At 71.1% G+C, this 57,671-nt stretch carries 53 protein-coding genes (2 of these 53 cut by a window edge); 30 read left to right on the top strand and 23 right to left on the bottom strand.

What is annotated here, in order from left to right; translation table 11 throughout:
* A protein-coding gene (locus EFK50_RS19750; RefSeq protein WP_123229304.1) for an MSCRAMM family protein crosses the window boundary here: on the bottom strand, positions 1–63 show its beginning. The gene continues 1,884 nt to the left of window position 1, outside the view; the window shows 63 of its 1,947 coding nt (coding positions 1–63); its start codon is at positions 61–63; its stop codon lies beyond the left edge, outside the window.
* A 99-nt stretch (positions 64–162) separates the two neighbouring features.
* Between EFK50_RS19750 and EFK50_RS19745 the strand changes: the two genes are divergently transcribed.
* From EFK50_RS19745 to EFK50_RS19650, 20 genes are all read left to right on the top strand, one after another.
* Complete coding sequence (locus EFK50_RS19745) at positions 163–624, top strand: helix-turn-helix transcriptional regulator (RefSeq protein WP_123229303.1); 462 nt, start codon at positions 163–165, stop codon at positions 622–624.
* 5 nt (positions 625–629) lie between these two features.
* Positions 630–1,040, top strand: coding sequence for a VOC family protein (locus EFK50_RS19740; RefSeq protein WP_123229599.1), 411 nt, complete (start codon positions 630–632; stop codon positions 1,038–1,040).
* 1 nt (position 1,041) lies between these two features.
* Complete coding sequence (locus tag EFK50_RS19735; protein WP_123229302.1) at positions 1,042–1,653, top strand: VOC family protein; 612 nt, start codon at positions 1,042–1,044, stop codon at positions 1,651–1,653.
* A gap of 40 nt (positions 1,654–1,693) precedes the next feature.
* Positions 1,694–4,048: an ATP-binding cassette domain-containing protein gene (locus EFK50_RS19730; protein WP_123229301.1), complete on the top strand. Its 2,355-nt coding sequence runs from the start codon at positions 1,694–1,696 to the stop codon at positions 4,046–4,048.
* Between the two features lie 110 nt (positions 4,049–4,158).
* Positions 4,159–5,688, top strand: a complete 1,530-nt coding sequence (locus EFK50_RS19725; RefSeq protein ID WP_123229300.1) for a phosphatidylinositol-specific phospholipase C domain-containing protein — start codon at positions 4,159–4,161, stop codon at positions 5,686–5,688.
* Positions 5,689–5,723: 35 nt separating this feature from the next.
* Positions 5,724–6,185, top strand: a complete 462-nt coding sequence (locus EFK50_RS19720; RefSeq protein WP_123229299.1) for a VOC family protein — start codon at positions 5,724–5,726, stop codon at positions 6,183–6,185.
* A 58-nt stretch (positions 6,186–6,243) separates the two neighbouring features.
* Complete coding sequence (locus tag EFK50_RS19715; protein WP_123229298.1) at positions 6,244–7,194, top strand: amidohydrolase family protein; 951 nt, start codon at positions 6,244–6,246, stop codon at positions 7,192–7,194.
* Positions 7,194–7,709: a cysteine dioxygenase gene (locus EFK50_RS19710; protein WP_123229297.1), complete on the top strand. Its 516-nt coding sequence runs from the start codon at positions 7,194–7,196 to the stop codon at positions 7,707–7,709. The genes EFK50_RS19715 and EFK50_RS19710 overlap by 1 nt, the downstream gene beginning before the upstream one ends.
* Positions 7,710–7,780: 71 nt before the next feature.
* Positions 7,781–7,990: a hypothetical protein gene (locus EFK50_RS19705; protein WP_123229296.1), complete on the top strand. Its 210-nt coding sequence runs from the start codon at positions 7,781–7,783 to the stop codon at positions 7,988–7,990.
* Positions 7,990–9,099: a hypothetical protein gene (locus EFK50_RS19700; protein WP_123229295.1), complete on the top strand. Its 1,110-nt coding sequence runs from the start codon at positions 7,990–7,992 to the stop codon at positions 9,097–9,099. The genes EFK50_RS19705 and EFK50_RS19700 overlap by 1 nt, the downstream gene beginning before the upstream one ends.
* Positions 9,100–9,134: 35 nt before the next feature.
* Positions 9,135–10,148 carry an alpha/beta hydrolase gene (locus EFK50_RS19695; protein ID WP_123229294.1) on the top strand — a complete coding sequence of 338 codons (1,014 nt, stop codon included), beginning with the start codon at positions 9,135–9,137 and terminating at the stop codon, positions 10,146–10,148.
* A complete protein-coding gene (locus tag EFK50_RS19690; RefSeq protein ID WP_123229293.1) occupies positions 10,145–11,044 on the top strand; it encodes an SDR family NAD(P)-dependent oxidoreductase in 900 nt (299 codons plus the stop codon). Before EFK50_RS19695 ends, EFK50_RS19690 begins: the two co-directional genes overlap by 4 nt.
* 1 nt (position 11,045) lies before the next feature.
* On the top strand, positions 11,046–12,008 hold the full coding sequence (locus tag EFK50_RS19685) for a ferritin-like domain-containing protein (RefSeq protein ID WP_183407928.1): 963 nt from the start codon (positions 11,046–11,048) through the stop codon (positions 12,006–12,008).
* The gene (locus tag EFK50_RS19680; protein ID WP_123229292.1) at positions 12,005–13,546 is read left to right on the top strand and encodes a flavin-containing monooxygenase; all 1,542 of its coding nucleotides are present in this window, start codon (positions 12,005–12,007) and stop codon (positions 13,544–13,546) included. The genes EFK50_RS19685 and EFK50_RS19680 overlap by 4 nt, the downstream gene beginning before the upstream one ends.
* 1 nt (position 13,547) lies before the next feature.
* Positions 13,548–14,447: a MerR family transcriptional regulator gene (locus tag EFK50_RS19675; protein WP_123229291.1), complete on the top strand. Its 900-nt coding sequence runs from the start codon at positions 13,548–13,550 to the stop codon at positions 14,445–14,447.
* A 33-nt stretch (positions 14,448–14,480) separates the two neighbouring features.
* Positions 14,481–15,350, top strand: a complete 870-nt coding sequence (locus EFK50_RS19670; protein WP_123229290.1) for an AAA family ATPase — start codon at positions 14,481–14,483, stop codon at positions 15,348–15,350.
* Between the two features lie 9 nt (positions 15,351–15,359).
* Positions 15,360–16,760 carry a vWA domain-containing protein gene (locus EFK50_RS19665; RefSeq protein WP_123229289.1) on the top strand — a complete coding sequence of 467 codons (1,401 nt, stop codon included), beginning with the start codon at positions 15,360–15,362 and terminating at the stop codon, positions 16,758–16,760.
* A 22-nt stretch (positions 16,761–16,782) separates the two neighbouring features.
* On the top strand, positions 16,783–17,697 hold the full coding sequence (locus EFK50_RS19660; protein ID WP_123229288.1) for a metallophosphoesterase family protein: 915 nt from the start codon (positions 16,783–16,785) through the stop codon (positions 17,695–17,697).
* Between the two features lie 56 nt (positions 17,698–17,753).
* Positions 17,754–19,904, top strand: coding sequence for a HelD family protein (locus EFK50_RS19655; RefSeq protein WP_123229287.1), 2,151 nt, complete (start codon positions 17,754–17,756; stop codon positions 19,902–19,904).
* A 33-nt stretch (positions 19,905–19,937) separates the two neighbouring features.
* Complete coding sequence (locus EFK50_RS19650; RefSeq protein WP_123229286.1) at positions 19,938–22,289, top strand: CocE/NonD family hydrolase; 2,352 nt, start codon at positions 19,938–19,940, stop codon at positions 22,287–22,289.
* A 33-nt stretch (positions 22,290–22,322) separates the two neighbouring features.
* Here EFK50_RS19650 and EFK50_RS19645 read toward each other — a convergent pair whose 3' ends face one another.
* Positions 22,323–22,832, bottom strand: a complete 510-nt coding sequence (locus tag EFK50_RS19645; RefSeq protein WP_123229285.1) for a hypothetical protein — start codon at positions 22,830–22,832, stop codon at positions 22,323–22,325.
* Positions 22,833–22,922: 90 nt separating this feature from the next.
* Between EFK50_RS19645 and EFK50_RS19640 the strand changes: the two genes are divergently transcribed.
* Entirely contained in the window at positions 22,923–23,102 is a 180-nt protein-coding gene (locus EFK50_RS19640; RefSeq protein ID WP_123229284.1) for a hypothetical protein, read from the top strand.
* Between the two features lie 253 nt (positions 23,103–23,355).
* Here EFK50_RS19640 and EFK50_RS19635 read toward each other — a convergent pair whose 3' ends face one another.
* Both EFK50_RS19635 and EFK50_RS19630 read right to left on the bottom strand, forming a co-directional pair.
* Positions 23,356–23,973, bottom strand: coding sequence for a pyridoxamine 5'-phosphate oxidase family protein (locus tag EFK50_RS19635; protein ID WP_123229283.1), 618 nt, complete (start codon positions 23,971–23,973; stop codon positions 23,356–23,358).
* A 31-nt stretch (positions 23,974–24,004) separates the two neighbouring features.
* A complete protein-coding gene (locus tag EFK50_RS19630) occupies positions 24,005–25,612 on the bottom strand; it encodes a TolB family protein (protein ID WP_183407927.1) in 1,608 nt (535 codons plus the stop codon).
* 132 nt (positions 25,613–25,744) lie between these two features.
* Between EFK50_RS19630 and EFK50_RS19625 the strand changes: the two genes are divergently transcribed.
* From EFK50_RS19625 to EFK50_RS19610, 4 genes are all read left to right on the top strand, one after another.
* Positions 25,745–27,691, top strand: a complete 1,947-nt coding sequence (locus tag EFK50_RS19625; protein ID WP_123229281.1) for an AAA family ATPase — start codon at positions 25,745–25,747, stop codon at positions 27,689–27,691.
* Between the two features lie 64 nt (positions 27,692–27,755).
* On the top strand, positions 27,756–29,666 hold the full coding sequence (locus EFK50_RS19620) for an anthranilate synthase family protein (RefSeq protein WP_123229280.1): 1,911 nt from the start codon (positions 27,756–27,758) through the stop codon (positions 29,664–29,666).
* A gap of 11 nt (positions 29,667–29,677) precedes the next feature.
* Positions 29,678–30,235: an anthranilate synthase component II gene (locus tag EFK50_RS19615; protein ID WP_123229279.1), complete on the top strand. Its 558-nt coding sequence runs from the start codon at positions 29,678–29,680 to the stop codon at positions 30,233–30,235.
* The gene (locus EFK50_RS19610; protein WP_123229278.1) at positions 30,232–31,437 is read left to right on the top strand and encodes an anthranilate synthase component I family protein; all 1,206 of its coding nucleotides are present in this window, start codon (positions 30,232–30,234) and stop codon (positions 31,435–31,437) included. Before EFK50_RS19615 ends, EFK50_RS19610 begins: the two co-directional genes overlap by 4 nt.
* 34 nt (positions 31,438–31,471) lie before the next feature.
* On the opposite strand, the gene EFK50_RS19605 is transcribed toward EFK50_RS19610, so the two are convergent.
* From EFK50_RS19605 to EFK50_RS19575, 7 genes are all read right to left on the bottom strand, one after another.
* Positions 31,472–32,836, bottom strand: coding sequence for a S1C family serine protease (locus tag EFK50_RS19605; protein ID WP_123229277.1), 1,365 nt, complete (start codon positions 32,834–32,836; stop codon positions 31,472–31,474).
* A gap of 45 nt (positions 32,837–32,881) precedes the next feature.
* A complete protein-coding gene (locus tag EFK50_RS19600) occupies positions 32,882–34,300 on the bottom strand; it encodes a sensor histidine kinase (RefSeq protein WP_246004249.1) in 1,419 nt (472 codons plus the stop codon).
* The gene (locus tag EFK50_RS19595) at positions 34,297–35,001 is read right to left on the bottom strand and encodes a response regulator transcription factor (protein ID WP_246004248.1); all 705 of its coding nucleotides are present in this window, start codon (positions 34,999–35,001) and stop codon (positions 34,297–34,299) included. Before EFK50_RS19595 ends, EFK50_RS19600 begins: the two co-directional genes overlap by 4 nt.
* Positions 35,002–35,093: 92 nt before the next feature.
* The gene (locus EFK50_RS19590; RefSeq protein ID WP_123229276.1) at positions 35,094–35,954 is read right to left on the bottom strand and encodes a fructosamine kinase family protein; all 861 of its coding nucleotides are present in this window, start codon (positions 35,952–35,954) and stop codon (positions 35,094–35,096) included.
* 155 nt (positions 35,955–36,109) lie between these two features.
* The gene (locus EFK50_RS19585; RefSeq protein ID WP_123229275.1) at positions 36,110–36,598 is read right to left on the bottom strand and encodes a low molecular weight protein-tyrosine-phosphatase; all 489 of its coding nucleotides are present in this window, start codon (positions 36,596–36,598) and stop codon (positions 36,110–36,112) included.
* Positions 36,595–36,972 carry a phage holin family protein gene (locus EFK50_RS19580; RefSeq protein WP_123229274.1) on the bottom strand — a complete coding sequence of 126 codons (378 nt, stop codon included), beginning with the start codon at positions 36,970–36,972 and terminating at the stop codon, positions 36,595–36,597. Before EFK50_RS19580 ends, EFK50_RS19585 begins: the two co-directional genes overlap by 4 nt.
* Before the next feature lie 4 nt (positions 36,973–36,976).
* A complete protein-coding gene (locus EFK50_RS19575) occupies positions 36,977–37,615 on the bottom strand; it encodes a GntR family transcriptional regulator (protein ID WP_246004247.1) in 639 nt (212 codons plus the stop codon).
* 129 nt (positions 37,616–37,744) lie between these two features.
* Here EFK50_RS19575 and EFK50_RS19570 point away from each other — a divergent pair, with 129 nt between their 5' ends.
* Positions 37,745–38,626 (top strand): dimethylarginine dimethylaminohydrolase family protein, encoded by an 882-nt coding sequence (locus tag EFK50_RS19570; protein WP_123229272.1) that lies wholly within the window; start codon positions 37,745–37,747, stop codon positions 38,624–38,626.
* An 11-nt stretch (positions 38,627–38,637) separates the two neighbouring features.
* Here EFK50_RS19570 and EFK50_RS19565 read toward each other — a convergent pair whose 3' ends face one another.
* Positions 38,638–39,585 carry an EamA family transporter gene (locus tag EFK50_RS19565; RefSeq protein WP_123229271.1) on the bottom strand — a complete coding sequence of 316 codons (948 nt, stop codon included), beginning with the start codon at positions 39,583–39,585 and terminating at the stop codon, positions 38,638–38,640.
* A 22-nt stretch (positions 39,586–39,607) separates the two neighbouring features.
* Between EFK50_RS19565 and EFK50_RS19560 the strand changes: the two genes are divergently transcribed.
* Complete coding sequence (locus EFK50_RS19560; RefSeq protein ID WP_123229270.1) at positions 39,608–40,684, top strand: histidinol-phosphate transaminase; 1,077 nt, start codon at positions 39,608–39,610, stop codon at positions 40,682–40,684.
* 239 nt (positions 40,685–40,923) lie between these two features.
* Here the strand turns inward: EFK50_RS19560 and EFK50_RS19555 are convergent, their stop codons facing one another.
* Positions 40,924–41,871, bottom strand: a complete 948-nt coding sequence (locus tag EFK50_RS19555) for an EamA family transporter (protein WP_123229269.1) — start codon at positions 41,869–41,871, stop codon at positions 40,924–40,926.
* A gap of 249 nt (positions 41,872–42,120) precedes the next feature.
* Here EFK50_RS19555 and pdhA point away from each other — a divergent pair, with 249 nt between their 5' ends.
* Genes pdhA through EFK50_RS19540 form a run of 3 tightly spaced genes read left to right on the top strand, consistent with a single transcriptional unit; the run spans position 42,121 to position 45,664 of the window.
* A complete protein-coding gene (gene pdhA / locus EFK50_RS19550) occupies positions 42,121–43,248 on the top strand; it encodes a pyruvate dehydrogenase (acetyl-transferring) E1 component subunit alpha (protein WP_123229268.1) in 1,128 nt (375 codons plus the stop codon).
* Entirely contained in the window at positions 43,248–44,225 is a 978-nt protein-coding gene (locus EFK50_RS19545) for an alpha-ketoacid dehydrogenase subunit beta (protein WP_123229267.1), read from the top strand. The genes pdhA and EFK50_RS19545 overlap by 1 nt, the downstream gene beginning before the upstream one ends.
* An 11-nt stretch (positions 44,226–44,236) precedes the next feature.
* Positions 44,237–45,664: a dihydrolipoamide acetyltransferase family protein gene (locus EFK50_RS19540; protein WP_123229266.1), complete on the top strand. Its 1,428-nt coding sequence runs from the start codon at positions 44,237–44,239 to the stop codon at positions 45,662–45,664.
* Positions 45,665–45,762: 98 nt separating this feature from the next.
* Here the strand turns inward: EFK50_RS19540 and EFK50_RS22365 are convergent, their stop codons facing one another.
* The 10 genes from EFK50_RS22365 to EFK50_RS19495 all read right to left on the bottom strand — a co-directional run.
* A complete protein-coding gene (locus tag EFK50_RS22365) occupies positions 45,763–45,936 on the bottom strand; it encodes a hypothetical protein (RefSeq protein WP_183407926.1) in 174 nt (57 codons plus the stop codon).
* 50 nt (positions 45,937–45,986) lie between these two features.
* Positions 45,987–47,489, bottom strand: coding sequence for a hypothetical protein (locus tag EFK50_RS19535; protein ID WP_123229265.1), 1,503 nt, complete (start codon positions 47,487–47,489; stop codon positions 45,987–45,989).
* 53 nt (positions 47,490–47,542) lie between these two features.
* Complete coding sequence (locus EFK50_RS19530) at positions 47,543–48,376, bottom strand: SDR family oxidoreductase (RefSeq protein WP_123229264.1); 834 nt, start codon at positions 48,374–48,376, stop codon at positions 47,543–47,545.
* A 99-nt stretch (positions 48,377–48,475) separates the two neighbouring features.
* Complete coding sequence (locus tag EFK50_RS19525) at positions 48,476–49,960, bottom strand: carboxyl transferase domain-containing protein (protein WP_123229263.1); 1,485 nt, start codon at positions 49,958–49,960, stop codon at positions 48,476–48,478.
* Between the two features lie 16 nt (positions 49,961–49,976).
* On the bottom strand, positions 49,977–50,426 hold the full coding sequence (locus tag EFK50_RS19520; RefSeq protein WP_123229262.1) for a hypothetical protein: 450 nt from the start codon (positions 50,424–50,426) through the stop codon (positions 49,977–49,979).
* Positions 50,423–52,897 carry a vWA domain-containing protein gene (locus tag EFK50_RS19515; RefSeq protein WP_183407925.1) on the bottom strand — a complete coding sequence of 825 codons (2,475 nt, stop codon included), beginning with the start codon at positions 52,895–52,897 and terminating at the stop codon, positions 50,423–50,425. The genes EFK50_RS19520 and EFK50_RS19515 overlap by 4 nt, the downstream gene beginning before the upstream one ends.
* Positions 52,898–53,038: 141 nt before the next feature.
* Positions 53,039–53,527, bottom strand: a complete 489-nt coding sequence (locus EFK50_RS19510; RefSeq protein WP_246004246.1) for a GNAT family N-acetyltransferase — start codon at positions 53,525–53,527, stop codon at positions 53,039–53,041.
* 70 nt (positions 53,528–53,597) lie between these two features.
* Entirely contained in the window at positions 53,598–55,910 is a 2,313-nt protein-coding gene (locus tag EFK50_RS19505; RefSeq protein ID WP_123229260.1) for an Ig-like domain-containing protein, read from the bottom strand.
* Positions 55,911–56,006: 96 nt separating this feature from the next.
* A complete protein-coding gene (locus EFK50_RS19500) occupies positions 56,007–57,308 on the bottom strand; it encodes a hypothetical protein (protein ID WP_148046239.1) in 1,302 nt (433 codons plus the stop codon).
* 81 nt (positions 57,309–57,389) lie between these two features.
* On the bottom strand, positions 57,390–57,671 hold the end of the coding sequence (locus EFK50_RS19495) for an oxidoreductase (protein ID WP_221177489.1). 639 nt of this gene lie beyond the right edge of the window; only the last 282 of its 921 coding nucleotides appear in the window; its start codon lies beyond the right edge, outside the window; its stop codon occupies positions 57,390–57,392.

The following is a 57,671-nucleotide window of genomic DNA, read 5'->3' as shown; positions in this document are numbered from 1 at the left end:
CGCCGGCAGGCCGAGGCCCACCAGGACGACCAGTGTCAACGCGAACAGCCCGAGTCGTCGCATCAGTGCTCCCTCTGCTCCCTCGCCGCCCTCCCGGGCCGCGAGCACTCACAGTACCGAGCAGTCTGGGATGTTGTCCCCACCGCGTGGCACGATCCTCGGGTGACCAGCACCCCCGAGGAGGAGCAGCGCCTGCGCGACCTCGCCCTGCTGCGGCAGGTCCGCGACCGGATGGACCGGGAGTACGCGCAGCCGCTGGACGTCGAGGCGCTGGCCCGGGGCGTGCACCTGTCGGCGGGGCACCTGAGCCGCCAGTTCAAGCTCGCGTACGGCGAGCCGCCGTACGCCTACCTGATGACGCGGCGGATCGAGCGCGCGATGGCGTTGCTGCGCCGCGGCGACCTGAGCGTCACCGAGGTCTGCTTCGAGGTGGGCTGCTCCTCGCTGGGCACGTTCAGCACCCGCTTCACCGAGCTGGTGGGAGTGCCGCCGAGCACCTACCGGGACCAGGCGCGGGCCGGCGCCGAGCTGCCGTCCTGCGTGACGAAGCAGGTCACCCGACCGATCCGGACCACATCGATCAGGAATCAAGAAGCACCGGTGTCGCCCGCGCCCCTAGCGTGAGCGTCATGGACATCAGCATTCACTACGCCTTCCTTCCGCACCTCGACAAGGACGCCTCGCTGGCGTTCTACCGCGACCTCCTCGGCTTCGACGTCCGCAACGACGTCGGGTACGACGGGATGGTCTGGCTCACGCTCGGCCACCCGAGCCAGCCGGCCGTCTCCCTGGTCCTCACCCCGCCCGCGGCCGATCCCGGCGTCACCGACGAGGAGCGCCGGACCATCAGCGAGATGATGGCGAAGGGGACCTACGCGATCCTGTCGCTCGCCACCCCGGACCTGGACGCGACCTTCGCGGCCCTGGTCGCCGGCGACGCGGAGATCGTCCAGGAGCCGATCGAGCAGCCGTACGGCATCCGCGACTGCGCCGTACGGGACCCTGCGGGGAACCTGCTGCGGATCAACGAGGTGCGTTGAGATGGCGACCATCACCTCCCTCGCGCTCGAGGCCTCCGACCCGGCCGCCGCGACCGCGTTCCAGACCGCGCTCGGTGTCGAGCGGATCGCCACCACGCGCCCCGAGTCGGGTCCGTCGGCCGGCTTCCGCGGGTACACGATCTCGCTGGTGGTCTCCCAGCCCGGCAACGTGGACGCCCTGATGGCTGCCGCGCTCGGCGCCGGCGGCACCGTCCTGAAGCCCGCGAAGAAGGGCCTCTGGGGGTACGGCGGCGTCGTCCAGGCACCGGACGGGTCGATCTGGAAGCTCGCGACCTCCTCGAAGAAGGACACCGTCCCGGCCACCAAGGAGTACGACGACGTCGTGCTGCTGCTCGGCGTGGAGGACGTCAAGGCGACCAAGCAGTTCTACGCCGACCGCGGCTTCGAGGTCGGCAAGGCGTACGGCGGCAAGTACGTCGAGTTCGTCAGCGCACCCGGTAGCGTCAAGCTGGCGCTCTACAAGCACGGTGCCCTGGCCAAGGATGCCGGCGTGCCGGCGGACGGCTCCGGGTCGCACCGGATCGTCCTCTCCGCAGATGCCGGAACCTTCAGCGACCCTGACGGGTTCTCCTGGGAGAGCACGCAGCCGTAAGCAGCCGTCAGCAGCACCGACCAGAGGGAGACAGGACCGGATGGCCCACACCGCCGACAGCCACGACATGATCCGCGTGCACGGTGCACGGGAGAACAACCTCAAGGACGTCAGCGTCGAGATCCCGAAGCGCCGGCTGACGGTCTTCACGGGGGTCTCCGGCTCGGGCAAGAGCTCGCTGGTCTTCGCGACCATCGCGGCCGAGTCGCAGCGGATGATCAACGAGACCTACAGCACCTTCGTGCAGGGGTTCATGCCGACGCTGGCCCGCCCCGAGGTCGACAACATCGAGGGCGTCACCACCGCGATCCTCGTGGACCAGGAGCGGATGGGCGCCAACGTGCGCTCGACCGTGGGCACCGCGACGGACGCCAACGCGATGCTGCGGGTGTTGTTCAGCCGGATCGGGGACCCGTTCATCGGCCCGCCGACGGCGTTCGCGTTCAACGTGCCGACTCGCCGGGCCGGCGGCGTCATGCAGACCGAGAAGGCCGGCGGCAAGGTCGAGAAGAAGGTCGTCAAGAACGCGATCTACCTCGGCGGCATGTGCTCCGAGTGCGAGGGCCGCGGTTCGATCTCCGACCTCGACCTGACTCAGATCTTCGACGAGTCCAAGTCGCTGGTCGAGGGCGCGGTGCTGGTGCCCGGCTACACCGCCGACGGCTGGATGATCGCCGCGTTCAAGGCGGTGCTGCCCCCGGAGAAGCCGATCGCGAAGTACACGAAGGCCGAGCGCCAGGACTTCCTGTACGCCGAGCCGCGCAAGATCAAGGTCGACAAGATCAACATCACCTACGAAGGCCTGATCCCGAAGATCCGGAAGTCGATGTTCAGCAAGGACGTCGACTCGTTGCAGCCGCACATCAAGGCGTTCGTCGAGCGGGCCGCGGTCTTCGCGCCGTGCCCGGCGTGCGACGGCACCCGTCTCAACGAGGCGGCGCGCTCGTCGAAGATCAACGGCAAGAGCATCGACGAGGTCTGCACGATGCAGATCACCGACGCGGCCGCGTGGGTGCGCGGCATCAAGGACCCCGGGGTCGGCCCGCTGCTGGCCAACCTGCTGCACCTCTTCGACTCGTTCGTCGAGATCGGCCTCGGCTACCTCTCGCTCGACCGGCCGGCCGGCACGCTGTCGGGCGGCGAGGCGCAGCGCACCAAGATGATCCGCCACCTCGGCTCGGCGCTGACCGACGTCACCTACGTGTTCGACGAGCCCACGATCGGCCTGCACCCGCACGACATCCAGCGGATGAACAACCTGCTGCTGGAGCTGCGCGACAAGGGCAACACCGTGCTCGTCGTCGAGCACAAGCCCGAGACGATCGTGATCGGCGACCACGTCGTCGACCTCGGCCCGGGTGCCGGCACCGGTGGCGGCACGGTCTGCTTCGAGGGCGACGTCGCCGGCCTGGAGGCCTCCGACACGCTCACCGGCCGGCACCTGTCCTACCGCGCGTCCCTCAAGGACGAGGTCCGGACGGCGACCGGTGCGATCGAGGTGCGCGGCGCCTCCACCCACAACCTCCAGGACGTGGACGTCGACATCCCGCTCGGCGTGCTGTGCGTGGTGACCGGTGTGGCCGGCTCCGGCAAGAGCTCGCTGATCCACGGCTCGGTCGCCGGCGATGACGTGGTGGTGATCGACCAGGCCGCGATCAAGGGCTCGCGGCGGAGCAACCCGGCGACGTACACGGGGCTGCTGGAGCCGATCCGCAAGGCCTTTGCGAAGGCCAACAACGTGAAGCCGGCCCTGTTCAGCGCCAACTCCGAGGGTGCCTGCGAGAGCTGCAACGGCAACGGCATGATCTACACCGAGCTGGGCTTCATGGACACGGTCGCGACGCTGTGCGACGAGTGCGAGGGCAAGCGCTTCAACCCTTCGGTCCTCGAGCTCACCTTCGGCGGGCTGAACATCGCGGAGGTGCTCGACCTGCCGGTCGCCGAGGCGCACGCCTTCTTCGCGACCGGCGACGCCGCGACTCCCGCGGCGGCGTCGATCCTGCAGCGGCTGGAGGACGTCGGCCTCGGCTACCTCAAGCTCGGGCAGCCGCTCAACACCCTCTCCGGCGGTGAGCGGCAGCGGATCAAGCTGGCGATGCGGATGGGGGAGAAGGGCGGCGTCTACGTGCTCGACGAGCCCACGACCGGGCTGCACCTCGCCGACGTCGAGAACCTCCTCGGGCTGCTCGACCGGCTCGTCGACGCCGGCAAGTCGGTGATCGTGATCGAGCACCACCAGGCGGTGATGGCGCACGCCGACTGGATCATCGACCTGGGCCCGGGTGCCGGCCACGACGGCGGCAAGGTGGTCTTCGAGGGCACGCCCGCGGACCTGGTCGGCGCGAAGAAGAAGACCCTGACCGGCGAGCACCTGGCGGAGTACGTCGGCAGCTGACGGCAGCGGGAAATGCCCGGTCGGAGGATTGACCCGGCCCGTCGCCGTCAGCAGACTCGGCAACGTCGCGCACGGGGGCTAGGGCGAGCGCGCTCGGAGCGGGAGTCCCCATGGCAGCGGATTGGCACTACGGCGAGGCCAGCTACGTCAAGCTCTACTCGACGTACGACGAAGGACCGGCGCAGTGGCTGGGCTGGTTGGGCGTCCAGGCGGGCAACGGCGCCGACGACTACGCCCGGCACGTGGGCGGCGCCGAGGACGGTGCCCCGCCGGCGAACGCTGCCCAGGTCCGGTGGGTGCTCGACATCTCGAAGGGCGACGCCACCGACGAGAAGACCTATCAGGAGGAGCTGGCGAAGCGCCCGCGCTACCTGTCCTCGGACGGGAGGATGCTCAACGGCGACGGCCAGAAGGGGTTCTACCTCTACTGGACCGCGGGGAGCCCGGACACCGGCTACCCGATCACCCAGACGCTGTGGGACGACCCCAGCCTGTTCTCGATCAGCCGGATCAGCTCGATCGACCCGGCCGGGGCGGCGGTGTCGTCGTACGACAACTGGTACTACCTCGCCTACTACAAGGACGGGAGCGAGGCCCGGATCCTGTTCAAGTTCGAGTCCGTGGCCAGCTTCGCGGTCGGCAAGCACCCGAGCTGGATCAAGGACCGCAACGCCACCATCGGCGATCGCAACCTGACCCAGATCGCGATCCCGGGGAGCCACGACTCCGGGTCCTACGAGATCTCCCGCGCGGCCGGGGACCTCACCAGCCGCACCCAGCGGGTCGACGTCCTCGCCCAGCTGCTCGCCGGGGCCCGGGTCCTCGACCTGCGCACCGCGCAGGCCAAGGACGGCACCTGGTACATGTACCACGGCAGCGACTGGACCGACGTCCGCTTCGACCACGTCGTCGAGCAGCTCGGGACGTTCCTGGACGAGCATCCCGAGGAGTTCGTGCTGGTCACGCTCCTGGTCGACAACACCCCGGGGGTGGCCGGGATGGCGGACCCGTACAAGGCCGCCTGGCAGCTGTTGTTCAACCGGGTGCACGCCCACCACAAGAACTACCTCGACGCCGGCGGCCAGAAGATCGACATCGTCAACGTCACTCCGAATTCGCTCAAGAAGGAAGGCGCGAACCTGCTGGTCTACGGGTGGGGCGCCACCACGAGCTGGTACTTCGACATCAACAAGCTCTCCGGCGAGTTCGTCCGGTACTCCGAGAAGGACAGCCCCGAGCTCGGGCCCGACGAGGCGCGGATCTTCGTCGCTCCCTGGGAGTCGATCCCGGAGGGCACGAACCACTACGGCCGGGTCGCGGACTTCCAGGGCGTCTACCTCGACTGGGACGTGATCATCCCGAGCGCCGACGACATCTACGAGAAGTACGGCGAGTACCACCGGACCGGTGGTCTCTGGAACCTGCAGACCAACCTGCCCTGGAAGTTCATGTCCTGGGCGGTCTCGCCGTACGTCAAGCACCTCGCGGTCACGCCCGGCCTGGTGGAGTACATCCGCAAGGGCGACATCGCGCGCCCGCAGGTGAACATCGTCAACATCGACTTCGTGGGCGACGTCCTGGTCAACGACGCCGGCACCTTCGACCTGGTGTCCGAGGTGATCGGGCTCAACGACAAGTAGCCGGTCCTGTCGGTGGCCGGTGCCAGGCTGAGTCCATGAGCAAGCACCTGCAGGTCACCTTCGACGCCCACGACCCTCGCGCGCTGTCGTCGTTCTGGCGCGACGTGCTCGGCTACGTCCACCCGCCTCCGCCCGGGGTGGAGCTCCCGCCCGGTGCCGACCCGCTGGCCGCCTGGGACGAGTTCCTGGCCCGGATCGGCGTCCCCGAGGAGCAGCGCAATTCCCGGTCCGCGATCGAGGACCCGGACGGCGACGGCCCGCGGGTCTTCTTCCAGCAGGTGCCGGAGGACAAGGTCGCCAAGAACCGGGTCCACCTCGACGTCCGGGCCGCACCGGGGCTGGTCGGCGACGAGCGGATGGCGGCCCTGGAGGCCGAGTGCGAGCGCCTCGTTGCCTTGGGCGCCACCCGGGTACGACGCTTCGAGCCGGAGCCGCCGATGGGCGCCGGTCACCTGGTGCTGGCCGACCCCGAGGGCAACGAGTTCTGCTTGGACTGACGATCTTTATCTGATAAAGTCTACTCACTTACTAGAGTATGAGAGGAGGCTGAGTCAGATGCCCCAGGAGCAGAACCTCGCGATCGACGTCCACCAGCACTTGTGGACCGACGAGTTCGTCGACCGTCTTCGCGCCCGCACCCAGGTCCCGTACCTCCGCGGCTGGACGCTGCACACCGCAGCGGAACCGCCGTACGAGGTGGACCCCGGCGCACACGACGTCACCCGGCGGATCGCCGCTGACCACGAAGCGGAGGTCGGTACGGCGTGCCTCAGCCTCTCCGCGCCGCTGGGGATCGAAGACCTTCCGCGCCCGCAGGCCGCCCTGCTGATCGATGCCTGGCACCGCGGCGTTCGCGAGCTGCCGGACCATTTCCGGGCCTGGGCGTCGGTCCCGTCCGAGGAGCCCGACGTCGCCGCGCTGCACACGCTGCTCGCGGAGGACAGGTTCGTCGGCCTGCAGCTCCCCGCCAACGCGGTCTCCTCGCCGGCGGCGTGGGAGCGGGTCGCCGGGCTGCTGCTCGCGGCGGAGGTCGCCGGCAAGCCGGTGATGATCCACCCCGGTCCGCAGGAGCATCGCCCGCAGCAGGCCCGGGTGCCGGACTGGTGGCACCCGGTCGTCGGCTACGTCGCGCAGCTGAACGCGGCCTGGTGGGGATGGCAGGCCGTGGACGGCCGGTCGCTCTTCCGCGACCTCCGGATCGTCTTCGCGGCCGGCGCCGGGCTCGCCCCGGTGCACCAGGAGCGGCAGATCGTCCGGGGCGGGACCGATCGACCGGTCGACCCGAACGTCTTCGTGGACACCTCCAGCTACGGCCCGCGCGCTCTGGACGCGTTGGTGCGGGTCCTCGGCATCGATGCGCTGGTGCTCGGCAGCGACCGCCCGTACGGCGCCCCGGTCGCGGAGTTCCTCGGTGATGCGGCCACCCACGCGCTCCGGGTCCGGAACCCGCGCCGGCTGATCGAGCCAGCGCCGGCGTACGACCAGAGCTGGGCGGTGGCGAGCTGATGGGCGCCGCAACCCTGGAGCCGCTCGCCGCCCTGGCCGGTCTGCCGGGCCGCGACCTCACCCAGCCGGAGCTCGAGGCGCTCGTCGCCCGGATCGCCGCCGACCCCGAGGCGTGGCGGCGCCTGGTCGCCTTCGACAGCGAGGACCGGGTCTACGTCTCCCTGCACCGGGACTCGCACGTCGACGTCTGGCTGCTCTGCTGGACGCCCGAGAACGACACCGGCTGGCACGACCACGACATCTCCGCGGGCGCGGTCGCGGTGGTCGAGGGCGAGCTCGTCGAGAGCGCCCTGACCCTCACCGACGGCGCTCGGGAGCGTCGGGTGCCGGCTGGGACGGTGTTCTCGTTCGCGCCCGACCACATCCACCGGCTCAACGGAGCCGTGCAGGGGTCGGTCTCCGTGCACGCCTACTCGCCACCGCTCTGGCGGATGGGCCAGTACGCCGTCAACGACGCCGGCGTGCTGCGCCGCCTCTCGCTCTCGTACGCCGACGAGCTGAGGCCGCTGGACTGACGAAGGTGCTTGACGGGGACTCCTCCGTCCGCGACGCTGCCACCAGCCGATGGCAACGTAAAGGGAGTCCCGTGAAGCCTGATGCCGATCTCGCCGCCGTCCTGGGAGCGTCCCCGCCGGAGTCGGTGAGTGCGCTTCCGGCAGCGACCCTGTCCCGGCTGGCCGAGCAGATCGCCGCGGCCAAGAAGCGCGGCCAGGCCGAGACCGAGGAGTCCGTGCGGACGGCGATCGCCGGCGTCCCGTTCGCCGTCCGCGGGATCGTCAAGAAGGCCGTGCTCTGATGGCCGTCGCGAAGGCCCCGGTGCAGACGATCAGTCCGCAGGTCGGCCGGATCGCCCGGTTGCTCCGGCTCGATCCGGGGGAGATCCACGGGCTCGACGGCGTTCCGGACGCCGACCTGCGGATCCTGCACGACCAGATCAGCAGGACCCTCTTCGCCGAGGGGCAGAAGCGGTTCGCGCGGGTCGCCGGGCTCTCCAAGACCATCCCCGGACCGCTGGCCGGCGTGCTCGCCGAGAAGTTCCTGCCCCCGGTGATGGCGGCCCGGGTCTCGGAGAACCTCGACCCGGCGAAGGCCCGGGACCTGATCGGCCGCGTCTCGATCGCCTACCTCGCCGAGATCGCGCTCGCGCTCGACCCGGTGCGGTCCCGGCCGGTCGTGCAGAAGCTGCCGCCGGAGCCGATCGGCAAGGTCGCCCAGGAGCTCTTCGCCCGCCGGGAGTACGCCGTGATGGCCGAGTTCGTCGGTACGGTCACGGTCGATGCGCTAGTCGCCGCGCTGAACGTCGCGACCCCGCACGACCTGCTGGCCGTGGTGCCGCTGCTGGAGTGGAACGACAACCTGGACAAGGTGATCGCCGAGCTCCCGGAGCGGCAGGTCGCCGAGATCGCCACCTCGTTGACCGCCGCGGAGCTCGCCGACCTCGCGATGGCGCTGGACCCGAGCCGGATGGGGAGGATCGTCGCGGCGGTCCCGCTCGACACCGCCGCCGGGATCGCCGAGGAGCTCTTCAGCCGCAGCGAGTACGCCGGGATGGCCCGGTTCGTCGACGTCGTCACCGAGCCGATCCTGCACGCCGCCCTCGGGGTCGCGTCGGCGCACGACCTGCTGGTGATCGTGCCCTTGCTGGAGTGGAGCGACCAGATCGACCGGGTGGTCGACACGTTGCCGGACGCGATCCTGGACGGTCTCTTCGCCGAGATCGCCGGAGGCGGTGACTGGGATGCGGCGAAGGTGGCCTTCGAACGGCTCAGCCCGACGGCCCAGCACCGGTTGTTCGCCCGCTTCGGGCGGCTCTCGAAGCCGAACCAGAAGAAGATCCGGGCGGCGGCGGAGGCCGGCGAGCTGGGCGCGGCGGCGACCGCGCTGCTGGCCGACACGCCAATGTAACCATTGACCAATGGCACAGTTGATGGTGTCATCGAATGGTGACGACAACGACGCCTCCGCCGTACACCCCGCACCCGCCGTCGGCCCGGGCACGCTTCGCGCACTGGGCGACCCGCCGCACCATCCGCCCGCTCGAGCACGTCGTCCCTGACGGCGAGCTCGGCGTCAAGGTCACCCGGCGCGTCCTCGCCACGCTGATGGCCGGTGCCGGCACGACGCCCGCCGGGGTCGAGGTGGTCCCGGTCGACTCGACCACCGAGTCGTTCGGGCGGATCAAGGGGGAGTGGGTCCGGCCCGCCACCCCGCGGCCGGGAATGGTGATCCTCTACCTCCACGGCAGCGGGTACGCCCTCTGCTCGACCAGGACGCACCGCCCGCTGGTCAGCCGGCTGGCCAAGGAGTCCCGGGTGACGGTCTTCAGCGCCGAGTACCGGCTCGCCCCGGAGCACCCGTTCCCGGCCGCTCCTGAGGACGTCGAGCGCGCCTACGACTGGCTGCTGGCCCAAGGGTGGCGACCGGACCAGGTGGTCGTCGCGGGCGACTCCGCCGGTGGACACCTCACCCTCGACCTCGCGCTCGTCCTGCTCCGCGCGGGCCGCGAGCTCCCGGCCGGCCTGGTGATGTTCTCGCCGCTGGCCGACGTCACCTGCACCCTGATCGCCGAGCGCGAGCAGGCGATCCCGGATCCGATGATCTCCGCGGAGGGCGTCCGGAAGCTGTTCGCGCACTACCTCCTCGACACCGATCCGCTGCACCCCCGGCTCACCCACGTCGTCGCGCCGGGCGAGGTGCTCCCGCCGACCCTGATCCAAGCCGGCGGCGCTGAGTTCCTGGCCGCCGACGCCCACCACATCGCCGACATGCTCGCCACCTCCGGGACCGACGTACGGCTGGAGGTCTGGCCCGGCCAGATGCACGTCTTCCAGGCCGCGAACCGGATGGTCCCCGAAGCGGACCGAGCCCTCCGCCGCGCAGCAAGGTTCCTGGTGACCACGCTCCAGGCGCGGGCGGCGGCGACTGCCGGCAACGACCACGAGGTGACCGCATGAGCAAGGTCAGCAGGAACGCCCGCGCGGTCGTGACCGGTGCCGCCAGCGGGATCGGCCGCTCCTTCGCCCTCGAGCTGGCCCGACGCGGCGGCCAGGTCGTGGTCAGCGACATCGACCTGGTCGGCGCGCAGCGGACCGTCACCGCGATCGAGGACAACGGCGGCACCGCGGTCGCCGTGCACTGCGACGTCGCGAAGCTCGAGAGCGTCCAGGAGCTCGCCGCCGAAGCCTGCCGCTGGTTCGAGGGGACCCCGACCCTGGTGGTCAACAACGCCGGGGTCGGCGCCGGCGGCAACGTCATCGGCGACGTCCCGATCGAGGACTGGGAGTGGACCCTCGGCATCAACCTGTGGGGCCCGATCAACGGCTGCCACGTCTTCGCCCCGATGCTGCGCCGGGCGGCCGAGCACGGGCAGCCGGGCGGGATCATCAACGTCGCCTCGGCGGCGAGCTTCGGCGCCGCGCCGCGGATGGCGGCGTACAACGTCAGCAAGGCGGGGGTGCTCTCGCTCAGCGAGACCCTGGCGGCCGAGCTGGTCGGGACCGGCGTCAAGGTCAGCGTGCTCTGCCCGACCTTCGTGAAGACCGGCATCGTCGAGTCCGGGCGGATCAACGCCAAGGCGTCCGCGGCCGCCAGCCGGCTGATGCAGTTCGGGATGTCGCCGGACAAGGTCGCCCGGATCTGCCTGGACTCCCACGACCGCGGCGGCCTGTACGTGATGCCGCAGGTCGACGCGAAGATCGGCTGGCAGATCAAGCGCACGATCCCGCACACCTACACCCGGGTCGTCGGCCTGCTCGAGCGGTACGGCCCGCTCGGCGGGGACGACTCGCTGCCGGCCGGCTCGGACATCGAGCTCGTCGAGATGCCCGCACCTACGCAGGAAGGCAACTGACATGACCCCGACGAAGCGCATGGACATGGACGAGATGCTCCAGAAGATCAAGGACCGGCAATGGGCGCTGGCCGACATCGACTGGACGGCACCCGGGGCGGAGACGATCTCCGACGAGTTCCGGCCCAAGCTGAAGGCCTTCATGGCCGACCTCTGCTGGATCGAGAACGTCGGCGCCCGCGGCTTCGCGGCGATGGCGAAGAAGGCGCCGACGCCGACGATTGCGGAGATCTACCGGTACTTCCACGCCGAGGAGCAGCGGCACGCCAACGCCGAGCTGGCGCTGATGAAGCGCTGGGGGATGCTCGAGGACGGCGAGGTGCCCGAGCCGAGCGTGAACATCCGGATGGCGATCGAGTGGCTGGACACCTACGCCGACGACATGCCGCTCTCGGTGCTCGGCACGGTGATCCCGATGCTCGAGGTGGCCCTGGACGGGGCGCTGCTGAAGTTCCTGCTCGAGGAGGTGCACGACCCGGTCTGCCACCAGGTCTTCGAGAAGATCAACAACGACGAGTCCCGGCACATCGCCGTGGACTTCGAGGTGCTCGACCTGATCGGGCACGCCAAGGCCCGCAAGCTGGCGATCGACTTCGTCGCCAACGTCGCGACGCCGGGCCTGATCATCGGCGCGCTGATGTACGTGCCGCTGCTCAACCGGATGCGCAACAACCTGGTCGGGATGGGCCTGCAGCCGGAGAAGCTGTACCGGGCGATGGAGCGCTTCGAGAAGCTCGGCAACCGCGGTGAGTTCACCCATCGGGTGCCGCTCTTCCAGGTGCTCCGGGTGCACGCCGCGATGGTGGTCGACCCGAAGCACCCGTACCACCTGGTCGCGAACACGATGGTGAAGGTGTCGGAGTACTACCCGCGCGCGCTCTTCCGGCCGATCCCGACCTGGTTCAAGGAGCTCACCCACGAGCCGACGACCAAGGGCGTGAAGAAGGGCATGAACGCCGCATGAGCGCGTCTCGACGAGCTCGACGTCCGGCGGTGCACACCGCGCTGGTGATCGGCGCCGGCTTCACCGGTCTCGGGACGGCGATCAAGCTCCGCGAGTCCGGGATCGAGGACCTGGTGATCCTGGAGCGCGCCGACCGGGTCGGCGGCACCTGGCGCGACGCCACCTACCCGGGCGCCGCCTGCGACATCCCGAGCCAGCTCTACTCGTTCTCGTTCGCGAAGAACCCGGGCTGGTCGCGCACCTACTCCCCGAGCGCGGAGATCCACGCGCACATCGAGGAGCTGGCCGAGCGGTTCGACCTGGTCAAGGACATCCGGTTCAACACCGAGGTGACCAGGCTGGCGTTCGACAAGAAGGAGGCCCACTGGGTGGTGAGCGCCGGGCGTCGGAAGTTCTACGCCCGCACCGTCGTGGTCGCCTCGGGCCCGCTCTCGGACGCGAGCCTGCCGGGCATCCGCGGCATCGAGGACTACCAGGGCGCCAAGATCCTCAGCGCCCGCTGGGACCACGACTACGACTTCGCCGGCAAGAACGTCGCCGTGATCGGGACGGGTGCCAGCGCCGTGCAGATCATCCCCGAGCTGGTGAAGACCGCCGGCTCGGTCAAGGTGTTCCAGCGCACCGCGGGCTGGGTGATGCCGCGCGTCGACTTCGAGACCCCGGCCGTCGCGAAGGCCGTCTTCGCGCGCGTCCCGGCCGCCCAGCAGGCTGCCAGAACAGCACTCTTCCTGGCCCACGAGGCGGCAGCCACCGGCCTGGTCTGGGACACCCCGGTGACCTCGCTGATCCAGCAGGCCGGCAAGCTGCACCTCCGGCTCACGGTCAAGGACAAGTGGCTGCGCCGGCAGCTGACCCCGGACTTCCGGGCCGGCTGCAAACGGATGCTGATGTCCAGCGACTACTACCCGGCGCTCCAGCAGGACAACTGCAAGCTGATCACCTGGCCGATCGCCACCATCACCCCCGGCGGCATCCAGACCAGCGACGGCCTCCAGCACGAGGTCGACGCGATCGTCTTCGCCACCGGGTACGACGTGCACCTGGAGGGGCCGCCGTACCCGGTCACCGGACTGGACGGCCAGTCGCTCCAGGACGAGTGGTCGGGCCACCCGCAGGCGTACAAGAGCGCCAGCGCGCACGGCTACCCGAACCTGTTCTTCACCTGCGGCCCGAACTCCGGTCCGGGGCACAACTCGCTGCTGGTCTACGTGCAGGGCCAGATCGAGTACGCCGTCGCCGGCATCCGCACGATCGTCGAGCAGGATCTGCGCTGGCTCGACGTGAAGAAGGAGGTCCAGGACGCCTACAACGTGAGCATGCAGAAGCGGTTGCGCAGCACCACCTGGATGTCCGGCTGCGCCAGCTGGTACCTGACCGCGGACGGCTTCAACGCCTCGATGTATCCCGGATTCGCGACCCAGTATCTTCGTCAGATGCAGGACTTCCGGATCCGCGACTACGAGGTCTCCTCCGCGGCCGCCCAGCGCCTCTGGAACGCGAGCTCGACAGAGCCTGGTCGCGACCTGACGGCGGTCTGAGATGGCCGCGCCGTCCCTGAACATCCCCGCGATCGAGACCGTCCTCGAGTCGCTGCGTCGTGGTCAGCGGCAGCTCGCCCGGAACCCGCGCGCCGCGGTCGACGCCGCGGTCCGCCAGCTGCTCTCCCTGGGCCGGGTGCGCGAGGAGCGCCCGGCGCGGGAGACCTACCGGATCGACGACCTGGCCCGGGCCAGCAACGTCACGGTCCGCAACATCCGCGCCTACCAGGAGCGCGGCCTGCTGCACCCGCCGCGGCGCGAGGGACGGGTGGCGATCTTCGACGACAGCCACCTCTCCCGGCTCAAGATCATCACCTCGATGCTGGAGCGCGGCTACACCAGCGGGCACATCACCGAGATGCTGACCGCGTGGGAGAGCGGCCGGGACCTGGCCGACGTCCTCGGCCTGGAGAGCGCCCTGGTGCCGCCTCGCCTCGAGGACGCCCCGGTGACGATGACCCTGGCGCAGGTCCGCGAGCTCACCCTCGACAAGGAGTCCCTGCAGCTCTACATCGACGCCGGACTGATCGAGGTGAAGGGCGCCAAGGCGCTGGTACGCCGACCCGAGCTGCTGCGCTCGTTCGCCGAGATGCGCGGCTTCGGGATGCCGACGACCGCCCTGATCAAGCTGCACAGCGAGGTCGCGATGGCGGTCGACGACATCTCCCGGGCACTGGTCAACGAGGCCGTCCGCCAGGTCGGCGACCGGTTCCTCAACGTCACCGACCCTAGTGTCGCGGAGGTCGGCGAGCTGGTCGCCACGCTGACCCGTTTCCGCGAACTCGCCATGGGTGCCGTCGTCGGCACCCTCGGGGAGTCCCTGGAACGGACCATCGAGGACCTGCTCGCCGGCTACCTGTCGCTGGCGGTCACCCCGGCCGAGGACGACCAGGTCGGGTGAGCGGCAGCGGGCCGCCCAGGGCATGATGTCGGGGTGACTTGGTTCGACTCCGCGGCGGATGCCGAGAAGAAGCTTTCCGGCTCCGGTTACCTGGCCGACCAGGCGACGGCGACCACGACGTACCTCGCGGGTGCGCTGGAGAAGCCGCTGCTGGTCGAGGGCCCGGCCGGTGTCGGCAAGACCGAGCTGGCCAAGGCGATCGCGAGGTCCACCGGGGCCGAGCTGATCCGGCTGCAGTGCTACGAGGGCCTGGACGAGGCCCGCGCGCTGTACGAGTGGAACTACAAGAAGCAGCTGCTCCGGATCCAGGCGTCGCAGGGCGACGACCAAACCTGGTCGGAGACCCACGACGACATCTTCACCGAGGAGTTTCTGCTGTCGCGGCCGCTGCTGACCGCGATCCGCAAGGAGACCTCCACGGTGCTGCTGATCGACGAGGTCGACAAGACCGACGTCGAGGTCGAGGGCCTGCTGCTCGAGGTGCTCAGCGACTTCCAGGTGACCATCCCCGAGCTCGGCACCATCACGGCCACCCGCCGCCCGATGGTGCTGCTCACCTCGAACGCGACCCGCGAGCTCTCCGAGGCGGTCCGCCGGCGCTGCCTCTACCTGCACATCGACTACCCGGACGCCGAGCGCGAGCACGCGATCCTGGTCGGCCAGGTCCCCGGCATCGAGGAGAAGCTGGCCCGCGAGATCGTCGACACGGTGACCCGGCTGCGCGCCCTCGAGCTGCGCAAGGCGCCGTCGATCGCCGAGTCCGTCGACTGGGCCCGCACCCTGGTGGCGCTCGGCACCGGGACGCTGGACCAGGCGACGATCGATGCGACCCTCGGCGTGGTCCTCAAGCACTCCAGCGACATCGACCGCGCGGTGCGCGAGCTGAAGCTCCGTCAGGCCTAGGGCACGGTCATGACCCTGCTGGACCGGCACATCGCGTTCGTGGAGGCCCTCCGCAGCGCCGGCCTCCCGGTCTCGCTCTCCGAGGGTCTGGACGCCGCCGACGCGGTCCTGACCCTGGGCCTCCACGACCGCGAGGGCGTCCGGGCTGCGTACGCCGCCACCCTGGTGAAGCGGCAACCGCACCGGGCCGGCTTCGACCACGTCTTCGACCTGTACTTCCCGGCCCTCGTCGGCGACCCCACCAAGCCCGTTGACCCGGATGCCGATCCGGACAACGAGCCTGCCGAGATGCCAGAAGGTGCGCAGGGACTCGGCGACGGCCCCGCCGACCTGGCCGCCTTCCGCGACGACCTGGTCAACGCCCTCGGGCTCGGCGACCCGGACGCCCTGCAGACGATGGCCCGCGAGGCCGTCCAGCGGTTCGGGCTGATCCGCGGGCGCGCCGAGGGGGAGCAGCGCTGGTCGTCGTACAACGTGATGAACCGGGTCTCGCCCGGCGAGCTGGTCGACCGGGTGCTCCAGGGCCTGCTCGCCGACCTGGACGAGGACCCGACGATGCGCCGCCTGGTCGAGGCGCAGGTGGCGGTGTTCTCCGAGATGGTCGATGCCGAGGTACGCCGCCGCGCGGCCGAGGTCCGCGGTCCCGAGCACGTCGCCAAGTACACCGTCCGCAAGAGCATCGACCAGATCGACTTCACCTCCGCGCGCAAGGCCGACCTGGAGGAGATGCGTCGTGAGATCGGCCCGCTGGCCCGCCGGCTGGCGACCCGGCTGAACAAGCACAAGGCCTCCCGGCAGCGCGGGCCGCTGGACTTCCGCCGTACGGTGCGGGCCTCGGTCTCCTCCGGCGGCGTCCCGCTGGACACCCACCACCGGCCGCGGCGGCCGAGCCGGAGCGACCTGGTGGTGCTCTGCGACGTCAGCGGCTCGGTGGCGAACTTCGCGAACTTCACCCTGATGCTGGTCTTCGCGCTGCGCGAGCAGTTCAACCGGGTCCGCGCGTTCACGTTCGTCGACGAGATCCACGAGGTCAGCGACCGGTTCCATCCGGGAGCCGACCCGATCGAGACGATGGCGTCACTGGCGGCGAGCGCCCAGTACGCGAGCCTCTGGGGCCGCACCAACTACGGCCGGGCGTTCACCCGGTTCACCGAGCTGCACGCGGACGCGCTCGGGCCGAAGACGAACCTGCTGATCCTCGGCGACGCCAGGTCCAACTACTCCGACCTCGGCATCGACGTGCTCCAGCAGATGGTGAAGGAGTCGCGGCACGCGTGGTGGTTGAACCCGGAGTCGCCGCGGCACTGGAACACCGGTGACTCGGGAGCCCGCGACTACGAGAAGGTCGTGAAGATGATCGAGTGCCGGAACCTCGTCCAGCTCGGCGACTTCATCCACGACCTGGCTTAGAGGTTCGTCGTACGGTAAGTCCATGCGACGCACTCTCGGTCTCCTGCTCGCCCTCGCCCTGATCGGCTCCGTCCAGAGCGCCCAGGCGGAACCGCGGCGCACGGCGAAGCCGGCGGCAGCCCCGACGGCCACCCCGGCGGCCACCATCGTCGCGGTCGGCGACATCGCCTGCGCGCCGGGATCGAAGGTCACCGCCACCAAGTGCCAGCAGGCGGCGACCGCGGCGATCTCGAGGAAGCTGCGGCCGACCCGGGTGCTGGCGCTCGGCGATCTGCAGTACCCCGACGGCACCTACCGCCAGTTCCTCGGCAGCTACGCCAAGTCGTGGGGCAAGCAGCGCTCGATCACCTACCCGGTCGCCGGCAACCACGAGTACCACACCCGCGGCGCCGCCGGCTACTACCGCTACTTCAAGTACCGCCAGCCGGGAGCGCCCGGCTACTACCGGCGCTCGCTGAACGGGTGGCAGCTGTACTTCCTGAACACCAACTGCACCAAGGTCGACTGCGCCCGGCAGCGGGCCTGGTTGGAGCGCGAGCTGTCCGCGCACCCGTCCAGGTGCGCCCTGATCGCCGGCCACCACCCGCGGTTCTCCTCGGGCGGTGAGCACGGCAGCTCGGCGTTCATGCGCTCGTTCTGGGCGATCGCCTACCGGCACCAGGTCGACGTCGCGCTCTCCGGGCACGACCACGACTACGAACGGTTCGCGCCGATGGACCCGGCCGGGCGGGCGTCGGCCGCGGGGATCCGGCAGTTCGTCTCCGGCGCCGGCGGCAAGAATCACTACCGGAAGGGGACGACCGTCCCCGGCTCCCAGCGCTTCATCTCCAAGCCGTTCGGGGTGCTGCGGATGACGCTGCGCCCGACCAGCTACTCGTGGCAGTTCGTGGACACGGCGGGCAAGGTGCGCGATTCCGGGACAACCGCCTGCCATTGACGACAGAACGGGTAGAGTTGACGACTCCCCGTTTCCGTTCCGAAGGACCAGCGAAGTTGAACGATGACGTCGCCGCTCGCGAGATCGCCAGCGAGCAGGAGTTCGTCGACACGGTCTACCGCCAGCTCGCGGACTCGGCCCGGTCTGCGGAGCAGCTCGCCGCGGAGGGGCGCGCCCGCGGCCAGCTCGGCCACGAGGGCGGTCTGGTCGAACGGGACGCCATGCTCTTCCAGGCGGCGAAGCGGATCGCTACCCTCGACGCCGCCCACGAGGGCCTGGTCTTCGGTCGCCTCGACATGCGCGACGAGATCGACGACGAGCCCCGGTACGTCGGCCGGATCGGTCTGCGCGACGGCAACCACGACATCCTGCTGATCGACTGGCGTGCGCCGGCCTCGGCAGTCTTCTACCAAGCCACGCCGGCCGAGCCGCAGGGCGTGATCCGCCGCCGGATCCTGCGCAGCGTGGGCGAGACCGTCGTCGGCGTCGAGGACGACCTGCTCGACCCCGAGGCCGACGAGGCCACCGAGCGCAACCTCCCGATCGTCGGCGAGGGCGCCCTGATGGCGCAGCTCTCGCGGGCCCGCGACCGGTCGATGCACTCGATCGTCGCGACCATCCAGGCCGAGCAGGACCAGGCGATCCGGGCACCGGAGAAGGGCGTCGTCCTGATCACCGGCGGCCCCGGCACCGGCAAGACCGTGGTCGCGCTGCACCGCGCCGCCTTCCTCCTGTACGGCGACCGCCGCCGCTACGAGACCGGTGGCGTCCTGGTCGTCGGGCCGTCCGGGGTCTTCATGCGCTACATCGAACGGGTGCTGCCCTCGCTCGGCGAGACCGCGGTCGCCCTGCGCTCGCTCGGCGAGGTCGTCGACGGGCTGCGCGCCTCGCGCCGCGACGACCCGCGGGTGGCCGAGGTCAAGGGCTCGGTCGCGATGGCCGAGCTGCTCCGGCGCGCGTCCCGCCAGTCGGTGCCGGGCGCGCCGCGCGAGTTCCGGGTCTTCTACCGTGACGACGTCCTGCTGCTCGGCCCGCGCGAGCTCGGTCAGGTCCGCCGGCAGCTGCTCTCGATGGGACCGCGGAACCGGTCGACCACGAAGGTCGCCAGCACCCTGATCGACACCCTCTGGCGGCAGGTGAAGTCCGAGCGCGCCCGCGAGCGGACCAAGGAGGACTTCGCCGAGGAGATGCGCACCAGCGACGCGTTCCTCGACTTCGCGGCGAGCTGGTGGCCGGTCCTCGACGCGGCGACCGTGCTGGGCTGGCTCGGCGACTACGACCTGCTCACCTGGGTCGCCGAGGGCGTCCTGGACGACGAGGCGGTGCGACTGCTCTCGAAGTCCTGGAGCGAGGACCTCTCGGTCGACGACATCCCGCTGATCGACGAGCTGCGCTACCTGCTCGGGGACCCGCCGCTGGTCAACGACACCGACCAGGACGAGCTCGGCCTGGCGGACACGTCGCTGCAGGAGCTGAGCCTGTCGACCGAGCGCGAGTGGGGCGGCCAGCGCACCTGGACCCCGCCGACCAACCGGGTCGAGGACGACGGCTACGCGCACGTGCTGATCGACGAGGCCCAGGACCTGACGCCGATGCAGTGGCGGATGGTGGGCCGCCGGGGGCGCACCGCCACCTGGACGATCGTCGGCGACCCGGCCCAGTCCTCCTGGCCCGTTCCCGCCGAGGCGGCGCGGGCCCGTGCGGAGGCGCTCGGCAAGAAGGACCTGCACGAGTTCCACCTCTCCACGAACTACCGGAACTCCTCGGAGATCTACGCCTTCGCCGCCGAGTACGCGCAGCGCGCGGGTCTGCAGGCGGACCTCCCGAACGCGGTCCGCTCCACCGGGATCGACCCCCGCCACCTGGTCGACCCCGACCTGGAAGGCGCGACCCGGCGGACCCTCGCCGACCTGGTGGACGCCGTCGCCGGCACGGTGGGCATCGTCGTACCGGTCGCCCGCAGGGCCGAGGTGAGCGGCTGGGTGGCCGGCTGGCCGGAGACCGACGGGATGACCGAGGGCGACGACGCCCGGGTCGTCGTCCTGACCGGCCTGGACACCAAGGGCCTGGAGTTCGACGCGATCATCGTCGTCGAGCCGCAGGAGATCGAGACCGAGTCGCCGACCGGGACGGCCACGCTCTACGTGGTCTACACCCGCGCGACCCAGCAGATGGTCACCGTCGCCAGCTCGTCACCAGGTGAGTGACGGATCCCGTTACCTGGGAGTAGCCTGCCGAATGTGACACATCCAGGGCGGGTGCCGGCCACCACCAGGATCCGCGTCGCCCTGGCGCTGGCGGGTCTCCTCGCCGTCGCTCTCGCGGTCTCGCCACCGCGTGCCGAGGCCGCCGGAGCGATCGTCGCGCACGGGAGCGCGCGCCAGGTCTGGCTCACCGGGCTCCCCGCGGGTGCGACCTTCACGCTGCTCGACAAGGCCGGCCACAAGGTCGCCCGCAAGCGTGCCGACGCCCAGGGCGGCCTGCTCTTCCGCAACGTCGAGCCCGGAGCCGGCTATCGCGTCCGCGCGGCCGACGGCCGAGCCTCCGCGAAGGTGACGGTGCACTCCGAGGCGGCGACGCCGTGGAGCACCGCGACCTACGACCAGAAGATCCCCAGCAACGGCTACGGCTACCTGACCACCCGCGACGGGACCAAGCTCGCGTACACGGTGCACCCGCCGACCAGCCCGGCGTCCCTGGGCATCGGCCTCCCGGCCGGCGTCGAGCTGCCGAACCTGAACCTCAACTACACCCCGCCGTACCCGACGCTGATCGAGTACTCCGGCTACGGCACCGCGATCCCGAAGGGCCCCGAGAACGGGATCGCCACGCTGGCGAACCTGATGGGCTTCGCCGTGGTCGACGTCAGCATCCGCGGGACCGGGTGCTCGGGCGGGGCCTTCGACTTCTTCGAGCCGCTGCAGAGCCTCGACGGGTACGACGTCATCGAGACGATCGCCCGGCAGCCGTGGGTCAAGGGTCACAAGGTCGGCATGATGGGCATCTCCTACGGCGCGATCAGCCAGCTCTTCACGGCCCAGACGAACCCGCCGCACCTGGCGGCGATCGCACCGCTGTCGACGATCGACTCGGTCGCGACGACGCTGTTCCCCGGCGGCATCCTCAACACCGGGTTCGCGCTCGCCTGGGCGAAGGAGCGGGTCCACGACGCGCTGCCGGCCGGCCCGAAGGCCGGCCAGCCGTGGGCCTACGACCGGATCCGGAAGGGCGACCGCACCTGCCAGGACAACCAGGCCCTGCACGGCCAGGCGATCGACCTGCTGGCGAAGATCAAGGCGAACAGCCACTACATCCCCGCGTCGGCGGACCCGCTGGACCCGATCACGTTCGTGCACAAGATCAAGGTCCCGGTGTTCCTGGCCTGCCAGTGGCAGGACGAGCAGACCGGCGGGCACTGCCCGGCGATGGTGCGGCACTTCACCGGCACCAAGAAGAAGTGGTTCACGTTCACCAACGGGGCGCATGTCGACTCGGTCGACCCGGAGACCTTCAACCGCTGGTACGACTTCCTCTCCTTGTACGTCGCGCGCCAGGCGCCGGCGATCAACGCCGTGGTGCTGAAGGCGACCGCGCCGCTGATCTTCCAGACCGCTCTGGGCATCCCGTCCTCGGACCTGATGACCCTTCCCCACGATCCGATCCAGGCGAAGGGCGGCTATGCGGCCGCTCTCGCCGCCTTCGAGAAGCTGCCCCGGGTCCGGGTCCTCTTCGACAACGGCGCCGGCAAGACGCCGCTCCTCTCCGCCGCGACCCAGCCGGGCAACCCGTACCCGGGCTACGAGCACTCGTTCTCGACCTTCCCGGTCCCGGGGACCGTCGCCCGCTCGTGGTACCTCGGCTCGAAGGGCCGGCTGCTCGACCGCCCGACGAAGCGGCGCGGGGTCGAGAGATACGTCGCCAACCCCCGGGCGGTCCCGGCGAACAACTTCCTCGGCGGCACCGGCACCGGGGGACTCTGGGGCAATGCGTCGCAGTGGAGCTGGAGCTGGCGGCAACGTCCGCCCGGGACCGCGGTCTCCTACCTGACCAGTCCGCTCAGGTCCGACACCACCGTGCTCGGTGCCGGGGCGGTCTATGCCTGGGTGCGCTCGTCGAAGCCGAACGTCGATTTCCAGGCGACCATCACCGAGGTCAGTCCGGACGGCAAGGAGACCTTCGTGCAGAGCGGGTGGCTCCGGGGCAACATGCGGGCGCTCGCGAAGGGCAGGAACAACGTGCTCAAGCAGCAGAGCACGCTGCTGGAGCCGGTGATCAGCATGCGCAAGGCGGACGTCAGGCCGCTGCCGCGGAAGCGGTTCGTCAGGATCCCGATCCCGCTCTACTTCCAGGGCCACGCCTACCGGACGGGCTCGCGGATCCGGGTGACGATCTCGGCGGTCAACGGCGACCAGCCGATCTGGGCCTTCGCCGGAGCGCAGCCGAGGCGCCCGGCGGCGGTGGCGATCGCGCACTCGGGCAGGATGCGGTCACGCGTGGTGCTGCCCGTCGTACCGGGTCTGCGCGTGCCGACCGCGCGGCCGGCCTGCGGAATCCTGCGCAACCAGCCCTGCCGCGACTACCGCCCCAGCTAGCCGCCCGGAGCTCCCGCTCCAGGTCGGTTCGTCCTAGTCGCGCTCGGACCAGGGCCACCGGACCGTCATCGAGGTGCCGACGCCGACGCCGCGCCACTCCTCGGACAACACGTCGAGGCGCTCGATCACCCGGTCGAGGTCGGTGTCGCTGAGATCGGTCGGCGGGGGGTCCTGGAGCACGTAGTGACTGCCCGGCAGGTGGCCGCTGTGCCGAAGCCAGCGCGGGTAGACCTGCGCCACCAGGGCCTCTGATCGCTCCATGTCGCCGCCGGTGGCCCGGTTGCGCCGTTCGGTCCTGCGCGCCCACGCCTTGGTGCGAAGCTCCTCGGTGGGCACGAAGGTTCCGGCGTTTCCGCCTGCGGCGAGCTGACCGAAGATCCCGTCCCGCAGGCCGAACTCCTCCTCGACGACCAGGTGCACGAGGTCGTGGGGAATCAGGTCGGAGTAACCGGGCGCCGGGTCCATCCGGAGGTCACCGTGGTGGCTGCGGAGGACGGCGACCGCGTACCGACGTGTCCCGGTGCGCTCGAACCTGACTTCCATGCCGGCAACTTAGCCGCCGACGCAGGTCATCTCGACCGAATATCGGGCCGCCCCCGTTCGGTTGCTCGCCGGGTGTGGAATCCTCACGAGGTGAGCAAGCGAGAGATCAAGGTCCCGATGCTGGTGGTGGCGGCGCTGTGCCTCTTCGCCGCTCTCGCGGGCGGCACGCTGGTGTTCACCGACGGCGGTCAGGCGCTGGGCTTCGCGCTGCTCGGCTTCTTCGGCGCCGGCGCCTTCGTGCTCGGACGGAAGGCACTGGGGTTCGACTGACCCGAATCCGGTGATGCGGCTGCTCAAGCCGCCATCCCCGGCATCGCGGCCGGGATGCAGTCGCAGCTGTCACTGCACGCGAGATAGGTGTGCGCTTCGTGCCCGCAACGGAGGCACGGAAGATCGTGCGACAGAGGGATCTCGTTGGTCTGCACTGTGTCCCACATGGCCGTACCTCCTCGGTGATTGCCTCTCACCAGTACGACGATCCGGGGCCGCCGAATCTGACAACTTTTCGACGAACCGTTTCGACCTAGGCCGAGAAGTACGCCGGCAGCGGCGGATCCCCGCGCAGGTCCGGCGCCGGCACCGGCTCCCCGTACGACGACACGATCGGCAGCACGCCCGCCCAGACCGGCGCGTCCAGGTCCTCGGGCGGGTCCTCCGGCGGGCCCGCGCTCACCTTGACCGACCACTCGACCAGCGGCAGCTCCAGGACCATGGTGGCGGCGAGCTCCTTGGCGTGCGGGGCGCGCAGGGTCTCCCAGCGCCCCGGCATCCAGGCCGCGGTCATCACCCGCAACGCGTCGAGCTTGTCCGTCACGACGGTCGGCACCCCGAACACCATCGCCGAGCGGTAGTTCATCGAGGACTCGAACGCGGAGCGGGCCAGCACCATCCCGTCGAGCAGGGTCACCGTCACGCAGACCTCGGCGCCGTCGGCCAGCGTCCGGAAGAGCCGGCTCCCGGTCGAGCCGTGCATCAGCAGCCGGTCGCCGTCGCGCGCGACCGCGGTCGGGATGTTCACCGGACCGCCGTCGTGCACGAAGGCGACGTGCGCGACCCGGGCGGCGTCGAGCACGGCATGCAGCCCGGCGACCTCGGTGACGGCGTTCTCGGGGATGCGGCGCAGCCGGGTCCTCTCACTCATGCGCCGATTCTGCCCGAGCGGGCAAGCCGGTTCAGCGCCGCCAGACGAACCCGTCGGTGACCGGCGAGGTGTCGCTCGGAGACAGGTCGGACGCCTGCGTGTAGAAGCCGACCCACTTGGTGTCGGCGCTGAGGACCGGCTCGAAGATCGGGCCGTTCGTCGGTCCCCACAGCTTGTCCCGCACGATCATCGACACCTTGCCGGTGCTCCGGTCCCAGAGGAAGCCGTCGGGCTTGCCGTTGGTGTCCCCGGCGACCAGGTCCGTGGCCATCGACGGGAAGGTCACCAGCCGGCCGTCGTCGCTGATGCTGGTGGCGCCGTACGACATCCCGTTCGTGGGCCCGGAGACCCGGTCGCGGCTGGCCAGCACGGTGGTGCCGGCGGTCATGTCCCGGACGAAGACGTTGGTGCTGCCGTTGTCGGGGCTGCCGCCGGCGACCAGGTTGTCCGCCTGCGACGCGAACGCCACGTAGCGGCCGGTGGCGGAGACCGCCGCCTGGGTGCTGTAGCCGTTCGGCTGGCCGGAGGTGGCCACCGAGACCCGGGCGTTCGTACCGGCCGCGATGTTGCGCCGGTAGACGTCCGCGGTCCCGTTGGAGTCGCCGATCACCAGGTCGGACGCGTTCGACTGGTAGCCGACATAGGCTCCGTCCGCGGAGATGCTCGGCGCGTAGCTGGCTCCGTTGCTGTCGTTGCCGAGCACGTCCTCGCTGACCCGCTCCGACTTGCCGGTCCCCGAGTCCCAGACGTAGACGTCGCTGACCCCGTTGTCGTCGTCGGAGTCGATGGTGGTCGCGTCCGTGGAGTACGCGATCCGGCTGCCGTTCGCGGAGATGACCGGGTCGTAGCTGGAGTTGTCGGTCGGGTCGCCGAAGGCGTCCGAGGTCACGCGGATGATGGTGCCGTTGGTGCGGTCCCAGCGGAAGATGTCCTGCTTGTCGTTCGAGTCCCAGTCGACCAGGTTGTCGGCGAGCGAGGCGAAGGTGACGTACCGGCCGTCCCGGGAGATGCCCGGGTGCGAGCTGGTCCCGTTGCCGGCGACGCTCGCCGAGGCGCCGTCGACGAGCACCGTCGTCCTGGCTACCCGGTCGCGCAGGTAGATGTGGGAATTGTTCTCGGTGTACCCGGTGACGCCCTGCACCAGGTTGGTCGCGGCGGACATGAACACGACGTACCGGGCGTCGGCGGAGAGCTCGACCGAGCCGCCCTCCTTGCCGGTGGACTTCCCGGCCGGGGTGCCGGTGACCAGCTCGGCGCGCGGCTTCGCGGGCACCCGTCGTGCCTGCGTGATCAGCAGCTTCTTCACGCCGTGGTGGCGGACCTTCTTGGCGCGGACGCGGTAGAGCACGTTGCCGGGCACGGTGACGGCGAACGCGACCCGGCCGTTGCGCTGGGTCTTCTTGGTCTGCACGTTGCGCCAGCCGGCGCCGGTGTTGATCTGGAGCGTCGCCGGCCGGCGGAACTTGGTCGGGAACTTGGCACGCAGCGTGACGGTGGTGCCCTGCAGCGGCACGGCCGGGGTCGCGGTCGGTGCAGGCGGGCGCTTGGCCGACCGGGCGGCCTGGCTGGGACCGGAGGTGACCAGGCAGGTCAGGGCGAGCAGGAGCGCGACGAACGCGGCGGGTGCGGAGCGGGGCACGGGGACCTCCCGGATAGGCGGGGCAGACGCTCCCATCCTGGTCAGTACGGCGGCCCCGCCGACACTGTTCGTGGTGCCGGTGTAGTGCCGAACCAGTGCCGCCGGCGCCCGTCCGGACTTACGATCACGAGCATGCGGTTGCAGGAGCACGTCGCGGCGCGCGAGGCCTCGGTCTTCGTCGCGCGCGAGGGCGAGCTCGGCCGGTTGCGGACGTTCCTGGAGAACACCTCGGAGCACCGGGTGGTGTTCCTGACCGGGCCCGCCGGGTCCGGGAAGAGCGCCCTGCTCCGGGAGCTGGCCCGGCGCGCCCCGTCCCTGGGCTACACCGTCGTCGAGCTGGACGCGCGCGAGCTGCTGGCCGACACGGGTCGTCTGGAGGAGGCGTTCGCCGATGCCGCGGTCCTCGCGCGGCCGCTGATCCTGCTGGATTCCGCTGAGCTGCTCGGGCTGCACCAGGCACTGCTCCGCGAGCAGCACCTCGGGCGGCTGCCCGTCGCCGCTCGCGTCGTGGTGGCGCAGCGGGACGAGGTCGAACCCGCGTGGTGGACCTCGCCGTGGGCGCCGTCGCTGCTGGTGCTGCCGATCGGACCGCTGGAGTCCGGCGCGGTGGCTGCGTTCCTCGCGGCGCGAGGCGTCCGGGACCCGGACGAGGTCGCCCGGGTGACGAGCTGGGCGGACGGTCACGCGCTGTCGCTGACGCTCGCCACCGCGGCGCGGGAGAGCAGCGGCCGCGCCTTGACGGACGCGGACCTGGGCTCCCTCGAGCACCGCCTGCTCGACCACCTCACCGCCGGACGGCTGGCCGACCCGGACCTCGTCCACCGGGACCGGACCGTGCTGATGGTGGCCGCGCTGGCACCGTCGGTCGATGCCGGGCTGCTCGCCGCGGTGCTCCCCGACATCGACGGCGACCGGGCCGAGCGCTGGCTGCGTGCACTGCCGTTCGCCGAGCGGCTCGGCGGCAGGGTCACCCTGCACCAGCGGATCCGCCGCTTGATCGCCGCGCAGCTGCGCCGGATCGACCCCGACCTGGAACGGTCGCTGCGGCTGCGGATCATCGACCACCTCATCGACGCGGCCGACCGGGCCCACCTGGCGATCGACCTGCGGGAGGTACTCGCCCCGCCCCAGGACCGCGGCGTGACCCCGTCGAGGGCGCTGGCGTCGCCGTGGAAGGTCGAGCAGGCGACCGCATCGGACCTCGCGTTCCTCCAGGTGCTGCTCGCCGATCGCGACCCGTCGTACCTCGCCTGGGTGCTGCGCTGGGTGCGGGAGGCGCCCGAGCACACCGTCGTCGTACGGCGGCCCGGGACCGGGGAGCCGGTCGCGTTCACCGTCTGGGCCACGCCGGAGTCGGTCCCGGCCGGCTTCGCCGACGACCGGCTGCTGCGCGGGTGGCTCGACTGGGCGACGGAGCACGACCTCGCCGGCCAGTCCCTGCTCAACCCGGTCACCGAGCTCTGGGTCACCGAGGACGTCGCCGACGAGGTCCGGGCACTCGTCCTGACCGCGCTCGTCCAGGCCTGCGGGCTGCCGAACTTCAAGCGCTGGGTGGTCACCCGCAACCCGCCCGCTCCGGACCCGTTGCACTGCGGCGGGATCCGGGCCCGCGAGCTCGATCTCGCCTTTGGCGACCTCCGGTTCGAGACCTACGTCCTGGACTACGGCGACGCCGGGGTGATCCCGGCGATCCGGCACCAGGCGCACGTGGACCTGGCCGCGACCCGCACGCCCGTCTCGGGCACGGCCGCGGAGACGGTCCAGGTGGAGGCGGTCCGCGAGGCGCTGCGCTCCTTCCACGACCCGCTGGTGCTGGCGGCCTCCCCGCTGGCGCGGGGCACTGACCCGGCGGGCCGTGCGGAGTACCTGACGCGGCTGATCCGGACCGCCGTCGACGAGGCCTTCGGCGACCACGACGACGCCCGGCTGCACCGGGACGTGCTGCTGCTCGGGTACCTGGAGGCCGGGGCCGGGCACGCGCGGGCGATGCGGGCGCTGCACATGTCGCGGACGACGTACTTCCGCCGGCTCCGCGACGCCACCGCCCGGCTCGCGGCCTGGCTGGCCGCCGCGAGCTGACCTCGGCGTCTCGCCCCCGGAAAACCCTGCCGGGGCGCGGGCGCGGCGTTGGTAGCGTCCTCGCATGACCGCCTCGCAGATCTCCGCCCGCGCCGCCCTCGAGCAGGTGACGGGACGCGAGGCCTGGGCGGTCATCCGGATGCGCGACAGCGGGACCGTCACCCTGGTCGGCGGCCCGCTGGTGGCGACCGAGCGGCTGGCCGACATCCCGGTCGCCGAGGGCGCCCCGGAGCCCGGCCGGCGGTTCGACACCCTGGTCGCGGTGCCGTTCCGGCAGGTCGCCGAGCGCGGCTTCGACGTGCACGACGACGGTGCACCGCTGGCGGTCGTCTCGATCGAGACCGAGGTCGAGGTGCCGCTCGCGGACCTGATCGCGGCGCTGCCGGACGAGCCGGTCGAGTTCACCGACCGCGGCGGCTTCGAGACCGACGACGACAGCTACGCCGCGATGGTCGAGCGGATCATCGCCGACGAGATCGGCAACGGCGAGGGCGCCAACCTGGTCGTCGGCCGGCACTACCGCGCCCAGCTCGAGGACTTCGGCCCGGAGACCGGTACGGCGAAGGCGCTGACCGTGCTGCGCCGGCTGCTGGAGAACGAGCGCGGCGCCTACTGGACCTACTGCTTCTGGACCGGCGACCGGTTCCTGATCGGGGCCTCGCCGGAGCGCCACGTCAGCGTGCAGGGCGGCGACGTGCGGATGAACCCGATCTCGGGGACCTTCCGGCTCCGCGGACTGGCGCCGGAGGACCGCAAGGCCCGCCTCCTGGAGTTCCTGGCCGACGAGAAGGAGATCTACGAGCTCTTCATGGTCGTCGACGAAGAGCTCAAGATGATGTGCGACATCTGCCACGAGGGCGGCCAGGTGCTCGGCCCCTTCCTCAAGCCGATGACGCACCTGGTGCACACCGAGTACCTGCTCGCCGGCCGCACCCACATGGACGTCCGCGACGTCCTGCGGCTGAGCATGTTCGCGGCCACCGTCACCGGCGCGCCCGTCGAGAACGCCTGCAAGCTGATCAAGCAGTACGAGCCCGAGGGCCGCGGGTACTACGCCGGGGCACTGGCGTTGATCGGCCGCGACGAGAACGGCGCCCAGACCGCCGACTCGCCGATCCTGATCCGGACCGCCGACGTCTCGCCGACGGGTGCCGTGAAGGTCACCGCCGGCGCGACCCTGGTCCGTGACTCCGACCCGCACTCCGAGGTCGCCGAGACGGCGGCCAAGGCCGGCGGCATCCTCAGCGCGTTCGGGCTGGTCCCCGGCGCCGGCGGCTCCGCGCAGATCGGTGACCTGGCGACGGACGAGGACGTGCTGATCGCGCTGAACTCCCGCAACCAGCGGCTCTCCAAGTTCTGGCTCACCGACCAGGGCGGAGCGGCACCGGCCCCGGCGCTGGCCGGCCGCTCGATCGCGATCCTGCACGGCGAGGACGACTTCGCGAACATGCTGCACCACGTCTTCGCGGTGCTCGGCATGAAGCCGACGATCATCCGGCACCAGGACTTCCGCCCAGGCGGGTTCGACGACTACGACCTCGCCGTCGTCGGCCCCGGGCCGGGTGACCCGCGTGACGCGTCGAACCCGAAGATCGCCACGTTCCGCGGCGCGGTCGACGGCCTCCTCGCCGGGGAGAAGCCGTTCCTGGCGGTCTGCCTGGGCCACCAGGTGCTCTGCGACCGGCTGGGCATCCCGCTCGCGTTCAAGGACATCGTCTTCCAGGGGACCCAGTCCACGGTGTCGATCGGCGGCCGTCCCGAGGCGGTCGGCTTCTACAACACCTTCGTCGGCAGGGTGCGCGACGGTGACCCGCTGCCGGACGGCGTCCGGGTGGAGACCGACGCCTCGACCGGCGACGTCCACCTGGTGGCCGGTCCGCACTTCCGCGGCGTGCAGTTCCACGCCGAGTCGATCCTGACCGAGAACGGCGTCGCGCTGCTGCAGCGGTTGATGCTCGACCTGGTCGACGGCTGATCGCCGGCGCGATGACCGTCCTCGTGGTCGACCACCACGACTCCTACACCTGGAACCTGGTGCACCTGATCGCCGGAGTCACCGGGACGCTGCCCGACGTCGTCGAGCACGACGAGCCGGGGGTGCTCGAACGAGCCCGGGGCTACCGCCACCTGGTGCTGTCGCCCGGGCCCGGGCACCCGGCGTCGCCACGCGACTTCGCGCTCGGTTCCGCGGTCTTCCAGCTGGGCCGGCCGGTGCTCGGGGTGTGCCTGGGGATGCAGGCACTGGCGGTCGCGTACGGCGGCACGGTCGAGCGGATCGAGCCGGCGCACGGCGAGGTGGCTGCGGTCGAGCACGACGGCACCGGGGTGTTCGCGGGCGTCCCGGACGGGGTCGCGGCGGTGCGGTACCACTCGCTCGCGGTGACCGTCGTCCCGGACGAGCTGCGGGTGACCGCGACCGCGGACGGCGTGGTGATGGGCCTGGCGCACCGCACCCTGCCGCTGCACGGCGTGCAGTTCCACCCGGAGTCGATCCTCTCGGAGCACGGCGCCCTGGTGATCGCCAACTTCCTGGAGCCGGTGTGAGCGCGCTCGACGACTTCCGGGAGATCGCCGCGGCCCACGACCGCTGCTTCTGGCTCGACGGCGGCGGCTCCCAGGACTGGTCCGGGTCCCGCTCGATCATGGGCGGGCTCCAGGACGACGACCTGTCGCTGACCTACGACGCCGTCCGCCGGGAGGTGGTCGAGCACCCGTCCGGACGGGTCGTCGGCGACGACATCTTCACCGCCCTGCAGGACCGGCTCGACGGCGACGCCGACACCCACTGGATCGGCTACTTCGGGTACGCCGCGCGCCCCGACCTCCCGGCGCGGTCGCAGGCCGGGCTCCCGGACGCGGTCTGGATGCGGGCGCGCTCGGTCCGGGTCACCGACGGTCCCGCTCCGGCGGTGCCGCCCGGGGACGCCGAGGTGCTCGCCGGACCGACGCCCGCGGTGTACGCCGATGCCTTCGCCGAGGTGGTCGAGCAGCTGCGGTCCGGGAACTCCTACGAGGTGAACCTGACCTACCGCGAGGAGCTCCCCTCCTCGCGCGACCCGGTCGAGATCTACGGCCGGCTCCGCTCCAGCAACCCGGCGCCGTACGCGGGCGTGCTCCGGCACGGCGACGTCTGGCTGCTCTCGGCCTCGCCGGAACGGTTCGCCACCATCGATCGGCATCGACGCGCCGAGACGCGCCCGATCAAGGGCACCACCCCGCGCGGGGCGACGCCGGAGCTCGACGAGGAGCTGCGGCACCGGCTCGCCACCGACCCGAAGTTCCGGGCCGAGAACCTGATGATCACCGACCTGCTGCGCAACGACCTGTCGATGGTCTCCGATCCCGGCAGCGTCGCGGTCCCGCGGCTGATGGAGGTCGAGTCCTACGCCAGCGTGCACCAGCTGGTCTCGACGGTCACCGGTCGGCTGCGTCCCGAGATCGGCACCGTGGAAGCGCTTCGGGCGATGTTCCCGGCGGGGTCGATGACCGGGGCGCCGAAGCTGCGCACGATGGAGATCATCGACCAGGTCGAGGCGGAGCCGCGCGGCATCTACGCCGGCGCGTTCGGCTGGATCTCCGGGGACGGCCGGGCCGACCTGGGCGTCGTGATCCGGTCGCTCTACCGGGCCGCCGACGGACCCTGGCGGCTCGGCACCGGCGGCGGCATCACGGTGCGCTCCGACGTCGACGAGGAGTACGCCGAGACGCTCTGGAAGGCGGCCCGCCTGCGGACCGCCCTCCAGTGAGCGCGGGTCCCGCCGCGCTCTTCCCACCCCGGGTCTAGGAGTTGTCGGACTCCGCGTCGGAGCCGAGGGTCGCCGTCGTGGTCCGGGTCTCGGTGCCGCGCAGGTAGGTCAGGGTCACCTTGTCGTCCGGCCGGTGGCCGCGGATGGTGGCGATCAGGGACTCCGAGCCGTCGATCAGGTCCTCGTCGACCTTGGTGATCACGTCACCCTTCTTCAGGCCGGCCTTGTCGGCTGCTCCGCCGGACTGGACCGACTGGACCTGGGCGCCCTGTGCCAGGGTCTTCGCGGTGACGTCGGAGACGGTGACCGCCAGCCGGGCGTGCGTCGGGGTCTCGCCGTCGACGATCTGGTTGACGATCGGGAGCACCTCGTCGATCGGGATCGCGAAGCCCAGGCCGATCGATCCGCCGGAGCCGGAGAGCGAGGAGCTGTCCGCGGTCCGGATCGAGGAGTTCACCCCGACCACGCGGCCGTTCATGTCGACCAGCGGGCCTCCCGAGTTGCCCGGGTTGATCGCGGCGTCGGTCTGGATCGCCGGGTAGGTGGTGCTGTTGTTGGCCGGCGCCTGCTGCTGTTGCTGCTGCTCACCGAAGCCGAACTGCTGCAGCGGGTTCGACGGGGTCTCGTTCTCGGCCTGCACCGAGACCGGCCGGTTGAGCGCCGAGACGATACCGGTGGTGACGGTCGCGTTCAGCCCGTACGGCGACCCGACCGCGACCACGGACTGGCCGACCTGGAGGTCCGAGGACTTTCCGATCGTCGCCGGGGTCAGGTCGGAGACGCCCTCGGCCTTGATCACCGCCATGTCGGTGACCGGGTCGGTCCCGACGACGGTGGCCTTGACGGTCTTGCCGTTGTTGAAGTTCACGGTGATGGTGCCGTTGTCGCCGGCGAGCGAGACCACGTGGTTGTTGGTCAGGATGGTGCCGTCCGCCTTCAGCACGATCCCGGATCCCGAGCCGGTGCCGGAGCCGCCGGTCACGTTGATCTTCACCACCGACGGCAGCACCGAGGAGGCGACCTTCTCGACCGAACCGCTCGGGCCGGCCGCGGCGTTGGTGGCCTTGATCGCGCCGGAGCCGCTCGACGAGGCGCTGGTGGTGCCGTCGTCGTTCTTCCAGGCGTCGTACCAGGCGGCGCCACCGACCCCGGCTCCCCCTCCGAGCAGCAGCGCACCCACCAGCACCGTCGCCGTCAAGCCTCCCGCACGACGCACGGGTGCGGTCGTGGTCGCGAGGGGGGCGGGCTGTTGGAACGGCGGCAGGGGCTGGGTGTAATTCTGCTGCTGGTCGACCGGGGTCTCAGCCGGGGTCGGTGGCAAGGCAGACCAGGAGGTCACCTCGGGCGTCCCATCGCCGGGAGTGGTGTCGTTGCCTTCGGGAGTGTTCTGGTCTGTCATGCAGACGATCTTGCCCAGGCATCCTGAGAGGTCTCTGTGTGGGCCCTACGACCGAGCCAAGACTTCCGGGGGCGAGGCCTGGCCGGGCAGGCTGAACCAGAATCCGGCCCCGCCGCCGGGGCCGGTGCCGGCCCGGACGATCCCGCCGTGACGCTCGGCGATCGAGCGGACGATGGAGAGGCCGAGTCCCGAACCCGTCATCCCGCGCGACTCCGCGGACCGGTAGAAGCGTTCGAAGACGTGCGGCAGGTCGTGCGCCGCGATGCCGGGTCCGCGGTCGCCGACCATCAGGGTGCCCTCGCTGAGCACCACGGTGACGGTCTCTCCCGGCGGGCTCCACTTGGCGGCGTTGTCGAGCAGGTTCGTGATCGCGCGCTCCAGGGCGTCGGCCTCGCCGATCACCCACCACGGCGACATCTGCACCTCGAACTCGACGTCGGCGCGGCGTCGTACCCGGGCGATCGCCTGCTCCAGGACGGCGGTCAGCTCGACCGGCTCGACGGTGGGCGCGACCGGCTCCTCGCGCGCCAGCTCGACCAGGTCCCCGATCAGCGTGGTCATCTCGCCGATCTGGGCGCGGACGTCGTCGAGCAGCTCGGCGCGGCTCTCCGGGGAGAGGCCGGTGGTCGCGTCCGCCTGGACCAGCAGGTCGAGGTTGGTGCGCAGCGAGGTCAGCGGCGTCCGCAGCTCGTGGCCGGCGTCGGCGACCAGCTGCCGCTGCCGGTGCTGGGACGCGGACAGGGTGCGCAGCAGGGCGTTGAACGACTGCGCCAGCCGGGCCACCTCGTCGCTGCCCTCGATCGGGATCGGCTCGAGCCGCTGGGTCCGGGCGATGTCCTCGACCGCGGCGGTGAGGCGTCGTACCGGGCGCAGGCCGTTGCGGGCCACCGCCCACCCGGCCAGGCCGGCGGTGATCATGCCGGCGATGCCGAAGAGCAGCATCACCAGGCCGAGCCGGTCGAGCATCCGGTCGGTCGGCTCCAGCGACTGGGCGAGCACCAGCGCCTGGTGGTCGCCGGCCGGCACCGCCACCACCCGCCAGCGCTCGCCGGAGGACCAGACGGTCCGGGCCGAGTGCTGGTCGACGCCCCGGGCGACCGCCACCTCGGGGGCACCGACGCCGAAGACGTCGGAGGTGTCCGCGCTGAGCTGGGTCGCCGGGACGGTGCTGGCGTCGACGAAGATGATCTTGACGTCGGCAGCGCCCAGCGCCCACGGCGGGATCTGCTTCTCGGCGAGGACGTCGAGGGTGTTCGTCGCGGCCGCCTGGTCGGCCCGGGAGAGCAGCGAGTCGTCGAGCGAGCCGATCGTCTGGGTGCGCACGGTCGCGTACGCCGCGAACGCGACCGCGCTGACCGCGAAGCCCACCGCGACCGTGGTGAGCAGGGTGACCCGGCTGGCGAGCGACTGCCGGTAGTGCAGGCCGGCCCAGGCACTGGTCTGCGCCGGCCCCTTCAGGCTCACGTCGGTTCTTCCCTCAGCACGTAGCCGACGCCGCGCACCGTGTGCAGCAGCCGCGGCTCGTTCTCGGCCTCGGTCTTGCGGCGCAGGTAGCCCACGTAGACCTCGAGGCTGTTGGCCGTCGTCGGGAAGTCGAAGCCCCAGACCTCCTCGAGGATGAAGGACCGCTCCAGCACCCGCTTCGGGCGGCGGAGGAAGAGCTCGAGCAGGGCGAACTCGGTCCGGGTCAGGGTCATCGACCGGTCGCCGCGGAGGACCTCGCGGGACGCGAGGTCCATGGTTAGGCCGGCGAACTCGAGCCTCTCGTCCGGGTCGGCCGGGTCGGGCGCGACCCGGCGCAGCAGCGCGCGCAGGCGGGCCAGCAGCTCGTCGAGGGCGAACGGCTTGGTCAGGTAGTCGTCGGCCCCGGCATCGAGCCCCTCGACCCGGTCCCCGACGGCGTCGCGCGCGGTCAGGACCAGGATCGGCACGTGGTTGCCGACCGAGCGCAGCGCCCGGGTGGTCTCGATCCCGTCGAGCCGCGGCATCATCACGTCCATCACGACGGCGTCCGGGTTGGTGCTGCTGATCCCGGCCAGCGCCTCGGCCCCGTCGGCGGCCATCGACACCTGGTAGCCGTTGAACTCCAGGGAGCGGCGGAGGGACTCGCGGACGGCGCGGTCGTCGTCGACGACGAGGATGTGCGGCTTCGGTTCAGGACTCACCCTCCAAGAGTGCCAGCAAGGCCTTAACAACCGCTGAGACGCTCGGACGCCGAGCCCGTGTCGCTCGGACGTCGAGCCTGTCGAGACGAGCCTCAGAGCAGCTTCCTCGCGGCGTCGCCGGCCAACGCTCCGTACCTGCCGCCGAAGAGGGCGGCATGCACCAGCAGCGGGAAGAGCTGGTGCAGCGGTTGCCGCTCCTCCCAGCCGTCCGCCAGCGGCGTCTCCTCCGCGTACGCCGCGAGCACCCGGGCCAGCTGCGGCATCCCGAAGAGGGTCAGCATCGCCAGGTCGGTCTCGCGGTGCCCGCCGTACGCCGACGGGTCGACGAGGACGGCGGAACGGTCGGCGCTCCAGACCAGGTTCCCCGACCAGAGGTCGCCGTGCAGCCGGGCCGGGGGCTCGTCGGGGCCGGCGAGCTCGACGATCCTGCGGACCACGCCGTCGACGGCCTCGGCATCGGCCGGCGAGATCTGGCCGCGGTCGGTGACCAGGCGCAGGTACGGCAGGATCCGGCGTACGGCGAAGAACTCCGGCCAGCTGGGGCAGGTGCGGTTCGGCAGCGGCAGGGTGCTGATGAAGCCGTCCTGCTCGGCCCCGAATTCCTCGGCCCCGCTGGCGTGCAGCCGGGCGAGCATCCGGCCGAACTCGGCGGCGGCCTCGGGAGTCGGCTTGGTCGGCTCGACCCAGCCCAGCACCAGGCAGTCCTCCTGGACGCCGAGCACCTCGGCGACCGGTGCGACGCCCGGTTCGGCAAGCCAGCGCAACCCCCGAGCCTCGGCTTCGAAGAACCCGGCCGGCGGGTTCGGGCGGGTCTTGATCAGCGCCGACCGGCCGTCGGAGAGGCGCAACCGGGTCGACGTACAGGTGTCGCCGCCGGCCACCGGAGCCGTGGACACGACCGCTGCGCCGAGCAGGTGCTCGGCACGTTCGGCGAGGGTGCGCATCCGGGCCATGAGCGGAGGCTACCGAGCGCCCGAGGTTGCTCGAGGCCCCATCCGCGGCACGGTGGTGACGTCACCACGGTGCCGGGGGTGCGCCGACAGCTCGTTGACGAACGAAGTGAGGATCATGGGGCCATCCTTGCCGTCGAGTGGTGAGACGTCGAGCCTCAGGCGGTCTCGACCAGCTCCGACAGCAGCACCCGGCAGCTCCGCTCGACGATCGCGAGCACCTCCAGGAAGCCGGCCTCACCGCCGCTCCAGGGGTCCGGGACGTCCGGGATCGGACCGGTCCGGTCGACCTCCGGGTCGAAGGACCGGAACAGCCGGACCCGGTCGTGCCGGTCCGCCGGCAGCATCGCCAGGACGTCGGCGTGGTTGGTCGCGTCCATGGTCAGGATCAGGTCGTGGTCGAACCAGGACGGGCCGAACTGCCGGGCCCGGTGCCGGCTCGGGTCGTACCCGGCGTCGTCGAGGACGGCGGCCGTCCGCCGGTCCATCGGCCCGCCGACGTGCCAGTCGGCCGTGCCGCAGCTCTCGACGCTGACGCCGTCGACGCCGGCCCGCTCGAGCAGTGCGGCCATCACCACGTCGGCGGTGGGGGAGCGGCAGATGTTGCCCAGGCAGACGAAGGCGACCCGGCGTACGCCGGCGCTCACTTGCCGTCGGGGAGGATCGCGGTGGCGATCATCGAGGCGATCGAGATGACGATCGCGCCCCAGACCGCCGTCCAGAACCCTTCGACGTGGAAGTTGAGGTTGAAGGTGTCGGCGACCTTGCTGGTGAGCAGCAGCATCAGGCCGTTGGTCACGAAGAGCATCAGGCCGAGGCTCAGGATGATCAGCGGCAGCGAGAGGAAGTTGACGATCGGGCGCACCACCGAGGTGATCACGCCGAAGATCGCGCCGACGATGACCAGGGTGAGCAGCCGGTCGCTGGTGGTGGTGTCGCCGGGCAGGGTGATGTCGTCGAGGAGCCACACCGCTGCTCCGACCCCGAGGGCGTTGATCACGAGCCAGATCACGAACTTCATGACGTCACCCTAGAGGCTGGACCGACTCCATCAGCGATTCCTCGGCTCCGGCGAGGTGCTCGACCAGCGCGGCCCGGGCCTCGTCGAGGTGGCCGCCTTCGAGGAGCTCGAGCAGGTCGCCGTGCGCGTGCGCCTGCTCGGTGGTGTTGCCGCGCACCCGGTCGAGGTGGGCGAGCGCGAGGCGGATCTCGGCGTACAGGGCCTCCGCGGTGGCGACCAGCCGCGGTGACTCGGTCAGCGCGGCGATCGATCGGTGGATGTCCAGGTGCGCCGCGGTCAGCTCCTGCGCGGTGACCGGGTTCCGGGTCAGCCGGGTGAACTCGGCCTGGGCGGCGCGGACCGCCGCTCGCGCCTCCTCGGAGGCGTTCGCCCAGGCGTCGATCCCGGCCGCTTCGAGCACCAGCCGGGCGCGGCAGATGTCGCTGATCCCCTCCGGGGTGAGTGCGTGCACCACGGTGCCCTTGTTGGCGACGCGATCGACGAGCCCGTCGGCGACCAGGGCGCCGAGGGCTTCCCGCACGGTCGAGCGGGAGACGCCGAGCGAGGTGGCCAGGGCGACCTCGCGCAGCGGGGTGCCGGGTTCGATCTCGCCCTCGAAGAGCGCTCTGCGCAGCTCGTCGGCGACCCGGTCGACGGTGCTCACGGGTTCGACGTTCAGGCTCGCGAAGGAATTCGGGGGCATCCCCATGATTGTCCGACAAAAATTTGCGTGAAACCACGGCGGTGCCGCACACTGAGATTGTCTGACAATCGGTCAATTTGGGGGAGCAACATGGGGAACGAGCTGGACTGGGGGCGCCGGTACCTGATGGTGGAGCCGGACCACTTCCGGGTGGACTACGCGATCAATCCGTTCATGGATCGCGACGACCAGCCCGATCCGGCCCGGACTCGCGCCCAGTGGGACGCCCTCGTCGCGGCGATCGTCGCGGTCGGCGGCACCGTGGAGACGCTCCCGCAGCGTTCGGACGCGCCGGACATGGTCTACGCGATGAACCTCGGCCTGGCCCTCGAGTCAGCGTCCGGACCGGTGGTCGAGCTCTCGCACATGCGCTTCGGGCAGCGGCGGATGGAGACCGGGGACGCCGAGGCCTGGTTCCGGCAGCGCGGTGCGCGGGTCTTCCGCACCGGTGCCGGCGGCGTCGGCGCCCACTTCGAGGCCGGCGACGCGTTCGCCTGGCGCGGCGAGCTGGTCGTCGGGTTCGGGCCGCGCACCGATCCGCTGGCGCTGAAGCACCTGGCCGCCGACCTCGACGTCAGCGTGCACGGCTTCCGGACGTCGCACCCGGGGATGTACCACCTCGACCTGGCCTTCTGCCCGCTCGATTCCGAGCGCGCGATCGTCTGCCCGGCCGCGTTCGAACCCGAGACCGCCGAGCGGCTGCTCGCCCTGGTCCCCGACCCGCTGGTGATCACCGAGGCCGAGGCGCTGACCTTCTGCGCGAACTCGATCGTCGTCGGCCGGACCGTGGTCATGCCGTCCTGCCCGTCCCGGGTGCGGTCGGTCCTGGAGGCCTGGGGCTTCGAGATCGTGATCGTCGAGGTCGGTGAGTTCCTCAAGGGCGGCGGCGCGGTGCGCTGCCTGACCAACCCGCTCGACGTCACCCTCGGTCGGGACCTGGTGACCGGTCGCGGCGAGGTCTGGCTGAGCTAGGTCCGGGTCGTCTAGGTGATGGCCGGCGGCGCGTCGTGATCGATCCGGGACGCCTGCGCGATCAGGATGCCGGCCACGACGGCCAGGCAGCCCAGGACGGCGACGACGCCGAGCGACTCGTGGAACCAGGCCCACCCGAGCGCCGAGACGCCGATCGGTTCGAGCATCGCGATCACCGTCACGGTCGTCGCCCGGACGAAGGCCAGCGCGAACAGTTCGGCGAAGAAGGGCACCACGGTCCCCAGCACCACGATCCAGGCGAGCACGCCCCAGAGCGGCACCTGGGTGCCGTCGAAGACGCCGAGCATCGACACCCGGTCGTCCAGAAGGCCGGTGTCGAAGCCGGAGATCGGTTCGAACAGGTTGATCGCGACGGTCGCGACCCCGAACGACCAGAGGATCATCCGGAGCGGGTCGGCGTTGCTGACGCCCGCCTCGCCGATCAGGAAGTAGCCCGCGAAGCAGATCGCCGCGGCGAAGCCGGCCGCGACGCCGAGGCCGTCGAACCTCGCGCCGTGCCAGACCTCGGTCGCCGCGGCGAGACCGCCGACCGCGAGTGCCAGGCCGAGCCAGAGGTTGCGGCTCACCGGCTCGCGCTGGACGAACCGCGCCCAGAGCGCCACCAGGATCGGGGCCTGGTACTCCAGCAGCAGCGCCATCCCGACGGGGAGGCGGTCGATCGCGACGAAGTAGGTCCACTGCAGTGCCGCGACACCGATCAGGCCGTGGCCGATCACCAGGGCGAGCAGCCTCCCCGACGGCGGCCGCAACGCCGATCGACGGAAGAGCGCAGCGATCGCGAGCAGGGTCAGGAACGTCAGCGTCACCCGGATCGTGGTGAGCATCGACGGGTCCACGCCGCCGCGCAGCGCCACCCGGGAGACGCCCGCGTTCACCGTGAAGCACGTGGCTCCGAGGACCACCAACCCGACTCCGAGTGCGGGACTACGCGACGCCATCCGAGAACTCTAGGGTGAAGAGATGACCGCTCTCACCCCGCAGCCCCGGGCCGCCCTCGCCGACATCCCGGCGTACGTGCCCGGCAAGCCGCCGACGCCGCGACCCGGCGTGGCGACGTACAAGCTCTCCTCGAACGAGAACCCCTACCCGCCGCTGGCCGGGGTGCTCGACGCCGTCGCCGAGGCGGCCCGCTCGCTCAACCGCTACCCGGACATGGGGAACGCGGCGCTGCGCGCCGGGCTCGCCGCCGATCTCGGGGTGGGCCCGGATCAGCTGGCGCCCGGGACCGGCAGCGTCGCGGTGCTCTACCACCTGCTGGCGGCGTACTGCGATCCCGGCGACGAGGTGGTGCACGCCTGGCGCTCGTTCGAGGCGTACCCGATCGGGATCGCGGTGGCCGGGGCGACGTCGGTGCCGGTGCCGGTGACCGCGACCGGGGCGCACGACCTCGCCGCGATGGCCGCAGCCGTCACCGAGCGCACCAAGGTGGTGCTGCTCTGCACGCCGAACAACCCGACCGGTCCGGCGCTCTCCCACGCCGAGGTGGCGGCGTTCGTCGCGCAGGTCCCGGGCCACGTGATCGTGGTGCTGGACGAGGCGTACCGGGAGTTCGTCCGGATCGCCGATCCGGTGCGCTCGCTCGACCTGGTCGCGGCGCACCCGAACGTGGTCGCGATGCGCACCTTCGCCAAGGCGTACGGCCTGGCCGGGCTGCGGGTCGGTTACCTGGCCGGGGCCGAGCCGATCGCCGCGGCGGTCCGCGCCTGCTCGCTGCCGTTCGGGGTCTCGTCGATCGCGCAGGCGGCCACCCTGGCCAGCCTGGCCGCGAAGGCGGAGCTGCTGGACCGGGTCGAGCTGATCGTGGCCGAGCGGTCCCGGGTCGTCGACGAGCTCGCCGGCCAGGGCTGGTCGCTGCCGGACGCGCAGGGGAACTTCGTCTGGTTCGACCTCGGCACCCGTACGGCGGCCTTCGCGGCCGCGGCGGAGAAGGCCGGGATCGTGGTCCGGCCGTTCGCCGACGAGGGCGTCCGGGTGACGATCGGCGAACCGGCCGCCAACGACGTGCTGCTGCGCCTCGCGGCCGGCTGGGTGGACTGAGTGGTCCAGTTCGGTCGCTGACCGGGCTAGCCCACCTTTCGGTACTCGGAGCCCACTCTTGCCGCGACCGCCTCGGCGGTCCTGTAGTGGAAGCAGACGCCGGAGCCAGCCCCCAGATGTTGGAACGGGCGAGTCGTGCCTACCCCCCATGGTGCACCGCCGCCACCACCGGTCCAACACGGCTTCGGACAGGGTGCGTGTCCTGAGGGTGGGAGCCCTCAGGGCACGCACCGTCGTGCCTACTCGGGCGCCCGCACCCGTTCGACCGAGATCACGATCGCGACCGCCACCACGATCACCGCGCCGCCGATCAGGATGGCCGGCGTGATCGGCTCGTCGAGGATGAGTGCGCCCAGGACGACCGCGACCACCGGGTTGACGTAGGCGTAGGTGGCGACCAGCGAGATCGGCGCGTTGGACAGCAGCCAGACGTACGCCGAGAACGCGATCATCGAGCCGAAGACGACCAGGTAGCCCCAGGCCAGCCAGATCTCGCCGGAGTACGCGAACGGATCGGTCCGCTCGCCCTTGACGAACCCGACCACCAGCAGGATCACTCCGCCGATCCACATCTCGTGGACGGTCATCACGAAGGCGTCCTTCGGCAGCGTCAGGCGGGGCTGGACCCAGGAGCCGAACGCCCAGCAGGTGCTCGCGAAGATCACGATCAGCGCGGCTGCCAGCGGGATGTGCTCGTCCGCGGAGCCGGTGCGTCCGGCGAGGATCAGGTAGCTCAGGCCGGCGAGTCCGAGCGCGACGCCGAAGACGCTCGCCGGGCGCGGCCGGTCGCCGGCGCTGAACCGGAAGATCGTGATCATCAGCGGGGCGATCGCGATCAGCAGCGCGGTCACCCCGGACGGCGCGCCCTGCTCCTCGGCCACGGCCACCATCCCGTTGCCGAGCACCGGCAACATCAGGCCGAGCGCGGCGCAGCCGAGCAGCTCGCGCGGGCTGACCCGGAGCCGGCGGAGGCCCTGCCCGTTGCGGAGGCTGAGCACCAGGCCGAGCAGGATCGCGGCGGCGAGGTAGCGCGACCCCATCCCGACCATCGGGGGTGCCTCCTCGACCACGACCCGGATGCCCAGGTAGGTCGATCCCCAGACCACGTAGACGATCGCCAGCGCGACCGCGACCAGCCCGACGGCGGCGGGGGCCTTGGCGGTCGGGAGCGTCGGCGGCGAGGTCACCTGCTCACTCTGTCGCACGCCGCCGACAACGGCGAACCGATATTCGGGGGCCCGTATAGGGAGGGTCACAGCGGGCGAGGAAGGTTACTGACGGGTTGGTTGGCGGGACCGGCCAACCTCTGGGTACCTTGGGCAAGTCATGTGGCTCGTGTCACAACAGCACCTCATCCGGATGCCTCGTCGCGAGTCTTTTCGAGTTGCCGACGCGCGAGCGGAAACCCTGCCTCCCGCCGACCACCAGGAGACACCTTGAGTCTTGTAGACCCAGCCCGAGCCGGTGAGAGCTTCATCCAGCTGCTCACGCCCGAAGGTGAGCGGGTGACGCACCCGGACTACGCCTTCGACGTAGGTACCGCCGACGAGGCCGAGGTGATCCGCGGCTTCTACCGCGACATGGTGCTGACCCGCCGGATCGACGTCGAGGCCACCGCACTGCAGCGGCACGGCGAGCTGGGCATCTGGACCCAGCTGCTCGGCCAGGAGGCCGCCCAGATCGGCTGCGGTCGCGCGCTGCGCCCGCACGACTACGTCTTCCCGACCTACCGGGAGCACGGTGTCGCCTACTGCCGCGGGCTCGACCCGCTGCACATCCTCAGCCTGTTCCGCGGGGTCGACCAGGGCGCCTGGGACCCGAACGCGCACAACTTCGCCAATTACACGATCGTGATCGGCGCCCAGACGCTGCACGCCACCGGCTACGCGATGGGCGTCCAGCGCGACGGCGCGGTCGGCACCGGTGACCCGGACCGGGACACCAGCGTGGTGGCCTTCTTCGGCGACGGGGCGTCCTCGCAGGGCGACGTGAACGAGTCGTTCATCTTCGCGGCGTCGTACAACGCGCCGGTGGTCTTCTTCTGCCAGAACAACCAGTGGGCGATCTCGGAGCCGATCGAGCGGCAGTCCCGGATCCCCCTCTACCAGCGCGCGAACGGGTTCGGCTTCCCCGGCGTACGGGTCGACGGCAACGACGTGCTGGCGGTGCACGCGGTCACCCAGGCGGCGCTCCAGTACACCCGCGAGGGCAACGGTCCGATGCTCGTCGAGGCCTACACGTACCGGATGGGTGCGCACACGACCACCGACGACCCGACCCGTTACCGGATGAGCGAGGAGGTCGAGTACTGGAAGCTGCGCGACCCGATCGCCCGGGTGAAGGCCTACCTGGTGCGGCAGGGACTGGCCGACCAGGCCTGGTTCGACGAGGTGGAGCGCGAGGCTGACGAGATCGGTGCGCGTCTGCGCGACGGCTGCCGGGCGCTGCCCGACCCGAACCCGCTGAGCATCTTCGATCAGGTGTACGCCGAGCAGACCACCGAGCTGGCCGACCAGCGCGACGGCTTCGCCGCCTACCTCGAGTCGTTCGAAGGAGCCCGCTGATGAGCAAGGTGACGCTCGCGAAGGCCCTCAACGCAGGGTTGCGCAAGGCGATGGACAACGACCCCAAGGTGCTGGTGATGGGGGAGGACGTCGGCAAGCTCGGCGGGGTCTTCCGGATCACCGACGGTCTGCAGAAGGACTTCGGCGAGGACCGGGTGATCGACTCCCCGCTCGCGGAGTCCGGGATCATCGGCACCGCGGTCGGGCTCGCGATGCGCGGCTACCGGCCGGTCTGCGAGATCCAGTTCGACGGCTTCGTCTACCCGGCGTACGACCAGATCGTCAGCCAGGTCGCCAAGCTGCACTTCCGCACCCACGGCAAGGTCAAGATGCCGATGGTGATCCGGATCCCGTACGGCGGCGGCATCGGCGCGGTCGAGCACCACTCGGAGTCGCCGGAGGCGCAGTTCGCGCATACCCCGGGGCTGAAGGTGGTCACCTGCTCGAACCCGGTCGACGGGTACTTCATGATCCAGCAGGCGATCGCCTCGGACGACCCGGTGATCTTCCTGGAGCCGAAGCGGCAGTACCACGCGGACAAGGCCGAGCTCGACGAGAGCGCGACCCCGCTGCCGCTGCACGCGTCGCGGGTCGCCAAGGCCGGCTCCGAGGTCACCCTGATCGGCTACGGGCCGACCGTGAAGACCTGCCTCCAGGCGGCCGAGGCGGCTGCCGGCGAGGGTCGCTCGGTCGAGGTCATCGACCTGCGGACGCTCTCGCCGCTGGACCTCGGTCCCACCTTCGACTCGGTGCGGCGGACCGGCCGGGCCGTGGTGGTGCACGAGGCGCACACCAACCTCGGCATGGGGGCGGAGATCTCCGCCCGGATCACCGAGCAGTGCTTCTACTCGCTCGAGGCCCCGGTGCTGCGGGTCGGCGGTTTCGACACCCCGTACCCGCCGGCGCGGATCGAGGAGGAGTACCTCCCCGATCTCGACCGGGTGCTGGATGCCGTCGACCGCTCGCTCGCGTTCTGAGGAAGGACACCATGTCGGAGTATTTGCTGCCGGACGTCGGCGAGGGACTGATCGAGGCCGAGATCGTCACCTGGAAGGTCAAGGTCGGCGACGAGGTCAAGATCAACGACATCGTGGTGGAGATCGAGACCGCCAAGTCGCTGGTCGAGCTGCCCTCCCCGTACGCCGGCGTCGTCGAGGCGCTGCTGGTCCCCGAGGGTGAGACCGTCGCGGTCGGAACGCCGATCATCCGGATCGGCGACGGTGTCGGCGTGCCGGCGCCGGACGCCCCGGGCGAGATCGACCTGTCCAACCCGGCCGCGAGCGGCGGCGGTGAGGGCGAGAGCCTGGTCGGCCGGAACAAGGCCGATCGCGCACCGGTACGCCGCGCCCGCCGGACCCTCCCGGAAGCTGCCGGGGTGCACGTCGCCAAGGCCGACGTGCAGGACGTCTACAACGCCGGTGCCCCGCCGCAGCACGAGCGGGTGATGGAGCTGGTCGAGGCGGTGGTGGTGGACGCTCCGGTGGAGGCACCCGGGCCCTCGGCCGTCGTCCCGGTGGCGACCGCCGAGCACGCCCTGGCCAAGCCGCCGGTGCGCAAGCTGGCCCGCGACCTCGGCGTGGACCTGGCGACGTGCCCGGCGAGCGGGCCGGGCGGGGTGATCACCCGGGCCGACGTCGAGGCGGCGGCCGGTGGTGCCGCGGCGGGCGTGACCTCCGGGGCGATCGCCCCGGCGGCGCCCGGCGAGCGCGAGTGGCGCGAGCCGATCAAGGGCGTCCGGAAGATGATGGGTCAGGCGATGGTCGCCTCGGCCTTCACGGCGCCGCACGTCACCGAGTGGATCGCGGTCGACGTGACCCGGACGACCGAGTTCGTCGCCCGGGTGCGCGCGCGCCGCGAGTTCGCCGACGTCAAGGTCACGCCGCTGCTGATCCTGGCCGCGGCGTGCATGCGGGCGCTCCGCCGTACCCCGGTGGTGAACTCGGTCTGGAACGAGGCCGACCAGGAGATCGTCTTCAAGCGGTACGTGAACCTCGGCATCGCCGCGGCCACCCCGCGCGGCCTGGTGGTGCCGAACATCAAGGACGCCGACTCGCTCTCGCTGCTGGAGCTGGCCGGTGCCCTCGGCGACCTGACCGCGGTGGCCCGGGAGGGTCGGACCCAGCCGGCGGACATGGCCGGCGGCACCTTCACGATCACCAACGTCGGCGTCTTCGGCGTCGACGGCGGCACCCCGATCATCAACCCGGGCGAGTCCGCGATCCTCTGCTTCGGCGCCACCAAGCGCCAGCCGTGGGTCGTCACCGGACCGGACGGGTCGGAGAGCCTCGAGATCAGGGACGTCTGCACCCTGACCCTCTCCTTCGACCACCGGCACGTGGACGGTGAGAGCGGCTCCAGGTTCCTGGCCGACGTGGCGGCGATGATGGAGGATCCCGCCGCGGCGCTGCTGTTCTGACGGAGTGCGTACCTGACCGATGTCCCCCGCATCCGGCGCCCTGTTCCCCCGAACCAGGTGCTGGGTGCGGGGGACTCGTCCGTCACCCCCCAGGGTGTCTAGGGACAGCCCAGGAACTGGTCCAGGTGCGACCCTTGCGGGCACAGGGACACCCCCGACGCCGAGGCGCCGGGGTCCAGGTAGCTGCGGTAGAACCCGAGGGCGATGAACCCGACCACGAGCAGGGGCAGCCAGAGCCACGCCGCCTCGGTGAGCAGGGATCTCGTCCTCATGCCCGTTCAACGACGGCACTGCCGCTCAGGTCACGCGGGGCTGCTCCGGGTCACTGGTCCTTGAAGCGGATCAGCCCGGTCATGGCCGGCATGTACGCCGCGCCGTCGGGTCCGAGGTAGATGGCGGCGTAGTGGTTGTTCCACTGGATGCCGTTGCCGGTGCGCTGCTTCCACTGGGTCGCGCCGGTGCGGACGTCGAAGGCGGTGAAGTACCAGGAGTCGTCGAGGAGGTTCGACGCCGCCTTCGTGTAGGCGTAGAGCAGGCCGTTGCCGAGCGACACCTTCGGGACCGAGGTCGGCGCCGAGAGCGGGTTCGTCCACGCGACCGAGCAGGTGCCGTCGTCGTGCAGGTCGACCTTGGCGATGCCCGGGGAGGTGGTCTTGCCGAGCAGGGTCGACTGGATGCCGGCGTACCCGTAGTTGTTCTCGACGATCACCGAGTGGTCGCCGCCGATGCTGCCGGCGTACACCAGGCTGTTCTCGGTGTTGGAGGTGCCGGCGCCGAAGACGGGCACCTTGCAGATCTCCCGCTCGGCCGGGTTGCCGCTGCGCTTGTAGAAGATCACGTTCATCCGCGGGTCGGCGTTGTCGGTGATCGCGACCAGGTCGTCGCCGATCAGCGTCGGGGTGGTGCCGGAGCCCTGGGAGAGCTGGCCGGGCTTGGTGACGCTGCCCCGGTCGTAGACCTCGGACCAGCGGATCACCGGCTCGCCGTCGCTGTTCACCTCGACCGCGGCGAGGCGGTGCGTGGTGACCATGTAGATCGCGCCGGTCTCGTCACCGGCGAACGAGTTGAAGACGCCCTCGCCGTCGGGGAACTTCATCGACTTCACCGAGCCGGTCACCGGGTTGATCACGCCGACCCGGCCCTGCTGGGTGGCGAAGAAGATGTTGCCGCTCCAGTCCGGCAGCGTGGCGACCATGCAGTCGTCACCGGGGACCGCCGCGGCGGCGTCGTACGAGCCGATCTTGGTGAAGCCGTTCTCGTTGACCTTCACCTTCCAGACCTGCTTCTTGGTGGTGAGCACGTAGGCGACGTCGTCGGCGCTCAGCGAGAAGTAGGTGCCGCCGCAGATGTCGGAGAACGGGTTCTGCAGCGGGAACAGCGACCGCGCCGAGGTCTTCAGGTCGGTGCCGATGGTCCGCAGCGTGGTCGGGTCGATCAGCCGGAGCTTGAAGCCCTCCAGGCCGCCGCAGAGGCCGACGATCCGGTCGCGCGAGTCGAACGCGATCGTGGCGCACTCGGAGACCCCGTACGACGCGGAGCGCACCTTCATGTTGCGCCCCAGCGGGCCGCTGACCTCGTAGGCGTCGGACGCGTAGGCGTCGTTGTGCATCGAGTTGGTGCCGTTGGGGGAGAGGAACGGGTTCTGCCCGATCGGCTCGTGCGGCAGCGGGTTCGCGGTCGCCGGCGTCCCGGTGAACGGCTGGGTCAGGAAGTCCGTCGGCAGCGACGGGATCGGCAGTGCTCCGTTGGCCGCGCCGAGCTGTGCCGGGACCACGACGGCGAGTGCGGTGAGCAGGGCCAGGACGGCGAGGCGGAGACGGGTCATGCCGGTCAATTTAACAAAGTCCGTTGATCCCGTCCCCGGATCGCCAGGTCCGATCAGCCGGCCGGGAAGGTGGTCTGATCGTTGCTGCGCGGCGGGGAGACGTTCAGGATCGCGTCGGTGCCGCCGTCGACCAGGATCACGGTGCCGACGAGCAGGCTGGACTCCGGAGCCAGCAGGAACGCGATCAGAGCCGCGACCTCCTCGGGGCGGCCGGGGCGGCCCAGTGCGTTCGGGTAGACGTCGGCGAACGGCCCGAACACCGGGTCCTCGCGGAGCTGGTCGGTCATCGGGGTGGCGATCAGGCCGGGGGCGATCGCGTTCACCCGGATCCCGCTGCCGGCCCAGGCCTCCTTGACGCCCTCGGTGCGCGCCCAGGTGGCGATCGCGAACTTCGACGCCGGGTACATCTCGACCGCCTCGTGGGTCGCGGCGAGCGTGCGGGCGCGGCCCTCGTCGTCGCTCAGGCAGGCCTCGACCACGCCGTCGCTGACCCAGCCGGGCTGGCAGGTGACCGAGTTCGAGGCGATCAGCACGACCGAGGCGGCACCGGACTTCGCCAGCAGCGGTCGCAGGCCGGTGGCCAGGCTGATCGCGCCGAAGTAGTTCACCGAGACCAGCAGCGCCGGGTCGACCCCCGAGAGGCCGGCGATCCCGGCGCAGGGGATCAGCCCGTCGATCCCGTCCGGGGCCAGCTCCTGCACCCGGCGGACCGCCGCGGTCCGGCCGGACTCACTGCTCAGGTCGGCCTCGATCCACTCGAGGGTGTCGGTCGACGGGCCGGGCGCCCGGAGGTCGACACCGATGACCCGGTGCCCGTCGGCCTGAAGCCGCTGAGCGGTGGCGGCGCCGATCCCGGACCCCGCCCCGCTGATGACATAAGTACTCACGCGCCCTATTGGAACTGAAACAGGTTCTAGTGTCTAGGTTGAGTAGGCCCTTCTTGTCCGCCGAGTAGGCCCTGCGGGACGTTGAGTGGGCCCTTCAGGTCAGCTCGGCGGCAGCGTGGCGAACCGGTACGAGCGCCGCGCCACCAGCTCGGGCACGTCGCGGTGGACCAGCCCGCCGAGCTCCTGCTCCAGCACCGCCCCCACTCGGCGGCAGAACGCCTCGGCCTCGTCGGCGGCGTCCGGCTCCTCGGGAATGATCCGGTCGACCACCCCGGCCGCCTGGAGGTCGATCGCCCGGATCCGCTGGGCCCGCGCCATCTCCGGGGCATGCTCGGTGTCGCGGTGCACGATCGCACTGGCGCCCTCGGGGGGCAGCGGGGAGAGCCAGGCGTGCTGGGCGGCCACGACCCGGTCGGCGGGCAGCAGCGCGAGCGCCCCGCCGCCGTTGCCCTGGCCCAGCATCAGGCAGAGCGTCGGCGCCTCCAGGGTGACCAGGTCGGCGAGCGAGCGGGCGATCTCTCCGGCCAGCCCGCCCTCCTCGGCCTCCGGACTCAGCGCCGCGCCGGGGGTGTCGATCACGGTCAGCAGCGGAATGCCGAGCTCGACGGCCAGCCGCATCCCGCGACGTGCCTCGCGCAGCGCCCCGGGCCCCATCGGCTTCGACGGGGTCTGCCCGCGACGGTCCTGGCCGAGGAAGACGCAGGGAGCGTCGCCGAACCGGGCCAGCGCGATCATCAGGCCGGGGTCGGCCTCGCCCTGCCCGGTGCCGTTGAGCGGGACGACGTCGGTGGCGGCGTACCGCAGCAGCCGCCGTACGCCGGGTCGGTCGGGCCGGCGGGAGCGGACCACGGCGTCCCAGGTGTCGACCTCCGGGAGCGGTCCCTGGGCCGGCGGCGGCCCGGGGTCGGCGGGACGGGCGAGCAGGATCGACAGCGTCCGGTCCAGCAGGTCGGCGATCTCCTCGGCCGGGACGACGCCGTCGATGATCCCGTGCGCGTAGAGGTTCTCGGAGGTCTGCACGTTCGCCGGGAACGGCTTGCCGTAGAGCGCCTCGAAGACCCGGGGGCCGAGGAACCCGACGAGCGCGCCCGGTTCGGCGATGGTGACGTGACCCAGCGATCCCCACGAGGCCATCACGCCGCCGGTGGTCGGGTTCCGCAGGTACACCAGGTAGGGGAGTCCGGCGTTCTTGTGGGCGGCGATGGCCGCCGAGATCCGAATCATGTGCACGAATGCCGGCGTGCCCTCCTGCATCCGGGTGCCGCCGCTGACCGGTGCGGCCACCAGCGGGATGCCCTCCGCGGTCGCGCGCTCGATCGCGGCGACCAGCCGGGTCGCGGCGGCCTGGCCGATCGAACCGGCCAGGAACGAGAACTCGCCCGCCAGGACGGCGATCCGCCGTCCCCGGATCCGGCCCTCGCCGGTGAGCACCGACTCGTCGGCGCCCGACTTCGCCCGGGCCGCCTCGAGGTCGGCGGCGTACTCCGGCGCGACGTCGCCGTAGACCGGCGGGGTGTCCCAGGGCGCCCACGAGCCCTGGTCGAGGACGAGCTCGATCAGGTCGCGAGCGCTGAGACGGGGCACGCGCGGATCGTAGCGCTCAGGAGGCGGTCGAGGTCACGTTCGGGACGCAGTCCAGGCCCTTGCGCGAGCGTGCCGGGCCGAGGTCGACGGTGATGGGCCGCGACGAGCGACCGTCGACCACGACCGTGACCTCGCCGCTGTCCACGACCTCGCCGGTCGCCCGCCTGGCCAGCGAGATGCTGACCCGGTAGCTGCGGTCGACGCCGTCGGTGTTGGTCAGCACACCCCGGGCCGACCAGCCGGCGCGGGTGCCGGAGCACCGGAACTCGTCCAGGTCGGCAGCGGCTCCGGTCCAGTGCGCCGAGGACGTCGGGCGCTCCGGCGCGGGCTTCACCGGGTGGTCGCCGGGATCGGGTACCAGGTACCCGATCCCGGCGACAGCGGCGGCCGTTGCTACTGCCGCCGCACCCAGGACGACGTACCGCGGAGAGGAGCGGGTACGTCGCTTCCTGGTGTGGCCCGTCACGACTGAGCGGTCCTCCGTCGTGACGACCACAGGACCAGGCCGCCGCCGGTGACCAGCGCCAGGGCCAGCGCGATCAGCAGCGAGAGGCCTGTGGGCATCCCGGTGTCCGGCAGGCTCGCCGGCGGCAGCACCTCGGTGTCGACGGTGACGGTGTCGGTGCCGCTCTCCTTCGGGCCGTCGACGTGCGGGTTCGTGACCACGACCGTCGCCACGTTGCTGACGTAGCCCGCAGCGACGTCGGCGTCGGTGATGACGTACCCGACCTCGGAGCGGCAGGTCCGGTCCTGGCCCGCTGCCAGGTCGCCGGGCGGGCAGAGGACCGCGATCCGGGCCCGGGTGAGCAGCGGGTCGTCGACGCGGACGTCGCGCAGCGTGGTCTGGCCGGTGTTGGTGACCGTGAACTCGTAGTAGACCTTGTCGCCGGCGTCGACCAGCTTGTCGCCGTCGACGTCCTCGATCGAGCTCACCCGCTTGTCGAACCGGACTCCCGGCACCGGCGGGGTCTCCACCGGGGTGGTGGTCTCGCCGGGGTTGGAGGGGACGTCGTCGGTCGGGTCCTCGGGGTTGCCGCCGGGCTTCTCGCCCCGGGCGGTGGCGACGTTGTGGACCGATCCGGCGGTGACGTCCTCGGCGGTGATGACGTAGCCGGCGTCGGCCTTGCAGGTGGTGCGTTCGTCGATCGCGAGGGTCGTCGTCGGGCAGGTCACCGGGATGGTGGCGAGCATCGGGTCGTCGACGCGGACGGCGGTGAGGACGGTCTGGCCGGTGTTGTGCAGGTCGAACTCCCACCAGATCTCGTCGCCGGCGTCGTTGACGCCGTTGCCGTTCACGTCACGGACCTCGGCGACGCGCTTGGTGAGCGCGAGGCCGGGCACCGGGGTCTCCTCGACCGGCGTGGTGGTGTCGGACGGGCCGGAGGGGACGTCGTCGGTCGGGTCCTCAGGGTTGCCGCCGGGCTTCTCGCCGGTCGCGGTCGCCACGTTGTGCACCTGGCCGGCGGTGACGTCCTCGGCGGTGATGACGTAACCCTCGTCGGCCGCGCAGGTCACCCGGGCGTCGACCGCCAGCGGCCCGGCGGGGCAGGTGACCGGGATCGACCGACCGGACAGCAGCGGGTCCTTGACCTGGAGGTCGGTCAGCGGGACGGCGCCGGTGTTGTGCAGGTCGAACTCCCACCAGATCTTGTCGCCGGCGTCGTTGACGCCGTTGTCGTTCACGTCCTGGACCCGGGCGATCCGCTTCTCCAGGTGCAGCTTCGGCGCGCAGAAGCTCTCCGCGACGGTGGCCAGCGCGTCACCCGCGGCGCCGAACGAGGCGGCCTGGTAGTAGTCGGCGGCGTCGGCGTTCGTGCCGTCGTACTTGGTCGGTCCCGAGATTGCGGCGAGGTTCAGGGCGTCGGCGTCACCGGTCAGCAGCGTGCCGATGCCGACGGCCAGCACCCGGGTCCCCTGGGACTTGAGCAGGTTCGCCGAGAAGATGCTGTACTCCATCTCCTTGAACCGGTCCCAGCTGGAGTTGAACGACTGCTGCGGGCTGCCGTAGACGGACGGGTGTCCGTCGGTCACCACGACTGCGACGTCGTACTGGGGGGAGGCCGTGCCGGCGGCGAACATGCCGGCGTCCCAGTTGGTGCCGCCGCCGACCGCCCAGGAGGCGTAGCCGGCCTTGACCGCGTCGGCGCCGGTCTGGGTTTCCACCGGAGCGAGGGCAGGGTGGTTCGGGGTGCCGTTCGGGGCGGGGCTGCCGTTCGAGAACGAGAAGGTCGCCACCCGGCTGTTGGTGCCGACCAGCCCGTCGACCAGTGCATCCGCGGCGTGCTTGAGCTCGGGGAGCTCCTCGCCGACCGAGGACGAGAGGTCGAGGATCAGGGCGACGTCCAGACCGCAGCCGGAGCGCACCGACGGATTCACCCGGGAGGACTGCCAGATCCCGGAGGACGCGCCGAGGTTCGTCATGTTCGCGGTGGTCTGCGGGGCGAACATGAAGTCGCGTTGGGAGAGGTAGGTCGCGCCGGCCCGCAGCTCGGTCCCGGTCTCGAACAGGTACGGGCGCGCGGTGCCTTCCGAGTTGGCGCCGCCGGTGCTCAGCGACGGGTTGACCAGCCAGCCCGCCGGAGCCGCGAGCTGGCGTACGACGAACCGACGGTCCTCGTTCGCCCCGCCCGGGTCGGTGTCGGGAACCACGAACGAGCAGTCGCCGCCTGCGTCCGACGTGCAGGTGGCCCACGGCTCGGCGATCGGGTCCTGTGCGGTGGCGTCGGCGTACAGGGCGAGCTTGACCCCGGCGAGGCGGGACACGGCGGTGGCGCCGATGCCGCCGCTGAGCCGGTCGCCGCCGGTGCGCACGCTGATCACCGCCTCGTCGCCTGCCGGGGTCGGGACCGCGGCGGAGGCCGGCACCTGGGTGACGGCGGCCAGCAGGCCACCCACGAGCAGGGCGGGCAGGGCAGAGCGGATTCGGGTGTTTCGCATCAAGGGCTCCCAATGAGTGAACGGACGTGGCGCCCCCCAGCGCCATACGTTCAATGACCCGAATTGCATGCTCAGATGACGAAACCGGACGGATTGTGACCCGCTTCACGTCCCGGACCGGTCCGGGACCACCTCTCGCGCTCAGCCGAGCTGCTTCTCCAGCAGGCTCACCAGGTGCCCCTGGGCCTCCTCCTGACCGACCTCGAGGTAGCCGCGACGGTGGTGGAACGCCAGTGACGGCTCGTTCGGCGGGTCGAGGTTGACCTCCAGGCACATCACCGGGCCGCGGGAGCGCGCTCGGGCCTCGATCGCGTCGTACACCCGGGTGGCGACGCCGGACCGCCGGACCGCCGGGTCGACCACCACCCGGTCGAGGTAGAGGAAGGCCGGGTTCCGGTCGGCGAACCAGCGGTAATTGGTCGAGTCGTAGGCGGACCCGGCGGCGAAGGTCAGCACGAACCCGACGTCGACGCCCTGGTGGCCGATCACCGCGCCGAGGTCGCTCCAGGCGAGCAGCTCCGCCAGCCGGGCCTCGTCCAGCGGGGAGAGGAGCTCGACGTTGGCCTCGTTCCAGGAGAGGACCGCCGCGTGGTCGGCGGGCGTGATCGGGCGGAGCAGGGACTCGTCCATGGCTCCGACCCTACTGACGCCGAAGAGCCCGGCCCAGCAGTGCTGGACCGGGCTCCTCGAGCAGTGCCTGCTACCTGATCCTGACCTTGAGCAGGACCGACTTCGCGGTGGCCGACGTCGTTCCCCGGAAGTAGATCCCGTAGTACTTGGATCCCTTGGGGAGCTTCTTGCCGACCAGCAGCCGGACCTTGCCGTTGACGACCTTGCCGGACGCGACGACCTTGCCGAGGCGCTTGACGTCGACCCGGCCCCCGTCCACGACCGCGCCCGGAGCCGAGACTCGGACGGTGAAGAAGGTCTTCTTGGCAGCGCCCTTCGTCACCCGGAGCGAGAGCGCCGAGCGCACCTGACCGACCTTGACCGTGACGGTGCCGGCCTTGGCGGCCCCCAGATCGTCGGTGGCCGTGTAGCTGAACGAGGTCGTCCCGACGTACCCGACCGGAGCGGTGAACTTCACCGATCCGCCGGTGACGGCAGCCGTGCCCTTCGCCGGCGTCCCGACGCTGTAGGTGATCGGGTCACCGTCGGCGTCGTTGCCCTTCAGCGCCAGCGTGACCGCGTGCCCGGAGGTCGTGGACCCGCTGACCGCGGCCGACGCCGGGGTGCGGTTGCCGGTGAAGGTGGTGCGGACTCCATCGAAGGTGATGTCGCTGATCTTCCCGTTGCCGCCGTTGTCCTGGTAGACGCCGTAGCCGATGACCTTGGCCGAGGGGATCTGGCTGAGCAGGTCGCCCAGCAGCATCGGGGTGTTCGCCGCGATGGTGCCGATCGCCTTGCTCGAGATCCACTCCTGGCCGACGTCGACCCGGTTGAGACCCGGTACGGCGGGAGCCGCGGGCCGCAGCGTGGCGAACTTGGTCTGACCCGAGTCCGGGTCGGCGGCGAACAGCGCCACCTGGAAGTGCACCGGACCGGAGACGACCGTGTACGACGCCCCGGTGAGGGCGGTGACCAGGTTGACGCCGTTCGGGCTGTCCAGGTCGTTGCTGTTGTTCGGGTAGCCGTTGAGCAGCTGGGACCGGGTGGCGCCGAGGTTCAGCTCGGTGCTGTCCGGGTCCGCGGTGATGGTGCCGCCGGCAGCACCCTGGTGCCAGCCGGCGTAGGTGCTCTCGTCGGCGCGGATGTCCCGGGCCCGGAGCACGGAGGTCGTGCCCGGTGCGGTCTCCGGCTCGGCGAAGTCGTAGGACCGGTTGGCGAAGGTGATGTTGCTGACCGTCGCGGCGGTGCCGGCGTTGGTGAGCACGCCGAAGCCGATCGTCTTGTAGTGGCCGAGGGCGTCGATCAGGTCACCCAGCGGGGCGTCGGTGTTCGCGGGGATCGCGCCGACCGGCTTGCTGGACTGCCACTGGTCGCCGAACGCGAAGGTGTTCGTGCCGGCTCCCGCGCCGCTGTTGCGCAGGGTCGCGAACTTCACGCCGTCGCCGTTGTCGAACTTCACCGCGACTTGGAAGAAGACCGGGGCCGAACCCGCGGCGACCGTGTAGCTGGCGTCGGGGAGCGTCCAGCGCAGGTTCGCGTTGACCGCGTTCAGGGCGTCGGTGTTGTTCGCGTAGCCCTTGAGGACCTGCGACTTTCCGGCGAGGACGAGGCCGTCCGCGGTGACCTGCTGGGCCGCCGTGGCGTTGTCGTAGCCCTGGTGCCAGGAGGTGTAGGTGGCGGCGGTCTCGAACCGGCGCACGTCGGCGTTCTGCACGTCGGTCGTCTGCGGGGTGCCGGCGACGAACTGGTACGTCGTCCCGTCCCAGGTGATCGACGAGACCGTCGCGCTCGAACCCTCGGTGGTGAGGACGCCGAAGGCCAGCGTCTTGTACTTGATCCCCTGGAGCTCGGCCAGGATGTGCGAGAGCTCGTACGGCGTGCCCGCGTCGAGGCCGACGACCGCCTTGGACGAGACCCAGTCGTCGCCCGTGCTGACCGAGGTGTCGCCGGTGCTCGGGTCGGCCGGCCGGAGCGTCGTGAAGACGGGCGCGGTGGCCGCGTTGTTGTCGTCGTCGATGAACATCGGCACCTGGAAGTACGCGCTGCCCGCGGTGACGTCGTACTCGGTGGACGGGAGCACGCTGGCGAGGTCCGCGTTCATCCCGGAGCCGGTGATCCCGGTCGCGGCGTTGTCGAGGTACCCGTTGATGACCTGGGACTTGCCGGACATCATCAGGCCGCTGGACGTGGCGGCGGCGGACTCGGACGCATTGGCGTAGCCCTGGTGCCAGCCGGCGTAGGTGGACTCGTCGCCGCGGATGTCCTCGGCTCCGACGTTCACGGTGGTCGCGGCACCGGCCGGGGCCGGGTTGACGACCAGCAGCATGCCGGTGACGACAGCGCTGGTCACCACGCCCACGCTGACGCGTCGGGCGGTGTGGCGCCCCTGCTTCCTGATGTTCATTGCTCTCCTGTGGTCGGCGGGAGTGATCCGCCAGTAACGCAGGTTTCGCGACCGCCGCGAAAGGACATTTCAGGAATCCGGAGAAAATGAAACCGCTCAGAGCCGTAAAGCCGGGCCCTGGCTCCGCCACCACGCGAGCATGCCGCGGACGTCCTCGAGCTCGGGCCGGTCGAGCAGCTGCTGATCGATCGATCCGCTGAGGCCGAGGGCCATCGTCACGCCGCCCTGAGCCGTCGGGTCGGCGAGCTGCGCGAGGACGCCGGGACCGGGCTCGATCGGGATCCGGGCGTGCGCGCGGGAGTTCCACAGCGCGCGCCGTACCTCGGGGTCCTGCTCGGCCAGGGCGAGGGTCTCGAGACGTTCGGGGTCGGGCGGCGGGATCAGGTACTCGTTGAGGTTGGCCAGCCGGGTCCGCCATACCGGGTCGGTCTCGCTCTCGAAGGCGTCCAGCAACGATCCGTTGATCGCGTCCTGGACCCCGGCCGTCATCATCAGCAGCGACGCCTCGTGCCGGACCAGGCGGGACCGGCCGCCGAGGGCGTTGTCGACCAGCGGCTTGGTGACCTCGACCTCGAGGTGCGCCTCGGCCCAGGCGGGCAGGTCCTGGCACAGGTGCTCGCGACGGGCCGCCACCTCGCCGCGGTCGAGCAGCGGTTCCGGCAGCGGCGCCCGGTCCCGGAGGATCTCGGTGATCCACTCGTACCCCTGGCGCGCCACCGGCGACTCCGCGGTCCGCAGCTGCTCGGCGAGCTTCCGGCCGACCTCGGGATCGGACCGGAGGATCAGGCTCACCGCGTCGCCGAACATGCCGGTGGTGCCGGCCGAGATCATCGCCGTCAGCTCGTCCAGCATCGCGTTGTCGAGCCGCGACATCGAGGCGAGCAGGTGCAGCGCCTCGAAGCGCAGCAGGTAGCCGGTCCCGATCGACCGTGCCAGCTCCACGATCAGCCGGCGGGCGAGCAGCCGGGTGTTCGCCGGGGTGAGGTAGAAGTAGCCGTTGGCGACCGCGAACGCCGCCATCGCGTACCAGTCCGACCCGGAGACCGGGCGCGCGGTGACCGCCCGGTCGAGGATCTCGTAGACGTCCTCGGCCTCGACCGCCTGGACGACGTCGACGGACGGCTCGCCGGCGAACCGGTCCTCAGCGATCCGGCGCTGCCGGTCGTTGACGGCGAAGAGCAGGTAGGGCTCCAGGCCGGTGCCCTCCTCGTACGCGCGCAGCAGGCGGTGCGAGCCCCGCGAGTGGCCGTACTCCCAGCGGCTCAGCCGACTCGCCGACGCGGTCAGCTGACGGTCCTCGAAGGCGGCGACGAAGCGCTCCCGGCCGGCGTCGGTCTCGAAGGCCCGGAGCCGGGAGACGCGCATCACCCAACGGGTGCCCTGGTGCAACATCGCCACGCCCTCCCTCGCCCGTCCCGAGAACAATTCCGCCGAGTGTAGGCAGCCGGTCCGACGCGAGGGCCGGAATCGACGAGGACGCTACGGGTAGCTGATTCCGGTGGCGCGCTCGCTCAGCTCCCACAACGCCGTCAGCGCCGCGGCATCGTTGACGAAACGGCGTCGCGGCTTCACCACGACCGGCAGGCCGCCCATCTGACCCGGTCCGCCCGGGCCGACGTAGCTGGCCCCGGGGAGGTCGGCCGTCGCTGCCATCAGGGTGGGCAGGGCGCCGAGCTCGGCCCGCTGGCCGATGACCCGGGTGGCCGCCGCCATGAACCGGCCGCCGAGGCCCCCGCTCTTGCCGACCAGCTCGGTGGCGGT

Origin of the sequence: Nocardioides marmoriginsengisoli, assembly GCF_003725695.1 — a bacterium.
Classification (GTDB): domain Bacteria; phylum Actinomycetota; class Actinomycetes; order Propionibacteriales; family Nocardioidaceae; genus Marmoricola; species Marmoricola marmoriginsengisoli.
This window is presented reverse-complemented; position numbering and strand designations above follow the sequence as displayed.

Coding starts and splice junctions, on each gene's coding strand:
- EFK50_RS19740 (WP_123229599.1), top strand. CDS start 630: ATGGACATCAGCATTCACTACGCCTTCCTTCCGCACCTCGACAAGGAC.
- EFK50_RS19735 (WP_123229302.1), top strand. CDS start 1,042: ATGGCGACCATCACCTCCCTCGCGCTCGAGGCCTCCGACCCGGCCGCC.
- EFK50_RS19730 (WP_123229301.1), top strand. CDS start 1,694: ATGGCCCACACCGCCGACAGCCACGACATGATCCGCGTGCACGGTGCA.
- EFK50_RS19725 (WP_123229300.1), top strand. CDS start 4,159: ATGGCAGCGGATTGGCACTACGGCGAGGCCAGCTACGTCAAGCTCTAC.
- EFK50_RS19720 (WP_123229299.1), top strand. CDS start 5,724: ATGAGCAAGCACCTGCAGGTCACCTTCGACGCCCACGACCCTCGCGCG.
- EFK50_RS19715 (WP_123229298.1), top strand. CDS start 6,244: ATGCCCCAGGAGCAGAACCTCGCGATCGACGTCCACCAGCACTTGTGG.
- EFK50_RS19710 (WP_123229297.1), top strand. CDS start 7,194: ATGGGCGCCGCAACCCTGGAGCCGCTCGCCGCCCTGGCCGGTCTGCCG.
- EFK50_RS19700 (WP_123229295.1), top strand. CDS start 7,990: ATGGCCGTCGCGAAGGCCCCGGTGCAGACGATCAGTCCGCAGGTCGGC.
- EFK50_RS19695 (WP_123229294.1), top strand. CDS start 9,135: ATGGTGACGACAACGACGCCTCCGCCGTACACCCCGCACCCGCCGTCG.
- EFK50_RS19690 (WP_123229293.1), top strand. CDS start 10,145: ATGAGCAAGGTCAGCAGGAACGCCCGCGCGGTCGTGACCGGTGCCGCC.
- EFK50_RS19685 (WP_183407928.1), top strand. CDS start 11,046: ATGACCCCGACGAAGCGCATGGACATGGACGAGATGCTCCAGAAGATC.
- EFK50_RS19680 (WP_123229292.1), top strand. CDS start 12,005: ATGAGCGCGTCTCGACGAGCTCGACGTCCGGCGGTGCACACCGCGCTG.
- EFK50_RS19675 (WP_123229291.1), top strand. CDS start 13,548: ATGGCCGCGCCGTCCCTGAACATCCCCGCGATCGAGACCGTCCTCGAG.
- EFK50_RS19665 (WP_123229289.1), top strand. CDS start 15,360: ATGACCCTGCTGGACCGGCACATCGCGTTCGTGGAGGCCCTCCGCAGC.
- EFK50_RS19660 (WP_123229288.1), top strand. CDS start 16,783: ATGCGACGCACTCTCGGTCTCCTGCTCGCCCTCGCCCTGATCGGCTCC.
- EFK50_RS19645 (WP_123229285.1), bottom strand. CDS start 22,832: ATGGAAGTCAGGTTCGAGCGCACCGGGACACGTCGGTACGCGGTCGCC.
- EFK50_RS19635 (WP_123229283.1), bottom strand. CDS start 23,973: ATGAGTGAGAGGACCCGGCTGCGCCGCATCCCCGAGAACGCCGTCACC.
- EFK50_RS19625 (WP_123229281.1), top strand. CDS start 25,745: ATGCGGTTGCAGGAGCACGTCGCGGCGCGCGAGGCCTCGGTCTTCGTC.
- EFK50_RS19620 (WP_123229280.1), top strand. CDS start 27,756: ATGACCGCCTCGCAGATCTCCGCCCGCGCCGCCCTCGAGCAGGTGACG.
- EFK50_RS19615 (WP_123229279.1), top strand. CDS start 29,678: ATGACCGTCCTCGTGGTCGACCACCACGACTCCTACACCTGGAACCTG.
- EFK50_RS19605 (WP_123229277.1), bottom strand. CDS start 32,836: ATGACAGACCAGAACACTCCCGAAGGCAACGACACCACTCCCGGCGAT.
- EFK50_RS19590 (WP_123229276.1), bottom strand. CDS start 35,954: ATGGCCCGGATGCGCACCCTCGCCGAACGTGCCGAGCACCTGCTCGGC.
- EFK50_RS19580 (WP_123229274.1), bottom strand. CDS start 36,972: ATGAAGTTCGTGATCTGGCTCGTGATCAACGCCCTCGGGGTCGGAGCA.
- EFK50_RS19570 (WP_123229272.1), top strand. CDS start 37,745: ATGGGGAACGAGCTGGACTGGGGGCGCCGGTACCTGATGGTGGAGCCG.
- EFK50_RS19565 (WP_123229271.1), bottom strand. CDS start 39,585: ATGGCGTCGCGTAGTCCCGCACTCGGAGTCGGGTTGGTGGTCCTCGGA.
- EFK50_RS19560 (WP_123229270.1), top strand. CDS start 39,608: ATGACCGCTCTCACCCCGCAGCCCCGGGCCGCCCTCGCCGACATCCCG.
- EFK50_RS19545 (WP_123229267.1), top strand. CDS start 43,248: ATGAGCAAGGTGACGCTCGCGAAGGCCCTCAACGCAGGGTTGCGCAAG.
- EFK50_RS19540 (WP_123229266.1), top strand. CDS start 44,237: ATGTCGGAGTATTTGCTGCCGGACGTCGGCGAGGGACTGATCGAGGCC.
- EFK50_RS22365 (WP_183407926.1), bottom strand. CDS start 45,936: ATGAGGACGAGATCCCTGCTCACCGAGGCGGCGTGGCTCTGGCTGCCC.
- EFK50_RS19535 (WP_123229265.1), bottom strand. CDS start 47,489: ATGACCCGTCTCCGCCTCGCCGTCCTGGCCCTGCTCACCGCACTCGCC.
- EFK50_RS19515 (WP_183407925.1), bottom strand. CDS start 52,897: ATGCGAAACACCCGAATCCGCTCTGCCCTGCCCGCCCTGCTCGTGGGT.
- EFK50_RS19510 (WP_246004246.1), bottom strand. CDS start 53,527: ATGGACGAGTCCCTGCTCCGCCCGATCACGCCCGCCGACCACGCGGCG.
- EFK50_RS19505 (WP_123229260.1), bottom strand. CDS start 55,910: ATGAACATCAGGAAGCAGGGGCGCCACACCGCCCGACGCGTCAGCGTG.